Origin of the sequence: Mesorhizobium sp. M0060 (assembly GCF_040323155.1) — a bacterium.
Taxonomy (GTDB): Bacteria; Pseudomonadota; Alphaproteobacteria; order Rhizobiales; family Rhizobiaceae; genus Mesorhizobium.
In genome coordinates this window covers 53,763-107,477 of record NZ_JAMYUP010000019.1, presented here as the reverse complement: position 1 = coordinate 107,477, position 53,715 = coordinate 53,763, and the positions used below count along the sequence as shown (strand labels likewise).

Annotated in this window: 61 protein-coding genes and 2 pseudogenes (2 of these 63 running past the window's edge); 30 read left to right on the top strand and 33 right to left on the bottom strand. The window is 62.9% G+C overall.

Features of this window, described 5'->3' with window-relative positions:
* On the top strand, nucleotides 1-683 hold the 3' portion of the coding sequence (locus tag NKJ94_RS19760; protein WP_352527186.1) for a serine hydrolase domain-containing protein. Its footprint begins 319 nt before the window's first position; 683 of the gene's 1,002 nt are visible here — the last part of the coding sequence; its start codon lies off the left edge, out of view; it ends in the stop codon at nucleotides 681-683.
* A 6-nt stretch (nucleotides 684-689) separates the two neighbouring features.
* Nucleotides 690-1,820 (top strand): anhydro-N-acetylmuramic acid kinase, encoded by a 1,131-nt coding sequence (locus NKJ94_RS19755; protein ID WP_352527185.1) that lies wholly within the window; start codon nucleotides 690-692, stop codon nucleotides 1,818-1,820.
* On the opposite strand, the gene NKJ94_RS19750 is transcribed toward NKJ94_RS19755, so the two are convergent.
* Nucleotides 1,817-2,245, bottom strand: coding sequence for a GNAT family N-acetyltransferase (locus tag NKJ94_RS19750; protein WP_352527184.1), 429 nt, complete (start codon nucleotides 2,243-2,245; stop codon nucleotides 1,817-1,819). The genes NKJ94_RS19755 and NKJ94_RS19750 overlap by 4 nt on opposite strands.
* A 69-nt stretch (nucleotides 2,246-2,314) precedes the next feature.
* Nucleotides 2,315-3,496, bottom strand: a complete 1,182-nt coding sequence (locus NKJ94_RS19745) for an MFS transporter (protein WP_352527183.1) — start codon at nucleotides 3,494-3,496, stop codon at nucleotides 2,315-2,317.
* 48 nt (nucleotides 3,497-3,544) lie between these two features.
* On the opposite strand from NKJ94_RS19745, the gene NKJ94_RS19740 reads away from it, so the two are divergent.
* From NKJ94_RS19740 to NKJ94_RS19730, 3 genes are all read left to right on the top strand, one after another.
* A complete protein-coding gene (locus tag NKJ94_RS19740; protein ID WP_352527182.1) occupies nucleotides 3,545-4,084 on the top strand; it encodes an Lrp/AsnC family transcriptional regulator in 540 nt (179 codons plus the stop codon).
* Between the two features lie 141 nt (nucleotides 4,085-4,225).
* On the top strand, nucleotides 4,226-4,765 hold the full coding sequence (locus NKJ94_RS19735; RefSeq protein WP_352527181.1) for a dihydrofolate reductase family protein: 540 nt from the start codon (nucleotides 4,226-4,228) through the stop codon (nucleotides 4,763-4,765).
* 9 nt (nucleotides 4,766-4,774) lie between these two features.
* Complete coding sequence (locus tag NKJ94_RS19730) at nucleotides 4,775-5,692, top strand: sigma-70 family RNA polymerase sigma factor (protein ID WP_352527180.1); 918 nt, start codon at nucleotides 4,775-4,777, stop codon at nucleotides 5,690-5,692.
* Between the two features lie 74 nt (nucleotides 5,693-5,766).
* Here the strand turns inward: NKJ94_RS19730 and NKJ94_RS19725 are convergent.
* The 6 genes and pseudogenes from NKJ94_RS19725 to NKJ94_RS19700 all read right to left on the bottom strand — a co-directional run bounded on the left by NKJ94_RS19725 (nucleotide 5,767) and on the right by NKJ94_RS19700 (nucleotide 10,144).
* Nucleotides 5,767-7,024: pseudogene (locus NKJ94_RS19725) on the bottom strand (ABC transporter substrate-binding protein).
* Between the two features lie 48 nt (nucleotides 7,025-7,072).
* Entirely contained in the window at nucleotides 7,073-7,501 is a 429-nt protein-coding gene (locus tag NKJ94_RS19720; RefSeq protein ID WP_352527179.1) for a DUF4440 domain-containing protein, read from the bottom strand.
* An 8-nt stretch (nucleotides 7,502-7,509) separates the two neighbouring features.
* Entirely contained in the window at nucleotides 7,510-8,565 is a 1,056-nt protein-coding gene (locus tag NKJ94_RS19715) for an aldo/keto reductase (protein WP_352527178.1), read from the bottom strand.
* The gene (locus NKJ94_RS19710) at nucleotides 8,562-8,921 is read right to left on the bottom strand and encodes a TIGR04076 family protein (RefSeq protein ID WP_352527177.1); all 360 of its coding nucleotides are present in this window, start codon (nucleotides 8,919-8,921) and stop codon (nucleotides 8,562-8,564) included. The genes NKJ94_RS19715 and NKJ94_RS19710 overlap by 4 nt, the downstream gene beginning before the upstream one ends.
* Nucleotides 8,922-9,410 carry a DUF3830 family protein gene (locus NKJ94_RS19705; RefSeq protein WP_352527176.1) on the bottom strand — a complete coding sequence of 163 codons (489 nt, stop codon included), beginning with the start codon at nucleotides 9,408-9,410 and terminating at the stop codon, nucleotides 8,922-8,924. It lies immediately after the preceding gene.
* Nucleotides 9,407-10,144, bottom strand: coding sequence for a GntR family transcriptional regulator (locus NKJ94_RS19700; RefSeq protein ID WP_352527175.1), 738 nt, complete (start codon nucleotides 10,142-10,144; stop codon nucleotides 9,407-9,409). Before NKJ94_RS19700 ends, NKJ94_RS19705 begins: the two co-directional genes overlap by 4 nt.
* A 125-nt stretch (nucleotides 10,145-10,269) precedes the next feature.
* Here NKJ94_RS19700 and NKJ94_RS19695 point away from each other — a divergent pair, with 125 nt between their 5' ends.
* The 6 genes from NKJ94_RS19695 (at nucleotide 10,270) to NKJ94_RS19670 (ending at nucleotide 15,344) form a co-directional block, all read left to right on the top strand.
* The gene (locus NKJ94_RS19695) at nucleotides 10,270-11,067 is read left to right on the top strand and encodes an ABC transporter ATP-binding protein (RefSeq protein ID WP_352527174.1); all 798 of its coding nucleotides are present in this window, start codon (nucleotides 10,270-10,272) and stop codon (nucleotides 11,065-11,067) included.
* Nucleotides 11,064-11,831, top strand: a complete 768-nt coding sequence (locus NKJ94_RS19690; protein ID WP_352527173.1) for an ABC transporter ATP-binding protein — start codon at nucleotides 11,064-11,066, stop codon at nucleotides 11,829-11,831. The genes NKJ94_RS19695 and NKJ94_RS19690 overlap by 4 nt, the downstream gene beginning before the upstream one ends.
* Nucleotides 11,828-12,736, top strand: coding sequence for a branched-chain amino acid ABC transporter permease (locus NKJ94_RS19685; protein WP_352527172.1), 909 nt, complete (start codon nucleotides 11,828-11,830; stop codon nucleotides 12,734-12,736). Before NKJ94_RS19690 ends, NKJ94_RS19685 begins: the two co-directional genes overlap by 4 nt.
* Entirely contained in the window at nucleotides 12,733-13,716 is a 984-nt protein-coding gene (locus NKJ94_RS19680) for a branched-chain amino acid ABC transporter permease (RefSeq protein WP_352527209.1), read from the top strand. The genes NKJ94_RS19685 and NKJ94_RS19680 overlap by 4 nt, the downstream gene beginning before the upstream one ends.
* Complete coding sequence (locus NKJ94_RS19675; protein ID WP_352527171.1) at nucleotides 13,713-15,011, top strand: NAD(P)/FAD-dependent oxidoreductase; 1,299 nt, start codon at nucleotides 13,713-13,715, stop codon at nucleotides 15,009-15,011. Before NKJ94_RS19680 ends, NKJ94_RS19675 begins: the two co-directional genes overlap by 4 nt.
* A gap of 186 nt (nucleotides 15,012-15,197) precedes the next feature.
* Nucleotides 15,198-15,344 (top strand): hypothetical protein, encoded by a 147-nt coding sequence (locus NKJ94_RS19670; RefSeq protein WP_352527170.1) that lies wholly within the window; start codon nucleotides 15,198-15,200, stop codon nucleotides 15,342-15,344.
* A gap of 53 nt (nucleotides 15,345-15,397) precedes the next feature.
* On the opposite strand, the gene NKJ94_RS19665 is transcribed toward NKJ94_RS19670, so the two are convergent.
* The 6 genes from NKJ94_RS19665 to NKJ94_RS19640 all read right to left on the bottom strand — a co-directional run bounded on the left by NKJ94_RS19665 (nucleotide 15,398) and on the right by NKJ94_RS19640 (nucleotide 21,334).
* A complete protein-coding gene (locus NKJ94_RS19665; RefSeq protein WP_352527169.1) occupies nucleotides 15,398-16,234 on the bottom strand; it encodes a GNAT family N-acetyltransferase in 837 nt (278 codons plus the stop codon).
* A gap of 5 nt (nucleotides 16,235-16,239) precedes the next feature.
* Complete coding sequence (locus tag NKJ94_RS19660) at nucleotides 16,240-16,980, bottom strand: aspartate/glutamate racemase family protein (RefSeq protein WP_352527208.1); 741 nt, start codon at nucleotides 16,978-16,980, stop codon at nucleotides 16,240-16,242.
* A 2-nt stretch (nucleotides 16,981-16,982) separates the two neighbouring features.
* A complete protein-coding gene (locus NKJ94_RS19655; RefSeq protein ID WP_352527168.1) occupies nucleotides 16,983-17,801 on the bottom strand; it encodes an ABC transporter permease in 819 nt (272 codons plus the stop codon).
* 4 nt (nucleotides 17,802-17,805) lie between these two features.
* On the bottom strand, nucleotides 17,806-18,678 hold the full coding sequence (locus NKJ94_RS19650; RefSeq protein WP_352527207.1) for an ABC transporter permease: 873 nt from the start codon (nucleotides 18,676-18,678) through the stop codon (nucleotides 17,806-17,808).
* A gap of 241 nt (nucleotides 18,679-18,919) precedes the next feature.
* Nucleotides 18,920-20,209, bottom strand: coding sequence for an ABC transporter substrate-binding protein (locus tag NKJ94_RS19645; RefSeq protein ID WP_352527167.1), 1,290 nt, complete (start codon nucleotides 20,207-20,209; stop codon nucleotides 18,920-18,922).
* Nucleotides 20,210-20,245: 36 nt separating this feature from the next.
* Nucleotides 20,246-21,334, bottom strand: a complete 1,089-nt coding sequence (locus NKJ94_RS19640; protein WP_352527166.1) for an ABC transporter ATP-binding protein — start codon at nucleotides 21,332-21,334, stop codon at nucleotides 20,246-20,248.
* 258 nt (nucleotides 21,335-21,592) lie between these two features.
* Between NKJ94_RS19640 and NKJ94_RS19635 the strand changes: the two genes are divergently transcribed.
* The gene (locus NKJ94_RS19635; RefSeq protein WP_352527165.1) at nucleotides 21,593-22,306 is read left to right on the top strand and encodes a GntR family transcriptional regulator; all 714 of its coding nucleotides are present in this window, start codon (nucleotides 21,593-21,595) and stop codon (nucleotides 22,304-22,306) included.
* A 6-nt stretch (nucleotides 22,307-22,312) separates the two neighbouring features.
* On the opposite strand, the gene NKJ94_RS19630 is transcribed toward NKJ94_RS19635, so the two are convergent.
* Nucleotides 22,313-23,410, bottom strand: coding sequence for a lactonase family protein (locus NKJ94_RS19630; protein WP_352527206.1), 1,098 nt, complete (start codon nucleotides 23,408-23,410; stop codon nucleotides 22,313-22,315).
* A 189-nt stretch (nucleotides 23,411-23,599) separates the two neighbouring features.
* Between NKJ94_RS19630 and NKJ94_RS19625 the strand changes: the two genes are divergently transcribed.
* From NKJ94_RS19625 to NKJ94_RS19590, 8 genes are read left to right on the top strand one after another with little or no spacing between them, the layout of a single operon-like run.
* Nucleotides 23,600-24,151, top strand: coding sequence for a MaoC family dehydratase (locus NKJ94_RS19625; RefSeq protein ID WP_352527164.1), 552 nt, complete (start codon nucleotides 23,600-23,602; stop codon nucleotides 24,149-24,151).
* Between the two features lie 3 nt (nucleotides 24,152-24,154).
* Nucleotides 24,155-25,315 (top strand): CaiB/BaiF CoA transferase family protein, encoded by a 1,161-nt coding sequence (locus NKJ94_RS19620; RefSeq protein WP_352527163.1) that lies wholly within the window; start codon nucleotides 24,155-24,157, stop codon nucleotides 25,313-25,315.
* Between the two features lie 20 nt (nucleotides 25,316-25,335).
* Entirely contained in the window at nucleotides 25,336-26,478 is a 1,143-nt protein-coding gene (locus NKJ94_RS19615) for an extracellular solute-binding protein (RefSeq protein WP_352527205.1), read from the top strand.
* Between the two features lie 22 nt (nucleotides 26,479-26,500).
* On the top strand, nucleotides 26,501-27,688 hold the full coding sequence (locus tag NKJ94_RS19610) for an ABC transporter substrate-binding protein (protein ID WP_352527162.1): 1,188 nt from the start codon (nucleotides 26,501-26,503) through the stop codon (nucleotides 27,686-27,688).
* Between the two features lie 57 nt (nucleotides 27,689-27,745).
* Complete coding sequence (locus tag NKJ94_RS19605) at nucleotides 27,746-28,483, top strand: ATP-binding cassette domain-containing protein (protein ID WP_352527161.1); 738 nt, start codon at nucleotides 27,746-27,748, stop codon at nucleotides 28,481-28,483.
* On the top strand, nucleotides 28,476-29,219 hold the full coding sequence (locus tag NKJ94_RS19600) for an ATP-binding cassette domain-containing protein (RefSeq protein WP_352527160.1): 744 nt from the start codon (nucleotides 28,476-28,478) through the stop codon (nucleotides 29,217-29,219). Before NKJ94_RS19605 ends, NKJ94_RS19600 begins: the two co-directional genes overlap by 8 nt.
* A complete protein-coding gene (locus NKJ94_RS19595; RefSeq protein WP_352527159.1) occupies nucleotides 29,216-30,166 on the top strand; it encodes an ABC transporter permease in 951 nt (316 codons plus the stop codon). Before NKJ94_RS19600 ends, NKJ94_RS19595 begins: the two co-directional genes overlap by 4 nt.
* Before the next feature lie 5 nt (nucleotides 30,167-30,171).
* Nucleotides 30,172-31,137: an ABC transporter permease gene (locus NKJ94_RS19590; protein WP_352527158.1), complete on the top strand. Its 966-nt coding sequence runs from the start codon at nucleotides 30,172-30,174 to the stop codon at nucleotides 31,135-31,137.
* A 65-nt stretch (nucleotides 31,138-31,202) separates the two neighbouring features.
* Here the strand turns inward: NKJ94_RS19590 and NKJ94_RS19585 are convergent, their stop codons facing one another.
* The gene (locus NKJ94_RS19585; RefSeq protein WP_352527157.1) at nucleotides 31,203-32,039 is read right to left on the bottom strand and encodes an amidohydrolase family protein; all 837 of its coding nucleotides are present in this window, start codon (nucleotides 32,037-32,039) and stop codon (nucleotides 31,203-31,205) included.
* A 67-nt stretch (nucleotides 32,040-32,106) separates the two neighbouring features.
* On the bottom strand, nucleotides 32,107-32,895 hold the full coding sequence (locus tag NKJ94_RS19580; RefSeq protein WP_023716659.1) for an IclR family transcriptional regulator: 789 nt from the start codon (nucleotides 32,893-32,895) through the stop codon (nucleotides 32,107-32,109).
* Nucleotides 32,896-33,054: 159 nt separating this feature from the next.
* Between NKJ94_RS19580 and NKJ94_RS19575 the strand changes: the two genes are divergently transcribed.
* The 8 genes from NKJ94_RS19575 to NKJ94_RS19540 all read left to right on the top strand — a co-directional run bounded on the left by NKJ94_RS19575 (nucleotide 33,055) and on the right by NKJ94_RS19540 (nucleotide 40,387).
* On the top strand, nucleotides 33,055-34,374 hold the full coding sequence (locus NKJ94_RS19575) for a type 2 periplasmic-binding domain-containing protein (RefSeq protein WP_352527156.1): 1,320 nt from the start codon (nucleotides 33,055-33,057) through the stop codon (nucleotides 34,372-34,374).
* A gap of 141 nt (nucleotides 34,375-34,515) precedes the next feature.
* Complete coding sequence (locus NKJ94_RS19570; RefSeq protein ID WP_352527155.1) at nucleotides 34,516-35,412, top strand: carbohydrate ABC transporter permease; 897 nt, start codon at nucleotides 34,516-34,518, stop codon at nucleotides 35,410-35,412.
* A 2-nt stretch (nucleotides 35,413-35,414) separates the two neighbouring features.
* A complete protein-coding gene (locus tag NKJ94_RS19565; protein ID WP_352527154.1) occupies nucleotides 35,415-36,281 on the top strand; it encodes a carbohydrate ABC transporter permease in 867 nt (288 codons plus the stop codon).
* A 1-nt stretch (nucleotide 36,282) separates the two neighbouring features.
* Complete coding sequence (locus NKJ94_RS19560) at nucleotides 36,283-37,380, top strand: ABC transporter ATP-binding protein (RefSeq protein ID WP_352527153.1); 1,098 nt, start codon at nucleotides 36,283-36,285, stop codon at nucleotides 37,378-37,380.
* A 4-nt stretch (nucleotides 37,381-37,384) separates the two neighbouring features.
* The gene (locus tag NKJ94_RS19555) at nucleotides 37,385-38,497 is read left to right on the top strand and encodes a mandelate racemase/muconate lactonizing enzyme family protein (RefSeq protein WP_352527152.1); all 1,113 of its coding nucleotides are present in this window, start codon (nucleotides 37,385-37,387) and stop codon (nucleotides 38,495-38,497) included.
* A 10-nt stretch (nucleotides 38,498-38,507) separates the two neighbouring features.
* Nucleotides 38,508-38,837 (top strand): L-rhamnose mutarotase, encoded by a 330-nt coding sequence (locus tag NKJ94_RS19550; RefSeq protein ID WP_352527151.1) that lies wholly within the window; start codon nucleotides 38,508-38,510, stop codon nucleotides 38,835-38,837.
* Complete coding sequence (locus tag NKJ94_RS19545) at nucleotides 38,830-39,906, top strand: Gfo/Idh/MocA family protein (protein ID WP_352527150.1); 1,077 nt, start codon at nucleotides 38,830-38,832, stop codon at nucleotides 39,904-39,906. Before NKJ94_RS19550 ends, NKJ94_RS19545 begins: the two co-directional genes overlap by 8 nt.
* Before the next feature lies 1 nt (nucleotide 39,907).
* A complete protein-coding gene (locus NKJ94_RS19540; RefSeq protein WP_352527149.1) occupies nucleotides 39,908-40,387 on the top strand; it encodes a MaoC/PaaZ C-terminal domain-containing protein in 480 nt (159 codons plus the stop codon).
* Nucleotides 40,388-40,625: 238 nt separating this feature from the next.
* Here NKJ94_RS19540 and NKJ94_RS19535 read toward each other — a convergent pair whose 3' ends face one another.
* From NKJ94_RS19535 to NKJ94_RS19495, 9 genes are all read right to left on the bottom strand, one after another.
* Nucleotides 40,626-41,582 (bottom strand): C-terminal binding protein, encoded by a 957-nt coding sequence (locus tag NKJ94_RS19535; RefSeq protein WP_352527148.1) that lies wholly within the window; start codon nucleotides 41,580-41,582, stop codon nucleotides 40,626-40,628.
* Nucleotides 41,583-41,594: 12 nt separating this feature from the next.
* Nucleotides 41,595-42,353, bottom strand: a complete 759-nt coding sequence (locus NKJ94_RS19530; protein WP_352527147.1) for an HpcH/HpaI aldolase family protein — start codon at nucleotides 42,351-42,353, stop codon at nucleotides 41,595-41,597.
* A 43-nt stretch (nucleotides 42,354-42,396) separates the two neighbouring features.
* Nucleotides 42,397-43,110: a hypothetical protein gene (locus tag NKJ94_RS19525; protein ID WP_352527146.1), complete on the bottom strand. Its 714-nt coding sequence runs from the start codon at nucleotides 43,108-43,110 to the stop codon at nucleotides 42,397-42,399.
* 26 nt (nucleotides 43,111-43,136) lie between these two features.
* A complete protein-coding gene (locus NKJ94_RS19520; protein ID WP_352527145.1) occupies nucleotides 43,137-44,447 on the bottom strand; it encodes a TRAP transporter large permease in 1,311 nt (436 codons plus the stop codon).
* 3 nt (nucleotides 44,448-44,450) lie between these two features.
* The gene (locus tag NKJ94_RS19515; RefSeq protein WP_352527144.1) at nucleotides 44,451-44,963 is read right to left on the bottom strand and encodes a TRAP transporter small permease; all 513 of its coding nucleotides are present in this window, start codon (nucleotides 44,961-44,963) and stop codon (nucleotides 44,451-44,453) included.
* A 57-nt stretch (nucleotides 44,964-45,020) separates the two neighbouring features.
* Nucleotides 45,021-45,998, bottom strand: coding sequence for a TRAP transporter substrate-binding protein DctP (gene dctP / locus NKJ94_RS19510; RefSeq protein WP_352527143.1), 978 nt, complete (start codon nucleotides 45,996-45,998; stop codon nucleotides 45,021-45,023).
* A 91-nt stretch (nucleotides 45,999-46,089) separates the two neighbouring features.
* A complete protein-coding gene (locus NKJ94_RS19505) occupies nucleotides 46,090-46,632 on the bottom strand; it encodes a flavin reductase family protein (protein WP_352527142.1) in 543 nt (180 codons plus the stop codon).
* Complete coding sequence (locus tag NKJ94_RS19500; protein WP_352527204.1) at nucleotides 46,632-47,726, bottom strand: LLM class flavin-dependent oxidoreductase; 1,095 nt, start codon at nucleotides 47,724-47,726, stop codon at nucleotides 46,632-46,634. Before NKJ94_RS19500 ends, NKJ94_RS19505 begins: the two co-directional genes overlap by 1 nt.
* Nucleotides 47,726-48,442 carry a GntR family transcriptional regulator gene (locus tag NKJ94_RS19495; RefSeq protein WP_352527141.1) on the bottom strand — a complete coding sequence of 239 codons (717 nt, stop codon included), beginning with the start codon at nucleotides 48,440-48,442 and terminating at the stop codon, nucleotides 47,726-47,728. Before NKJ94_RS19495 ends, NKJ94_RS19500 begins: the two co-directional genes overlap by 1 nt.
* A gap of 446 nt (nucleotides 48,443-48,888) precedes the next feature.
* Here NKJ94_RS19495 and NKJ94_RS19490 point away from each other — a divergent pair, with 446 nt between their 5' ends.
* A complete protein-coding gene (locus NKJ94_RS19490; protein ID WP_352527140.1) occupies nucleotides 48,889-49,155 on the top strand; it encodes a hypothetical protein in 267 nt (88 codons plus the stop codon).
* Nucleotides 49,156-49,197: 42 nt separating this feature from the next.
* On the opposite strand, the gene NKJ94_RS19485 is transcribed toward NKJ94_RS19490, so the two are convergent.
* The 5 genes from NKJ94_RS19485 to NKJ94_RS19465 all read right to left on the bottom strand — a co-directional run bounded on the left by NKJ94_RS19485 (nucleotide 49,198) and on the right by NKJ94_RS19465 (nucleotide 50,716).
* Entirely contained in the window at nucleotides 49,198-49,416 is a 219-nt protein-coding gene (locus NKJ94_RS19485) for a hypothetical protein (protein WP_352527139.1), read from the bottom strand.
* Nucleotides 49,417-49,419: 3 nt separating this feature from the next.
* Nucleotides 49,420-49,599, bottom strand: coding sequence for a hypothetical protein (locus tag NKJ94_RS19480; RefSeq protein ID WP_352527138.1), 180 nt, complete (start codon nucleotides 49,597-49,599; stop codon nucleotides 49,420-49,422).
* Nucleotides 49,600-49,726: 127 nt separating this feature from the next.
* On the bottom strand, nucleotides 49,727-49,885 hold the full coding sequence (locus NKJ94_RS19475) for a hypothetical protein (RefSeq protein ID WP_352527137.1): 159 nt from the start codon (nucleotides 49,883-49,885) through the stop codon (nucleotides 49,727-49,729).
* A gap of 148 nt (nucleotides 49,886-50,033) precedes the next feature.
* The gene (locus tag NKJ94_RS19470; protein ID WP_352781703.1) at nucleotides 50,034-50,471 is read right to left on the bottom strand and encodes a GFA family protein; all 438 of its coding nucleotides are present in this window, start codon (nucleotides 50,469-50,471) and stop codon (nucleotides 50,034-50,036) included.
* Between the two features lie 26 nt (nucleotides 50,472-50,497).
* Nucleotides 50,498-50,716 carry a hypothetical protein gene (locus NKJ94_RS19465; protein WP_254818791.1) on the bottom strand — a complete coding sequence of 73 codons (219 nt, stop codon included), beginning with the start codon at nucleotides 50,714-50,716 and terminating at the stop codon, nucleotides 50,498-50,500.
* Nucleotides 50,717-50,863: 147 nt separating this feature from the next.
* Between NKJ94_RS19465 and NKJ94_RS19460 the strand changes: the two are divergent.
* Nucleotides 50,864-53,163: pseudogene (locus NKJ94_RS19460) on the top strand (FdhF/YdeP family oxidoreductase).
* A gap of 164 nt (nucleotides 53,164-53,327) precedes the next feature.
* Here the strand turns inward: NKJ94_RS19460 and NKJ94_RS19455 are convergent.
* Nucleotides 53,328-53,669 (bottom strand): response regulator, encoded by a 342-nt coding sequence (locus NKJ94_RS19455; protein ID WP_352527136.1) that lies wholly within the window; start codon nucleotides 53,667-53,669, stop codon nucleotides 53,328-53,330.
* Nucleotides 53,670-53,683: 14 nt separating this feature from the next.
* Nucleotides 53,684-53,715 carry the 3' portion of a CheR family methyltransferase gene (locus NKJ94_RS19450; protein ID WP_352527135.1) on the bottom strand. It continues 3,073 nt past the right edge of the window, so only the last 32 of its 3,105 coding nucleotides appear in the window; its start codon lies off the right edge, out of view; the stop codon is at nucleotides 53,684-53,686.

Sequence of the window (53,715 nt, the reverse complement as noted above, 5' to 3'; positions counted from 1 at the left end):
GGAACGTGACGTTTCGCCAGTGCCTCGGCCATCAGACACCGTTTCCCGCCGTCGCGCCGATCTACACTTACGGGCGGGACCCCGAGCTGCTGCGCGCTTTCGTCCTGCAGCGCGAATGGCAGGCCGGGGAGCCGGTCTATTCCGACATCAACTTCATCCTGCTTGGATTCGTCCTGGAGCGCCTGTCGGGGAAGACCATCCGTGATATGGATCCTGGCCCAGGCTTTGCGTTCTCCGCCGAGCCGGATCAAACGGCGGCCACCGAAGATTGCACCTGGCGCCATCGCGTGCTCTGCGGCGAAGTCCACGACGACAATTGCTCGGCGCTGCAAGGTGCCGGTCACGCCGGCCTGTTCGGAACGGCGGCATCGATCCTCGATTTTGCACAAGGGTTGCTGGACGGGACCGGGGCGTCTGCGCGCTCGATAACGCTGATGCGCCAACCCCTGTCCGCGACCCGCACCCATGGCTGGGAGCAGCCCTATGAAGGCTGGTCCGGCGGCCGGCTGTGCAGTCCCGGCACGATAGGCCATACCGGCTTCACCGGCACCGGCCTGTGGATAGACTTCGACAAAAGCAAGGCATGGACCTTGCTCACCAACCGGATCCATCCGACACGTCATTTCAACAGCGGGATCGCAGCGCTTCGCCAATCGGTCGGCGATCTCGTCAACGGGGTCTGACAAATCATGATTGCGAAAAATGGCGAACCAATCTGGGCCGTCGGCCTGATGACCGGCACCGTTCTCGACGGCAACATCGACGTCGCGCTGATCAAGACTGACGGCAAACGCATCGCAGATTTCGGCACCTACACGCTGGCCCCCTACCCGCAGTCGATCCGGACCTTGCTGGAAGAGACGCTTAACCAGGCAAGGAGCTGGAACTTCACCGGGCCGGAGCCGGCGATCTTCCGCGAGGCCGAAGAGGCGCTGACGCGCGCGCAGTCTCAGGCGGTCAAGCAGCTGGTCGAAGGCCACGGCCTGATGATGGCCGATATCGGAGTGGTCGGCTTCCATGGCCAGACCGTGCTGCATCGTGCCCCGCAAGCCGGCCGGCTTGGCCAGACCCGCCAACTCGGCGATGGCGAGCTGATGCATGCGATCCTGGACACTAAAGTCGCCTATGACTTCCGCTCGGCCGACATGCGCGCCGGCGGCCAAGGTGCGCCGCTGTCGGCGGCCTATCACGCCGCGCTGCTGCGCGAGGCCGATGCCAGCGGCGACACGGCAGTGCTCAATCTCGGCGGTGTCGCCAACATCACCTGGTGGGACGGCAAGGATAATGTCGTCGCCTTCGACACCGGACCGGCTAACGCGCCATTGAATGACTTCATCAAATCGAAGGGTCTTGGCGAAATGGACCGCGACGGTGCCCTGGCCCGCGCCGGGACGGTCGACGAGGCACGGCTGGCCAAGCTCCTGCAGCACCCGTACTTGACCAAACCCTACCCGAAATCGCTGGACCGTTTCGATTTCGGCGCCTCGATGGCGGACGGGATGAATGCCGAGGATGGCGCAGCACTGCTGACGGCCTTCACCGCGGCCGCGGTCGGCAAGGCGCTCGATCTTCTGCCACACCGGCCGAAGCGGCTGGTGGTCAGCGGCGGCGGTCGACACAATCCAACGATCATGGCCATGCTTGCCAGCCGCGCCGGCGTCGAAGCGGTTCCGGCCGAGGCGCTTGGCTGGAAGGGCGATGCGGTGGAGGCGGAGTGCTTTGCCTTCCTGGCAGTGCGCGTGCTCAGGGGCTTGCCGATCAGCTTCCCCAGTACGACCGGCGTGCCACAGCCGATGTGCGGCGGACGCCTTGCCGGCTAGTCAGGCTTCAGCTTCTTCTGCAGGAAGATACGGCTGCGGCCGACGGGAAAATCGGGAAGCACGCCGAAGGGCTGATAGCCCTGGCGCTCATAGGCCTTGGCCGCCCTTGGGTTGAACGTGTCGATCCAGGCGCCGTGACAGCCGCGCGCGATCGCCTCCTGCTCGGCCGCCTCGAGCATCCTGCCGGCCATGCGCTGGCCGCGCAGTCTTTCATCGACCCAGAGCCATTGCACATAGAGCCAGCCCCAGGCGGTGTATCCCGCAATGCCGGCGACAATAGCGCCGTGCTCATCGCGCACGAACACGGCCAATGTCTTCCTGCCGGAGGCGCCGACATCGCTGTCGTTGAAAGCCGTAAGCCGCTCTCCAAGAAAAGCGAGCTCCTGCGGCAACGGATTGGCGGTTGTCTCAAGCGTTGTAGTCATCGCATGCCCAGATGGCTCATCCACCGAGCATCTATCGACGGACAGGACCGGGACGCAAGGCTTGCTACGCTACGGGGTCGGCGAACGCCACGCCGCTGCCGCAGCAGCGATCAGCATGAGCAAGGCTGCAACCACCGCCGATGCCGCAAAACCGAACGTGGAATAAAGCGGTCCGAACGCCGTGGTTCCGACGAACACCGCGAGATAGGTCACCGCGCTGTTCAAACCCATGATCGTGCCGCGTCGCGAAGGATCGAGCGCCGACAGACGCATTACCAGGACGTTCAGCCCGAAATGATTGGCAAGGCCCCAGACGGCTATCATCGCTATGGTCAGGCTGAAGCTGTCGCTTGTCGCGGCAAGCGCGACATAGACGACCGCGACGAGCAGGTAGGCAAACGGCATGACGCGCCGCGCGCCCAGGCGATCGATGACGCCGTCAAGAAGTGCCGCCGTGCCGAAGCCGGCGCCATAAGCGAGCGCGGCCAGCCCGTTGGCACTGACCGGCCGTCCCAGGCCATTGTGAAGGTGATCGCCAAGATAACCATAGACACCGTAGAACGCGGTCATGAATGCGGCGCAGGCAACCAGAAGCGGCACTATGCCGGGGACGCTCAAGGCGCCCAGCGGCGTCGGCGCCGGGCCGCTCTTCCTGACATCGCTCAGCGACGTCAGCGTCAGGCTGGCCAATGCGAGTGCTGCCAGCACCGCGACCGCCGCGAAAACGGCGCGCCAATGCACCAGGTCGGCAAGCACGGCCGACAGCGAAACGCCGGCGACCATGCTGAGCGTCCAGCCGGTCAACACGACTCCTATGGTGCCGCTTTCGCGGCCGGGCGGCGCAATCGCGGCGGAGCTGGCATAGATTGCCGGCATCGCGACACCTGCGGCGACGCCGGCGAGAAGCTGGGCCGCGACCAGCGCCGTCACCGTCGGCGCGGCGGCGCTGGCGACGAGCGCTATCGCCAGCAGCAGCAACGCCCCTTGCAGTATGCGGCGGGCGCCGAGCCGGTCGATGTAGCGCGCCAGGAACAAGGCGCTTGCCGACGTACCTAGCCCGAACGCGGCGGACGCGATCATGACCGCCGGCACGCTTGTGCCGAATGACGCGGCCACCGCCGGTGCGATTGGACCGAGCACCAGCGAGTTGGAGCCGATCACGGCGATGCACCCGGTCAGGAGGTAGGCGAGTGCCGGGATTGGCGGCTTGGGGGCCGCCGCGAATGTGGCGACTTGATCACTGTTCGACATATGGCAATAATGGCCGTATTAAATTCTGTATCAATCGGGACTTTTAATATGGATGAAGAAACAGATGGCATTCCGCAGAACAGGCCTGCGGCCCGCGATATCGATGCAACCGACCGAAAAATATTAGGCGTTCTGGTCGACGACGCCACGATTAGCTATGCCGAGCTCGGCGACCGCGTCGGCCTGTCGCCGCCGGCAGTCCATGAACGCGTCAAGCGGCTTCGGCGCAGCGGCGCCATCCGCAACACCGCGGCCATCATCGATCCCAAGGCGGTGCGCAAACCGCTGCTCGCCTTCGTCCACATCGACACCAAGGGCTGGGGAAAGACGCCGGAGCTGATGGCGATCGCCGAACACCCCGAAGTCGAGGAGATTCATTCGGTGGCCGGCGATACATGCATGCTGATCAAGGTCCGCACCGAGGACACTCGAGCACTCGAAGGCCTGCTGTCGCGTCTCTATGAAACCCCTGGCGTCACCTCGACCCGAAGCTACGTGGTCCTGTCGACCTATCTCGAACGGCCGGTACAGCCGGGGATAACGACGGAGTGGCCGACGCCCCGGCACATGGCCAAGCCGCTCTATTAACTCAAACGATCCTCACGCGTATCCAAAGTCGAACTGGAAACGTCTTAGGCACTGCATCCTGTGGTCATCCATCGGGCCGGTTCGTTTTCGCCGGTTCCTTGGGGCCCGACGGGATGCCTGTTGCGCAACCGGAGACACGCGATGAGAAAATTGATCGTGGGCAGCTTCATTTCGCTGGACGGCGTCATCGAAGCACCAATGGAATGGGCCTCGCCCTTCTTCGACGAGGAGATGAAGGAGCACTCCTATGAAAAGGCCGGCGAGGCGGATTTTTTCCTGCTCGGCCGCGTCACCTATGAAATGTTTTCGGCGCGCTGGCCGCAGGTCAAAGGCAGCAAGTACATGGACCGCATGAACGGGCTGAAGAAGCTCGTCGCGTCTCGCAGCCTCAAGGAGGTGACCTGGAACGAGTCGCTGATCGAAGGCGATGTCGCTGCCGAAATCGCTGGGATCAAGCGGCAAACCGGCGGCAACATATTGAAGTATGGAGTGAGCAATCTCGACCAGACGCTGCTCGCCAACAGGCTTGTCGACGAGTATCAGCTCTCGATCGTGCCGACCCGCGTCGGCCAAGGCAAACGCGCTTTCCAGGATGTCGATCCGTCCCTGGTCAAGCTGGAGCTTATAGATACGCACCGTTTCAAGAACGGCGTCATCACGCTGACCTACGTCCCGCTATGATCTTGTATCATGAAGATGCAGCTAAGACTTGACCCGACCGGGCTTTTCGACGTCCGCTACGCCGGCTTCCTGGAGACAGTCGCGCATTTGCGTGGACGGCTGCACCGCTACTGCGCGCGCATGATCGGTTCGACGCTCGACGCCGAAGACGTCATGCAGGAAGCGCTGTTCGAGGCCTATCGGAAGATCGAGAAGCTGGACAATGCGAGCGCTCTTCGCCCCTGGCTGTTTCGCATTGCGCATAATCGCTGCATCGATTTCCTGCGAAGCCGGCAGGTGCGTCAGCATGCGGAGGCCAATTTCGTCGAAGACGAGATCATCCTGCCGGTCGAGCCGGTGGGCAAGGGCGCGGATCGCGCGATCGAACGGCTGGTGATCCACCTGCCGCCCAAAGAACGCGCCTGCGTTCTGCTCAAGGACGTCTTCGACTGTTCGCTGGAAGAGATCGCCGACCTCGTCGGCTCGACCGTGGGCGGCGTCAAGGCTGCGTTGAGCCGTGGCCGCTCGAAATTGGCCGCCTTGTCCGGCGAGCCAATCGTCCGTTCGGAGCCCCAGCGCGATCCGGAACTCCTGGAATTGCTCAGCCGCTATGTCGAACTGTTCAACCGCCGCGACTGGGACGGCGTGCGGGCGCTGACCAGCGCCGACGCACAATTGCGGGTCGCGGATTGCTTCAAGGGCCGGCTGTCGGAATCACCTTACTTCATTGAGTACGAAAGAGCCTCGACGACATGGAAAATGGTGATTGGCGAGATCGATGGCGAGGCGGTGCTGCTCGTGCTCCACCATGGCGAAGATGGTTGGAAGCCTGCCCATCCGGTTCGGATCGAAGCCGCCGGCGGGATCATAAATCGCATCACTGATTACTATGCCTGCCCCTGGATCATGCCGGCGGCTGGTGCGGTAGTCGTTTCCAGGCCGGCCTAACCGGCAGCAGGACATGCAAGTGTCCGGCATCAACCTCAATGGAATGGTATCGACGCCGGACGGAGCATAGGCGATTACTGAAGCTTCGCCTGCAGGGCGTTGACGTCATTCGTGGTCATTTCGCCGTCGGTCGTCACCTTGCCGTCGACGATCTTCCAAAGGCGGAACGGGCCGGTGATGTCGCCATACTTGTCGAAGGCTACAGGGCCGATGACGCCTTCGTAGCGGATCGGCTTGCCATCCTTGATCAGGCCGAGCGCCTTGGCGAACTCGTCCTTGCCGGCATAGATCGGCGTGCCGGCCGGATCGACCGCCTTGTACATCGCGTCCTTGATCTTGGCCGGATCCTCGGAGCCGGCAATCGCGATAGCCAAGCCGACGATGGCGCCGGCATCATAGGACCGGTCGGCCGCCGGGTTCGACGGCTCAATGCCCGAAAATTCCTTGTAGTTCTTGGTGAAATATTCGGTCGATGCGGTCGGGCTGGTGCCCGAGGAAGTGCCATAGGCATCCTTCAAATAGTCGGCGCCGACGGATTCGATGAAATCCGGGCTGTTCATGCCGTCATTGAGCAGGAATTTCTGGACACCGCCCTGAGAAATCCAGGTACGGGCGATGGTTGCGCCATCGACAGGCGTGCTGACGAGGTAAAGCCCGTCCGGTTCGCCGGCCATGGCCGCGGTTACCTCCGAGGCATAGCTCGACTGCTTTTCATTGTAGGGCGTGTCGGAGACGATGGTGCCACCGAGCGCCTTATAGGCACGCGAGAATTCCGCCACCATGTTGACGCCGAAGTCGTTGTTGACGTGGATGACCGACAGCTTCTTGAAGCCCTTGTCGATGGCATATTTGGCGGCGGCCACGCCTTGCAGAGCGTCCGAGGTGATGGTGCGGAAGAAGATGCCGTTGGTCTTGCCGTCGCGCCCGAGCGCCGTCAGCGTCGGCGACGACGAAGCCGGCGACACCTGGACGATCTTGGCCGGCGCGGTGACCGAGGTCAGGATCGGGATCGACACCGAGGAGATGATGCCGCCGATGATGACAGGCACCTTCTTGACCTGCACGAGCTGGGTTGCGGCGTCGACCGCAATGTTGCCCTGGCTCTGGCTGTCGCGGGTGTCGGTCGCGAGATCGCAGCCGCGCACCCCGCCGGCATCGTTGATGTCGCGGAATGCCATTTCGACCGACTTGGCGCCGGCCTGGCCATATTCGCCGGCCGGGCCGGTCAGTTCCATGACGACCGACGGTGATCTTGCAGTCGGCGGCTTGCGCTGCGCCGGCCGCTGTCAGCAAGGCGAGCGCGGTGGTGATCTGAAGTATCGTCTTTGTCATTGTTGTTCCCCTTTCGTTACACGACTCTCATTCACGTCTTGAGCCTGTTCAGCCTTCCGGCACCTGCAGCCAGGTTTCATGCAGATGTCGCCATTCGACGCCGTTCGGCGCCGATGAACTGGTGGTGAAAACGGCACTCGAGCGACGGCGGCTGTGCTTGCCGGCGCGTTGCTGTGCCTCGACGTAGCAGACGACGATCGTGTCGCCGGCCTGCCAGCCGGCCCGGATATCCTCGATCGAAATAGTGAAGTCGCCGTCACAGCTGGCGCGGCTTGCCCTGACATGGTCAACCACTGCGCCACGATCGAGAACCTGACCGTCCGGCGCAACCATACAGAAGCCTTCTCCCATGACGCGTTCGAAGCGGCTGAAATCTGCCCTGTCGGCGCTTGCCGCATCGAACCACTCGACGAAGAAGCGGTGGAGATCGACAATCTCTGCGCTGGCGCGGGAAAGCAGAGATAGCTTCTCGTCCATGACCGCGCTCATATCCGGCCCGCATTCAAATTGTAGTGCATGATGGAGCCGTGGCGGCCGTGACGGTCGCGTTCCAATGTGTAGACGTCGCCTAGCGGGCCGCGGCTTTGCGCGATCACCGCAGCGATCCGCGTCCGGTCATCGGCGTCGAGCGCGACGTCCATGATCCCGGCATTGGCAAGGGCGTGCGCCTGGTTGCGGGCACCGACGATGACAGCCGCCACTTGCGGCTGCTCCAGCACCCAGGCGCTGGCGATGGTGGCGATGTCGACGCCATGGCGGTCGGCGACGGCCTTCAGTACTTCAAGCAACTCCTGGAAGAGATCCCAGCCACCGAAATCATCGATGATCAGCTTGTATTTGACCAGTGACCGGTTTTCGAGCGGCGTCTGCGGCTCGGCAACGCCAAGCCATTTTTCGCTGAGGAAACCGCCAGCCACCGAACCGTAGCAGAGGAAACTGACGCCGTGCTGGCTGGCGAGCACCGCAAGGCTGTTGGCCGGCCGTTGGTCGAGCACGGAATATTGCAGTTGCTGGCTGACCAGCGGCACGCCGGCGGCCAGGATCTCGGCCAGCCGAGGCGTGTCGAAGTTGGTGGTGCCGACGTTGCGCACCTTGCCCTCCAGGCGGAGGTCGTTGAGCCAGCCGATCGCATCGACGTAACCGGGCACCGAATAATCCCACCAATGGAACTGCACGAGGTCGAGCCGCTCGGTTTTCAGCCGCCGCAGCGACTGGTCGACGATGCTGCTGATGTAGTCGCGGCGGATGTCGGAAAGCCTTTCTAGATCGGGCACCAGCTTGGTGTGTACCTTCATCTTGGCGGCGGCGTCGAGGCCGCGCTCGTTGGCAAGCCGCAGGCGCGCCGCACCGATCAGTTCCTCGACGCCGGTATAGATATCGGCGCAATCATAGGTCCTGATGCCGGCATCGAACGTGGCGATCAGGTCGGTCACTGCCTGTTGGCGGTCGATCGCGCCGTGCCCGCCGGCAAGCTGCCAGCCGCCGCGAATGACGCGCGAGATCGTGTAGCCGGGGCTGAGTTCGAACGCCTTGGCGGTCATCTCTGGTCACTCTCCTTCGGCAGCGGCACCGCCGTGGTCTCGGCATGGCTGAACCGCCGCTTGCCCGTCCTGACGATCCTCAGCCGGCTGGCGCAATTGGGATCGGGACAGGCGATCTCGGCGTCCGATGTCATCCAGTCGTTCCTGTGGGTCGGACGCTGTTTGGCTGCGAGCAGCGGCAACACGGCCGATATCGAATAGATCGAAAAACCCTGCCCCGCCGGCATCGACAGCATCTCGCCCTTCAACTCGAAATAGTCGCCAGCCTTGGCACCGCAATAGATTGGCTTGCCCTCAGGGATGACCGCTTCGACACGAAGGTCGAAGAGTTCGAAACTGTCGTCTTGCTCGGCCATTCAGATCTCCACACGCGTGAAGGTAATGTCGCAGGCGCCGTTGCGGCGGATCACGCCACAGGCGGCGGCGAATTGATCGCGCTCCTCGGGATGCACCTGCGCCACGACGCTTCCGGCAAGCCAGCCGATCGGGAACAAGAGACGCGCACCCTGTCCATAGAACAAGCCTATATCGAAAATCGCATTCGGGTTGCCGCCCCACATGCGCGGCGGCACATAGGACAACACGATGTCGCCCGGCTGCGGCGTCAGCGTTGCATTCTCCGCCGGCAACGGCTTGGCGAAGGTTTGGCCCGCCAGGTCGGCGGCGGGAACCGGGCAGGAGATTTCCGGCCCCGTCCACATCGCATGGATGCTGGCAACGACGCGCGGCTGCCCGAGATAGGCCAGCAGGAAGCCAGCGTTTTCGGGCGCCTTTTCAGGCAACAGCAGCGCCGTCACGGAAAGTTCTGAGCGTGGCTCGGTGATCCTGATGGCAGGCGTCGTCATGCCCTCAAATCCTTCTTGGCCGCGGATTGGAGCTTGTCGCGCAGGAAGGCAAACGGCCGGCTGATGTCGGCCACCAACGCCTCGCGCGCAGCCTGCGCATCCTGCTTGGCAAGCGCTGCGACGATGCTGCGGTGATAGTGGGCGGTATCGACTTCGCCGGCATCGGAAAAGGCGTAGATGGCGACGCGGATGCACGGTCCTGATTGCAGCCAGAGGCTCTCGATCATCGGGATCAGCACGGCGGAGCCGCAGCAACGGTAGATCTCGAAATGGAAGCTCTGGTTGAGCGTGGCCTCGCGGTCGATATCCTTCTTGTGCTTCAGCGCCCGCATCTCGTCCCACTCGCCGAGCATGGCTTCGACCGCGGCTATCTGGCGCGAATTCATGCGCGTGGCGGCAAGTGCTATCGCTTCGCCCTCTATAAGGGAGCGGGCGCGCAAGAGATCGTCGATACGCTCCAGCGTGATAGGCGGCACGCGCACGGAGCGATTTGGGAGCGCCTCCAGCGCCTTCTCGGTGATCAGCCGTCCGAGCGCCTCGCGCACCGGCATGGTGCTGGTGACCAGCGCGTCAGCGAGGCCGCGGATGGTCAGCACCTGGCTCGGCTCGAAAAGGCCGCCGATCAAGGCGCGGCGCAGCTCCGAATAGACGCGATCCTGAACGGTCTCGCGGCCGACCGGCGTAAGCTGGGCTGCGATCGTTTCGTTATTCCGTTCGATGGCGGCCTTCTGCATGGGCAGTCCTGGTCTCTGGCCCGTTTTCGGCTTGCGGAAGAAATTAAAGCCGAATAGCGTGATCAAAGCAAGTGTGATCACAAATCAAATCATAGGCGGCGAAGATCGCTTTCGGCCAGGGATTGATGAGCGACACGACAGAACGGCAGGAGGAGATCCGCACGCCGGTTCTGACGGCCAGGAACGTCGTCAGACGCTTCGGCGGCCTTGTCGCGGTTAACAATGTCTCGTTCGACGTCCAGCAGGGTGAAATACTCGGCCTCATCGGCCCGAACGGCGCCGGCAAGACGACGATGTTCGACCTGTTGGCCGGCAGCATCCTGCCGACCAGCGGCGAAATCCTCCTCAACGGTGTACTCGTTTCGGGGGAAGCAGCCCATCGCCGCATCGGCCGCGGCCTTGGCCGCACATTCCAGATCCCCCGGCCCTTGCCCAATCTGACACTGATCGAAAACGTCATGCTAGCCGCGCAGGGGCAGGCCGGAGAAAAGCTGCTCGCCAACTTCCTGACGCCCTGGCGGGTGGCCGCCGAAGAGCGGGCGGCCGAGACGAGAGCCAGCGAATTGCTTGAGCTCGTGACGCTTTCCCGCCTTGCGCACGAACCGGCACGCGTGCTTTCCGGCGGCCAGCGCAAGCTGCTCGAACTGGCCCGCGTCATGATGGCAGACCCGGCGATCATCCTGCTCGATGAACCGGCGGCCGGCGTCAACGCGACATTGCTCGAAGTCATCATCGACCGCATTCGCGACATCAACAGAAGCGGCATTACCTTCCTGCTGATCGAGCACAATATCGACATGGTGACGCGGCTTTGCCACCGCGTGCTGGTCATGGCGAGCGGTCAGCTTCTGTGCGAAGGCACCCCGGACGAGGTCGCACGCGATCCCCGCGTCATCGAGGCCTATCTCGGGGGCGCGGCATGAGCCAAACGGTCCTCGATGTCTGCGATCTCGAAGCCGGTTACGAGCCCGGTGTGCCGATCGTGCGCGGCGCCTCGATCACCGTCGACAAGGGCGAGATTGTCGTCGTTCTCGGTCCCAACGGCGCCGGCAAGTCGAGCCTTATCAAGGCGATCGCCGGCCTTGTCCCGATCACCGGCGGCACCGTCCTGCTGGACGGCAAGGATATCACGGCGGCGCCCGCCCACACCATGGTCCGCCTTGGCCTAGCCTTCGTGCCGCAGACCGAAAACATTTTTCCGCTGATGTCGGTCGAGGACAATCTGAAAGTCGCCTGCGGCATCCTGCAGCCGCGCGAGACCCCTGCCCACATCGAGGAAATGTATGCGACCTTTCCCGATCTCGCCCGTCAGCGCAAGACGGCCGCCGGCAATCTTTCGGGCGGACAGCGGCAGATGCTGGCCGTTGCCCGGGCATTGATCGTCCATCCCAAGGTGCTGGTGCTCGACGAGCCGTCGGCCGGCCTGTCGCCGAAATTCGTGGCCATGGTGTTCGAGATGCTGGCCGGCATCCGCAGATCCGGCGTTACCATTCTGCTGGTCGAACAGAACGCCAAGGCAGCGCTTGCCATCGGCGATCGCGCCTATGTGCTGGTCGAGGGCAAGGACCGGCACCAGGGCATCGCCTCCGAGCTCTGGAACGATCCGGTCGTCGCCGAACTCTATCTTGGCCAGCGCCGCCTCGATCCTGAAAGAGACCGGCACTCCGGCAAAGGAAGTGCAGCATGAACCTGCAATTTGTCGTCGACGGACTGCTGGCAGGTTCGATGATCGGCCTCGGCGCCATCGGCGTGACGCTCACCTATTCGATCCTGCGCTTCTCGAACTTCGCCCATGGCGATTTCATGGCCTGGGGCGCTTATGCGACGCTCGCCGTCGTCGGCGCCATTGGCGCGATATTCGGCAAGATCGCGCCGATCGCTCCCCTCTCGTTCGGCTGGCCGCTGATCGCCGCGCTCATCATCGGCATGGTGGTCACCGGCCTGCTGGCGCTGCTGCTCGACCTGGTGCTGTTCGCGCGACTGCGGGCCAAAGGCCAGGCGATCATCGTGGTGATGGCGAGTTTCGGCGCCTCGATGGCGCTGAGAAGCCTGCTCGAATTCATCTTCACCTCGCGTCCGACCTATTTCAGCCGGGCGATCCAGATCGCCATGCCGGTCGGCTTCGGCATTCGCATCACCCCCGATCAGATCGCGTTGCTGCTGCTTACCGTCGTGCTCGTGCTCGGCGTGCATCTCCTGATGACGCGTACCCAGACCGGCCGCTCGATGCAGGCACTGAGCCAGAACGCAGCACTGGCCCGCATCGTCGGCATCGACGTCGCCAGGGTGGTGCGCGTTACCTGGATCATCGGCGGAGCGCTGGCCTGCGTCGCCGGCGTGATGATCGGCATCCTCATCCAGATCCGCCCATTCATGGGTTTCGACATGCTGCTGCCGATGTTCGCGGCCGCCATCCTCGGCGGCATCGGCAGCGTGCCCGGCGCCGTTCTCGGCGGCCTAATCATCGGTCTGACCGAAGCCGGCGCGGTGCAGTTGATCGGCGCCGAATGGCGGGCGGCCGTCTCCTTCATCATCCTGATGGCGGTGCTGTTCGTGCGGCCCATCGGCCTTTTCGGAGTGAGGGAACGCTGATGGATCTGCTCGGCTATGGCGCCTTCTTCCTGACCACCGCGCTGATCTTTTCGCTGGTCACGCTCGGGCTCAACCTGCAATGGGGGCTGACCGGGCTTTTCAATGTCGGGGTCGCCGGCTTCGTCGCCATCGGCGCCTACACCTCGGCGTTGCTGACCACGCCCGACGATGCCGCGCGCCTGGGCGGCTTCGACCTGCCCATCCTTGTCGGCTGGCTCGGCGCCATGCTGGTGGGCGGCGTCGCCGCCGCGATCACCGGCATTGCCACGCTGCGCCTGAGATCGGACTATCTGGCGATCACCACCTTCGGTGTCGCCGTCGTCGTGCAACTGGTCGCGCTCAACGCCCAGAAGCTGACCGGTGGCCCGTTCGGCATCGGCTTCATTCCGCGTCCTTTCGGCGGCCTCGCCGAAACGCCGTTGCTCTTCAACCTTTCGAACCTTGCCGTCGTCTCGGTGGTGACGCTAATCGCCTATCTCGCGCTGGAACATCTGTCGCGCAGCCCTTGGGGGCGCGTGTTGAAGGCGCTTCGTGAGGATGAGCGGGCCGCGATATCGCTGGGAAAAAGCGCGCGTTTCTACCGCGTCCAGGCCTTTGCCGTGGGCGGCGCCATCATGGCGCTTGCCGGTGCGCTGCAGGCGCATTTCACCGGCTTCATCGCGCCGGACAATTATTTGCCGGCGCTGACCTTCCAGGTCTGGGTGATGCTGATCGTCGGCGGCTCGGGCAGCAATACGGGAGCCGTCGTCGGCAGCATCCTGGTCTGGGCGATATGGGCCGGATCGGGAGCCTTGACCAGTATGTTATTCTCGCCGGAACAGCAGGCCCGCGCCGCCTCGCTGCAGATCGTCGCCATCGGCGTGATGCTGTGCGTTATCCTGCTGGTCAGGCCGAACGGCCTCTTCGGCGACCGGCCGAGGCGTGCAAGGTTGGGCAAGGGCGCGAAAGTGGCACCGGACGAGAGCGCGGCAAGGTCATGAGCAACGTTGCCGTGCCACGCGGCCTTTCGCTATGGCACGCCGTCGGCCGCAACCGCCGTGAACGACCCGCCCTCGAAGGTGCACTCGATGTCGATCTGGCGATTGTCGGCGGCGGGTTCTCAGGCCTTTCTACCGCGCTGCACACCGCCGAAAAAGACATCTCGGTCGCCGTCCTCGAGGCGGAAATCATCGCCTGGGGCGCAACCGGCAGGAACGCCGGCTTCGTGGTGCCGAATTTCGCCAAACGGGACCCGGACGATATCATTGCCCAACTCGGGCCTGAACGCGGCGAACGCCTTGTCGATTTCGCCACCGGCAGCGCCGATCTCGTCTTCGACCTGATCAAGCGCCACGGCATCGAATGCGATGCGCTCCAGAGCGGATGGATACAACCAGCCCATTCGCAGGCCGCTTTGCAAAAGACCAGATCGCGTGCCGAGCAATGGGCAAGACGCGGAAAGCCGACTGTTGCGCTGGACAGGCAGGCGATTGAGGATCTGACCGGCGTTCGCGGTTATGTCGGCGGCTGGATGGACAGGTCGGGCGGTGTCCTCAATCCAGTCGAATATGCGCGCGGGCTGGCCGACGCAGCGGAAAAGGCCGGCGCGCGCATCTTCGAGCATACACGTGTCGCGTCGATCGATCGCTTAGGGGATGGCTGGGCTCTGAAGACGGCCTCGGGTTCGGTGCGTGCCGGAAAGGTGCTGGTCGCCACCAACGCCTATGGCGGGTCGCTGAACCGCACGCTTGAGCGAACCTATTTCCCGCTGAAGATCTTCCAGATCGCGACGGCGCCGCTGCCGCGCGAAATACGCACCCGTCTGCTTCCCGGCGGGCAAGGCGTCGGCGACACCAGGCGCAATCTTTTCACCTTCCGCTTCGACAACGAAAACAGGCTGATCACCGGCGGCATGCATGTTTTTGGCCCCGTTGCCGACACGCGGGTGCCCCGGGCGATCTGGCGGCGGCTTGCCAGATATCTCGATCTCCCGGAAATCCCGCCGCTTGAATACAGCTGGTCGGGGATGGCTGCCGTCGAGCCCGACTTCCTGCCGCACCTCGTCGATCTCGGCCCCGGCCTGATCGCGGGCTTTGCCTGCAACGGGCGCGGCATCGCCATGACCATGAGCATGGGCAAGGTGCTTGCGGATTGGGCGGGCGGAACAAAGCCTCGGGATTTGCCGCTGCCGTTCGCGCCGCCGTCGCCGATCCCGCTCCACGGCCTGATGCGGCATGCGCCGAACATGCTGCTTCCCCTGAGCATCCTGCGCGATCGGCTGGATGAGGCAGGCTAGCTGGCTGTCGCGCATGATCGAATGTCGGGGCGCCGCTTGCGCTCCCCATCCCGCTGCGCTGCGCAGAGTAGTAGTTTGGGCACCGACAGTGCTAGAAGAATGCACGCACGGGCCGCCGCCTCGTCCATCAGCCGTCCCGATATCGAACTGCTAGACTCGCCCACATCATGTTGTTAACGACAGCGGATGAAGCAGAACTATCTTTATCTCGTCATCGGCGCCTTGGTCGTCGCCGTCATTGCCTTGGGCATTTACGTTTATCGCGAGGAGACCAAGCCGAAAGGCGTGGAACTTCGTATCGACGATTCCGGCATTTCAGTTCAGGAAAAGTAGACCACGCATTCCTGCTGCCCGACTTTGCGCGCTAGAAGCCGACTTGCACCGTCTCAACCAAGCTCCAAGGTCGTTATCGCATAGACACCGGACTGCGTGAGCTGCGGCGCCCTTCCCTTGTACATTCGAGCCGTTTCGAAGCCCGGTTGCAGACCCGCGGATGACAGCAAATCTGCAAATTGCCCACTGGTCTCGGGCACGTCGAGATGGACGTTTCCAGGGCCGGAAATGTGCACGAGCGCGGCGAAGAGACGGCTTGCCGCGTCCAGATTGTCGGCAAAGAGCGGGCCGACCTTGCAGCCGTCGCGGCATCGGCGCGCGACGCCGTATCCCGCAATGGCACCGTCATTGACGACCGCAAGCGCCGTATGGGGCGGGCGCAGCCAGTGTTCCAGGAAAGACCGTCTCGGACCGGGAAAGAAGCGGCGGTCATAGTCCAGTATGTCCGGCACGAGTTCCGGCCCTATGGCGCGAATGTCGCTGCCGGCGGCTGCCGGGACATTCGGCGACCCCATGAACCGGATCGTCCGGTAGGCCGGTGCAAAACCCATGCTGCGGTAGTTGGCCTGCTGTTCGACAACGCCGTCGAGGCCGATCGTGCGGTTGCCGAGCCGCGCCATGCCGGCATCCCAGACCGCCTTGCCATGGCCTTGGCCACGCCTGTCCGGCCGGCAGATGTAGAGGCCGATGAAGCCGAAATCGTCGCCATAGGCCACAGCCGAAATGCCGGCCACCATCTCGCCATCGACAAAGGCACCGATGAAGCCCTGCGGGTCCGCTGCCTGGAACAGCGCGGCATCGTCGAGCCCGGGGTTCCAGCCTTCCGCCGCCGCCCAACCGACAAGGGTTTGCACGTCTTCAAGTGCGAGCGTTCGGATCGTTCTGGGCATTGCGATCACTCGGCGGCACCAGGCGCGAAGGATTTTAGGGCGCCATGATAGGGCTTCGCTAAAGGGCTTGCATAGGCGCCGCGCTTGGATGTCGTCAGGCCAAGCGCGATCAAGGCCTCGGCCTGCTTGACCGCGGCACCGACGCCGTCGATGACCGGAAGGCCGAATTCCCGCTGCAGCGCGGCTGCGAGATCGGCCATGCCGGCACAGCCGAGCACGATGGCCTCGGCGCGATCCTCCTCGATGGCGCGCGCAATCTCGTTGCGCAGCTTGAGGAGTGCATCGGATGCCGGATCTTCGAGGGCAAGAACCGGGATGTCGGCAGCGCGCACGCGTGCCCGCCCCGCCATACCGTAGCGTTGCACCAGCCCTTCGACCGGCACGCGCGAGCGCCCGGTCGTGGTGACGACGGTGAAGCGCTGGGCGATGAAGGAGGCGACGGCAAGCGAGGCCTCGCAAATGCCGATGACCGGAATTCTCGCCATGGCGCGTGCCGCATCGAGGCCGGTGTCGTCGAAACAGGCGACGACCGCGGCCTGCGCGCCCAAGCGCTCACCGGTGGCGATCTCGACCAGCAGGCCGGGAACGGCAAGCGCCTCATCATAATAGCCTTCGATCGAAACCGGGCCCATCGTCGAGGTGACGGCAACGATCTTCGTCGATGCGCCGGCGACCGATCGGGCGGCGACCGCGATAGTCTCGGTCATGCTGGCGGTGGTGTTTGGATTGACGACGAGGATCTGCACGGTCACGCACGCTCCCTGCGGCGGCCGACATAGACGATTGCGCCGAGCGTCAGCAGGATGACCAGGAAGGAAAACACGGTCGTCACGGTGCCCAGCGCATAGAGCACCGGTGTCGTCACATTGGTCGTCATGCCGTAGATTTCGAGCGGCAGCGTGTTGAAGGTGCCCGAGGTCATCAGCGTACGGGCGAACTCGTCATAGGACAGAGTGAAGCCAAACAGGCCGACGCCGATCAGGCTGGGTGCAATCATCGGCAGCACGACATGGGCGAAGGTTTGCCAGGACGATGCTCCGAGATCACGGGCGGCTTCCTCATAGGCCGGGGAAAACCGGTTGAAGACGGCGAACATGATCAGCACGCCGAAAGGCAAGGTCCATGTCAGATGTGCACCGAAAGCAGAGGTGTACCAGGCAGGCCGGAAGCCGACCTGCTGGAAGACAACGCCGATGCCGAGGCTGATGATGATCGACGGGACGACCAGGCTGGCGACGGCCAGATAAAACAGTGCGGTGGCGCCGCGAAATTTTTGGCGGAAGGCAAGGCCGGCAAGCAGCGACACGATGACCGTGACGAGCATCACCATCAAGCCAAGGACGAGCGAGCGTTTGAAGCTGCCGCCGAAATCGCCGACCGCCTGGCGCTCGAACAGATTGGCGAACCAGTGCAGCGAGACGCCGTTCAGCGGGAATGTCAGCCCGCCATTCTCGCCCTGGAAGGAGAGGATCAGGATCGCCGAAAGCGGGCCGTAGAGGAACAGCACGAAAATAGCGAAGAACACCGCCAGCACGTAGAATTCGAGGGTGCGCTTGTCGTGGCTCATCGCTTCACAGCTCCTTGCGAATGTCGACGATGCGCAGGATGCCGGCGACCATCAACAGCACCAGCACCAGCAGCACGACCGCGTTGGCGGCGGCCGCCGGATATTGCAGCAGCGACATCTGGTTCTTCATCATCAGCGCGACGGAGGCGCTCTGGCCTCCGGACATCACCTGCACCGTCGAAAAGTCGGCCATCACCAGCGTGACGACGAAAATGGTGCCGATCGCCATGCCGGGCTTGGCAAGCGGGATGACGACGTTCCACAGAACCTGCCAGCCGGAAGCGCCGGCGTCACGCGCGGCTTCGATCAACGACTTGTCGATGCGCATCAGCGTATTAAAGATCGGCGTCACCATGAACAGCGTGTAGAGATGCACCATGGCCAGCACGACGGCGAATTCGGAATAGAGCAGCCATTCGATGGGCTTCGGGATCAGTCCCAGTTGCACCAGCGTCGAGTTGACCAGGCCGTTGCGGCCAAGCACCGGAATCCACGAGATCATGCGGATGATGTTGGAGGTCAGGAACGGCACGGTGCAGACAAGGAACAGCACCATCTGCATGGCCGTGGTCCTGATATGGAAGGCGAGGAAATAGGCGACCCAGAAACCGATGAACAGCGTCAGCGCCCAAACGATGGCGGCGTATTTCAGCGTGTTCAGATAGGTTTTCCAGGTGACCCACGAGCCGAGCGTGTCGGCGTAGTTGGTGGTCAGGAAATCCGGGTACATCGCCGCAAAATCGTAATCCCAGAAGGAGACCACGGCGATCATCAGGATCGGCAGCAAAAGGAACGCGCCGAGGATCAGCGCCAGCGGTGTCGCCTGGAGATAGGGTGCGAGACCGGCCAGAGAGACGCGGCGTCGTCTGGCGGGCATTGCGGCGGCGGTGGCGGGGCGTTCGAGCGCGACAGTCATGAACATCTCGGTATAAGTCAGCGATGCGGCGAAGCCGCCTTTCCTTCTCCCCCTGTGGGAGAAGGTGGCCGAGCGAAGCTCGGTCGGATGAGGGGTGTTCCAGCTTGGCACCAACAGCGCTCCGGCCAGCACCCCTCAACCGTCTCGGCGCTGCGCGCCAATCCACCTTCTCCCACAAGGGGAGAAGGGGAAGACGTTGTACCTACGCAGCGATGAACTCGTTCCAGCGCTTCACCATGTAGCGGTCCTCGTCCATGACCGAGTTCCAGCAGGCGACCTTGCCCATGCGCTCTTCGAACGAGCCGCCGTCACGCACGGCGCCTGCCTTTTCCATGACTTTGCCGTCCGGCGACAGGATGTCACCCTTAGCCGGCTTGCCTTCGATCCAGTAGCCCCACTCGTCTTCGGACATGAACTTCTTAGCCGACACCATGTTGGCCGAGTAATACCCTTGGCGGTTGAGATAGCCGCCCACCCAACCGGACGTGTACCAGTTGATGTATTCATAGGCGGCATCGAGTTCGGCGCCGGAGAGATGGGCTGCCAGGCCAAGCCCGCCACCCCAGGACCGGTAGCCTTCCTTGAGCGGCTGGAAGCGGCACGCGATGCCCTTGGAGCGGACTGCGGCCACGGCCGGCGACCACATCGACTGGATCACCACTTCGCCTGAAGCCATCAGGTTGACGCTTTCGTCGAAGGATTTCCAGAAGGCGCGGAACTGGCCGGCTTGCTTGGCCTTGATCAGGAAGTCGATCGTCTTGTCGATCTCCTCCTTGGTCATGTTGCCCTTGTCTGCGTATTTGATGTTGCCCGTTGCCTCCATGATCATCGCCGCATCCATGATGCCGATCGACGGGATGTTGAGGATGGCGGTCTTGCCCTTGAAGGCCGGATCCATGATGTCGGCCCAGGTGGTGATGTCGCGGCCGACAAGGTCGGGGCGGATGCCGAGCGTATCGGCGTTGTAGATCGTCGGCACCATGGTGAACCAATTGGTCGGCGACTTGGCGAACACCTTGCTGTCCTGGGCCTCGACGTAACCGACGGTATGCGGCGCGGTGCCCTGGGCAATGACGCTGTCCGGCGTCAGCTTGCCGGTTTTGAACAGCGGCACCAGCTCGTCGTAATATTTCAGCTTGCTGACATCCATCGGCTGCAGGACGCCTGTCGGGAACACCTTCTTGCAGATCCAGTATTCGATGTCGGCGATATCGTAGCTGTCGGGCTGCGTTACCGCGCGCTGGGCGGCGGCATCGGAATCGGTTGCCGTCATCTCCAGCGTGATGCCGAGGTCCGCCTTGCACTTGTCGGCGATGGCATTGAGGTTGGACACGCCGGTGCCAAACTGGCGCAGCGTGATGTTCGATTGCGCCCAGATGGTCGGAAAGCCGGTGATGGCGCCGGAACCGGCGGCAAAACCGACGGCGGCGGCACCTGTCTTGAGCAGCGAACGGCGCGATATTCCTGTCTTCTTGTCGGTGGTGTTGGTCATGCTCAGTTCCCCTGTTTTGGTTGGTTATGCTGGGTTTCAGGAATCGAGACGGCCAAGGACGATCGCGTCCTCGGCGTCCCAGGCGATCGGCACCGCGCCGCCGACGGCAACCGGTTTGGCGAAGAAGCTGGTGTCGTTGACGATCACCGTGAAATCCTCGATGCCGGCGCCGTTGACCGAGAGTTTCACGGTCGAACCGCGGTATTCGACATTTGCGATGATGCCGGTGAACCCGAGCCCGGCGGCCGGCGGGTCGCCGATCCGCACATGGTCGGTGCGAATGGCGATATCGATCGGCTGGCCGATCTCCCTGCCCTGCCCGCTGGCCGCGAGCGTGACGCCGCCAGGCACGTCGAAAACGACCATGCCGTCGCGACGGCCGGTGACGCGGCCGGAGATGACATTGTGGTCGCCCATGAAACGGGCGACGAAGGCGGTGGCCGGCCGCTCGAACACCGTGCGCGGATGCGCCGCCTGCTCGATACGGCCATCGTTCATCACCACGATCAGGTCGGCCAGCGCCATGGCTTCTTCCTGGCTGTGGGTGACGTGGACGAAAGTGATGCCGAGGGACGTCTGCAGCTTCTTCAGTTCGGCCCGCATGCGGATCTTCAGGAACGGATCGAGCGCCGAAAGCGGTTCATCGAGCAACAGCGCCTCGGGATCGGTGATGAGTGCGCGTGCAAGGGCGACGCGCTGCTGCTGCCCGCCCGAAAGCTGCGCCGGGCGGCGGCTGGCATAGGCCTCCATCTGCATTAGTTTCAGCATCTCGAGCGCCTTGGCGCGGCGCTCCTCCTTGCCGACGCCCTTCATCTTGAGGCTGAACGCAACGTTGTCGATCAGGTCGAGATGCGGAAACAGCGCGTAGGACTGGAACATCATGGCGGTGCCGCGCCTGGCTGGCGGCAAGTCGGTAACCACAATGTTGCCGAGACGCACGTCGCCGCTCGAAATGCTCTCGTGCCCGGCGATCATGCGTAGTGTCGAAGTCTTGCCGCAGCCGGATGGGCCGAGCAGGCAGCAATAGGTTCCGGCTGGGATTTTCAGGCTGATGTCTTCGACGGCAGTCGTTGCGCCATAGACTTTCGAAACGGACACTATGTCGATTTCGGTGGCTTTGGACATCCGGCTTCCCCTTTGATCGGATTAGCCAAAGCATCATGCGTGCCAGTTGCGCGCCGCCGCACCAACCGACTGAATCCGCGAAGATATCAGGGCCGCGTCTATATGACTGCCGATACGGCACCCTCGTGCAATGCATAAATTATAGGCGATTGCCACCGATCCTCGCAAAAATCGTATGCAATCTTTTCCATCTCTGTATTCACTTTGCCTCTCGTCCAAGCGATGTGATTCAGGGTAGAAGAACGCAGGACCACCGCCATGAACATTGCCGACCAGACTTTCCCTGCTATCGACAGTGCCAACGAGGATCGTGCGCAAGCGATCCGCGACCAGCTGCGCGACGCGATCGTCGATCGCCGGCTGGCGCCTGGAACCAAGCTTTCCGAAGGCGAGGTCGGCACGCTGTTCGATGTCAGCCGCACCGTGGCGCGCGCGGCACTGCAGATGCTCTCCTTCGAAGGATTGGTGCGCATCGAGCGCAATCGCGGCGCATTCGTCGCCAATCCGTCGCCGGAGGAAGCGCGGCAGGTCTTTGCTTCGCGCCGGCTCATCGAACCCGGCATCGCGATCGCCGCCGCCGGGCGGATGACGCCGGCGCATGTCGCTGCGTTCAAGGCCCAGCTCGACGAAGAAGGCCGTTTCATCGCCGAACGCGGACCGAACGCGAGGCGATCGGAGATCAAGGCGTCGGGAGATTTTCACCTGCTTTTGGCGTCGGTCGCGGGAAACGTCATCCTGCAGCGCTTCATGGAGGAATTGGTCGCACGTTCATCGCTGGTGATCGCGCTTTACGGCCGCTCGGGTATCTCAAGCTGCGGCCACAGCGAACATACGCAGATCCTCGAGGCGCTGGAAAACGGCAATGCCGAGCGCGCCAGCGCGCTGATGCTGCACCATATCGACCATATCGAGGCCGACCTCGATCTGCGGGTCAGGAGCGGCCCGGCACTCAGGCAGGCGCTCGAGTTCTGAGAGCGCTCAACGCACGATCCTGACGCACATCGGTGTGCCGATCTCGATGGATCGGCCGGTGTCGGTCAACCGGCCGGTTGCGGCATCACGGGCGAAAATCGAGATGCGGTCGGCGTTCTGGTTGGCCGAGAACAGATGGCCACCCGAAGGCGTCAATGCCAGATTGCGCGGCGTGGCGCCGCCGCAAGGCGTATAGTCGACAAGGGCAAGCTTGCCGGTTTGCTGGTCGACCGAAAACACCACGACACTGTCATGGCCGCGGTTGGAGCCGTAGAGAAAGCGGCCGTCGGGCGAGATCTGGATGTCGGCGCAGTGATTGCCGTCGCGCGCCTCGGCCGGCACGGCCGGCTTGCTGTCGATCATCGTAAGCTTGCCCAATGCTTCGTCCAGCGCAAGCGAGACGATCGTCGAATCCAGCTCGTTCATGACGAACACGAAGCGGCCGCCTGGATGCAGCGCCAAATGGCGCGGACCCGCACCCGGGGCAAGCGCCGACTCGGCCAGCTTCGTCAGGCTGCCGTCTGACCCGATGCGATAGGACACCAGCCGGTCGATGCCGAGATCGGCGACGATTGCCATGCCACCGGCAAGCGTCTCGGTTACGCTATGGGCATGGGGCCGCTCCTGGCGGGCCGGATCCGGTCCGGTCCCGCTATGGGCAACGCTCGACAACGGCGCTGTCAGGCCGCCGTCCTCGCGCAATCCGTAGACCACGACCGAGCGATCGGGGCCGCCCTCGCCCATGCCGTAATTGGCGACCAATAACTTCGTCCCGTCGCGCGTGATGGTGTTGTGCGCCGTGATGCTGCCTAGGGTCGGCTGCTTGTTGATGTAGGAAAGCGTGGCGGTCTGCCTGTCGAAGCGGTAGGCCGAGACCACGCCTTCGCGCCAGGTGAACACTTCGGAGTTGGCATAGATGTGGGAGCCGTCCGGCGTCGCCGACAGGAAGGTCGGATTGTCGACGTCATCCGTCTCAGTCAGTTTCCTCGTCTCCAGCGTCTCTTCGTCGAAACTGTAGACGCCCAGCCCGACACCGCGCGCGCCCTGAAAATACGGGGCCTCGCGATTGAGGCTGCCGACGAAAACCAGACAGGCATTCTGCATCATTTCCTCCTGTTCCGCCGGCATTGGCCGCCGCGGATCGCGGCAAAATTTCGCCGAGACTCGCTTGCAACACAACCCCATATGTGAAAATACTATTCACAAAAGAAGATTGACGGGAGGATCGATCATGCATTTCGCTGGTCTGCGGCGCGCCCTGATGGACGATTCCCGCTCCCAGAGGAAGTCGTCATGAGAGGTTTCGCCCCGACCGTGGGCGTGACGTCGACACACCCCACCAACATGCCGAAGGAACACGCCGACCTTCCCGTCTGGAACGCGGAGAACTGGTTCTATGAAGATTGGCCGGTCGGCCAGAAGATCCGTTCGCTGCGCCGGACCATTGCCGAGGGCGACAGCCATCTCTTCAACACGCTGGTGCTCGACATCCATCCTTACGTGCAGGACCAGATGTTTGCCGAAACGGAAGGCATCTTCGGCAAGCGGCTGGTCGCCGGCGCCTTCGTGTTTTCGGCCGGGCTCGGCTTGGTCGCCACCAACTGCATCAACGCCTTTTCGTATGGCTACGACAAATTGCGCTTCATCAAGCCGGTATTCGTCGGCGACACGATCTATTCGATCCGCTCCAACCTCGACAAGAAACCAAAATACGAGGAGATGGGGCTGATCCGCGCCAGCTATGAGGTCTTCAAGGGTGAAGGCGAGCTCGTGCTTTATTGCGAGCACCTGCAGACGGTGAAGTACCGCAATCCGGCCGATTTCGTCGGCAGGACGGAGAAATAGGCAATGGCCGCCATTTCCGAATTGCCGCTGACCGGGCTCGTCGTCGTCGACATGAGCCAGTTCCTGTCCGGGCCCTACTGCTCGCTGCGACTGCTCGACCTCGGCGCCCGCGTCATCAAGATCGAGCGGCCGGATGGCGGCGACCTGTCGCGACGGCTCTATCTCAGCGACACGGAGATCGGCGGCGATTCCACCATTTTCCATGCCATCAATCGCGCCAAGGAAAGCTTTGCCATCGATCTGAAGGACGAGGCCGACCTTGCGGCGCTACGCGGCCTGCTGGCCAAGGCCGACGTGCTGATCCAGAATTTCAGGCCCGGCGTCATTGAGCGCCTGGGCCTCGACTACCAGGCGGTACGCAAGATCAATCCGCGCCTGGTCTATGCCTCGATCAGCGGCTATGGCGAGGAAGGCCCCTGGGTCAAGCGGCCCGGGCAGGATCTGCTGGCCCAGGCCCGCTCCGGCGTGATGTGGCTGAACGGCGACGAGGACCAGGGGCCGGTGCCTTTCGGGCTGGCGATCGCCGACATGCTGGCGGGCTCCGCCGCCGCGCAAGGTATCCTTGCCGCGCTGGTGCGACGCGGCGTGACCGGCAGGGGCAGCCATGTCGAGACGAGCCTGCTCGAAGCGCTGGTCGACTTCCAGTTCGAGGTGTTGACCACGCATCTCAATGATGGACGCCGGCTGCCGCGGCGATCAGCCTTCCGCAGCGCCCACGCCTACCTATCGGCGCCCTACGGCGTCTATCCGGCCAATGACGGCTATCTGGCGATCGCAATGACGCCGATCTCCAAGCTGGCCGACCTCCTGGGGCTTGAGGAGCTTGCGCCCTATCGCGATGAGCCGTCGACCTGGTTCACCGCCCGCGACGAGATCAAGGCGATCATCGCGCAAAAAATCGCGACGAAAACGGTCGACGAATGGCTTGCGATCCTCGAGCCCGCCGACATCTGGTGCGCCAAGGTTTTGACCTGGCCGGAGATGATGGCCAGCGAGGGCTTTCAGGTCCTCGACATGCTGCAGACGGTGACGCGCGAGGATGACGTTTCGATCCTCACCACGCGCTCGCCGCTCAGGGTCGACGGCATCCGCGCGAAGGTCGAGCGGGCTGCGCCACGTATCGGCGAGCACAGCGCGAAGATCCGCAAGGAGTTCGGGCTGTGAGCGAGGTGACGCTCAAAGGCATGACCTGGAGCCATCCGCGCGGCTACGACCCGATGGTCGCCTGTTCGGCACTGTGGAGGGAACGCACCGGCGTCGCCATCGAATGGGACAAGCGCTCGCTGCAGGATTTCGAATCCTTCCCGGTCGAGGAACTGGCCCGTGCCTATGATCTGATCGTCATCGATCATCCGCATGTCGGCCGGATCACCGCCGAGAATTGCCTGGCGCCGCTCGATGTCGCCGGCCGGGAAGCCGAACGTGCAGCACTTGCGGCGGGCAGCGTCGGCCAGTCCTATCCAAGCTACAACTGGCAAGGCAGGCAATGGGCGTTTCCGATAGACACAGCGAGCCAGGTGCAGGCGTGGCGGCCGGACATGCTTTCGGCTGCGCCGGCGAACTGGGCTGATGCGCTCGATCTCGCCCGGCAGGGCCGCGTGCTGTTGCCGCTCCGGCCGCCGCATTCGCTGATGGTGCTTTATACGCTTGCCGGCAATCTCGGCCGGCCTGCCGGCGAAGGACCTGGCGACCATGTGGACCCGGCAACCGGCAAGCAGGTTTTCGAGATGATGCGCGAGATCGCGGCGCTCGTCGATCCGGCCTGCCTTGGCATGGACCCGATCGCCGTCTTGGAGCAAATGGCCGGATCGGCATCACGGATCGCCTGTGCGCCGCTGATCTATGGCTATGTCTCCTATGCCATCGCCGGATTCCGGCCCAACCGCGTGGCTTTCGTCGATATCCCTGCTGCGGGCAATGCCGGCCCGATCGGCTCGGCGCTCGGCGGGACCGGCATTGCCGTGTCGGCCTTTTCGAAGGCCAGGCAGGCGGCAATCGACTTCGCCTACTGGATCGCCAGCGGCGACGTGCAGCGCGGCCCCTACGCCTCGGCCGGCGGCCAGCCCGGCCACGCCGCGGCCTGGGAGGATGCCGCCGTCAATGCCGCCACCGGCAAGTTTTACGTCGCCACCCGAGCCACGCTCGAAGGTGCCTGGGTCAGGCCGCGGCATGACGGCTACATGGCGTTCCAGCAGGCGGCGTCCGATCGCATCAATCTCGGCCTGAGCGAAAGGCACAATGCCGCTCGCGTCGTTGCCGATCTCAATCGCCTGTTTCGGGAGAGCTTTTCGACACAGGTGTCCGGCGTTGCCGGCGGAGGAGCCTGAAAACAACCGAACGGAGGAGAACATGAACAGCCTGATCCGCGGCCTTATGGCCGCAACCGCACTTGCTTCGGTCACGACAATAGCCTGCGCTCAAGACGTGTCGGGCGTGATTGCTGGATTGCCGACTGAACTGAAGGCGCAATATGACGGCGCGCCGCAGAAGGTGCTGCCATCGGCCTGGGACAATTTCGCGCCGCCGCCAAAGCCGTGGAAATGGTGCCACTCCGAGTCCTATCAGGGCAATCCGTGGCGCGTCACCGTCACCAAGGAGCTGAAGCGGCTGGTCGACGGGCTGATCGCCGACGGCACCGTGGCGAGCTTCGAAGTGTCGGATTCCAACAACGACGCCAGTCAGCAGATCAACCAGATCCGCGCCTTCATCGACAAGAAATGCTCGATCATCACCTCGATCCCCGGCTCGGCGACGGCGCTGGACGATGCCATCGATGCCGCAGCCAAAGCCGGCATCCCCTTCCTCACGGCAGCTGGGTCGGTGACCAGCCCGAATGCCATCAATGTCGATTCCAACTATGCCCGCTGGGGCTACGACATGATGACGGCGATCGGCAAAGCTATGCCGGACGGCGGCAGCGTGCTTCTGGTCGAAGGCATCGCCGGTCATCCGATCGTCGTGCAGGAGCGCCAGGGCGGCGACAAGGCGCTGGCCGAGAACCCGAAGCTGACGGTGTCGCGCAGCGTCAACGGCAACTGGACGGCGAACGTCACCAAGACGGCGGTGCTGCAGGCGATCGCCACCAATCCGGCGCCGATCGATGCGGTGTGGACGACGGGCAGCGAAAGCCGCGTCGTCGCCGAGGCCTTTGCCGAGGCCGGCCGCCCTGCCCCGCTGATCACTGGCTCGATCACCGGCGATGCGCTCGGCTACTGGAAGGCCAATCCGGACAAATACCGCTTCGAAGGCCATGCGGTTCTGCCGCACTGGACAGCCGAGACGCTGTTTCGTGTTGGCGAGCGCATGCTGGATGGGCAGAAGCCGAAGCTCAACACGCTGCTGATTCCGATTCCGCCCGTGCACAATGCCGACCTCGGCGCATGGTACAAGGACTGCATGACGGCCGACGCCGTCTCGATCTTCCCGGTCCCGCCGAAGGATCCGATGCCGGAGGAATGGCTCGATGCCTATTTCGCCAATCCTGCACCGACCAAGGGTTGGGACTATTCGAAGGTGCCGGACGCCTGCGCAAAATAAGACTTTACGAAGGCCGGCTCCCCGCCCGCGGAGCCGGCTCTTCCATCAGGATCGCTCATGCTGGAAGTCCAGGCCATCTCGAAACGCTACGGCGAAACGATTGCGCTGGCGAAAGCCTCCATCGCATTCCGCGCCGGCACGATCCACACCATCCTGGGCGAGAACGGTTCGGGCAAAAGTACCCTGGTCAAGCTGCTGTCGGGAATCGTGCAGCCGGACAGCGGCACAATCAGGCTCGAAGGCAAGCCGTTTGCCGGCTTCGGGCCGGCGGCCTTCCAGGCCGCCGGTTTCGCCACCGTGTTCCAGGAAGTGCTGATCGCGCCTGACCGTTCGGTGACGGACAACATCCTGCTCGGCCTCGACGGTTTGCTAACGCGCACCGTGCCGCGCGCGGAGCGGCGGCAACGCGCACAAGCGGTGCTGAAGCGCTTCGCGGTGACCGAGATCCCGCTCGACCAGTTGGCCGGGCAATTGCCGCTTGCCGTTCAGCAGCTTGTGGTGCTCGCCCGCGTCGTGGTTCGCAACCCGCGCATTCTCATTCTCGACGAGGTAACAGCGGCGCTCGACTTCGCCGATCGCGAGGCGGTTTTCGCCATGATGCGCAAGCTCGCTTCGGAAGGCTGCCTGATCCTGTTCATCACCCATCGCATGGACGAGGTGATGGCGCTTTCCGACCGGATTTCCGTGTTGCGCGGCGGCAGCGTCGTGACGACCGAGGAACGCGGCGTTTCCACCGCATCCGAGCTTCTCAAGGCGATGGCGCCACGCACCGCGGCGGAGCTGGCGCATGGCTGATCGCGCCACCCTTTCGGTGCGTGGCCTGGTGATCGCGCCGAGCGCAAGCCCGGTGACACAGACGATTGCGCCGGGCGAGATCGTCGGGCTGGCCGGCCTCGACGGCCACGGACAGGAGCGTTTCCTGAAAATACTAGCCGGGCTGGAACAGGCCGTCGCCGGCGAGGTGGTCGTCGAGGCACTCGAGGGACCCCGCGCCATCACCAGCTTCCGCAAGGCGGTCGCCAGCGGCATCGCCTATTTGCCACGCGACCGGCGCGCCACCGGCATCTTTCCGACCCAGTCGGTGCTCGATAATTTTGCCGTCTCGACACTGTCGCGCGACATGCGTTTCGGCCTGCTCAACTTCGCCGCACGGCGGCGGCGCTACGAGGCCTACCGCGAAAAACTCTCCATCGTCGCGCCACGGCCGGATGCCTCGATCACGACGCTTTCCGGCGGCAACCAGCAGAAGGTGCTGTTGGCCAGGGCACTGGCACTGGAGCCGGCGATCCTGCTCCTCAACGATCCGACACGCGGTGTCGACGTGGCGACGCGCCATGTCCTCTACGACGTGTTCCGCGGGCTGGCGGCGGACGGCATGGCTCTGGTCATCCTGTCGAGCGAGATCGAGGAGATCCTGCTGCTTTGCCATCGCGTGCTGGTGTTCCGCGAACAGCAGGTGGCGGCTGAAATCAGCGGTGAGGCGATGATCAGCGACGCCGTCATCGCTGCCATGTTCGGACGCGCGGCATGAGCGGGTTTCGACGCATGGCCGAGCGATGGCGCGGCGCCGGCTTTGCGACCGTGCTGCTGGTTATCCTGATCACGGTCAATCTGCTGCTCAATCCGGCGCGCTTCCATCCTTCCGCTTGGGGCGCGCTGATCGGGCTCGCCGCACCTCTGATCGGCGCAGCGCTCGCCTCGGCTCCAGTCATCCTAGCCGGGCGCGGCGGCGTCGACATTTCCGTCGGGCCGCTGATGGGGTTCGTCAATGCGATCGTGATCCAGGTGCTGTTTCTCAAGTTTGGAATGTCTTCGCCGCTGGTCATCGTGCCGGCAGCGCTTTTGATCGGCACGATCGTCGGCGCCGCCAACGGCTTCCTGGCGACCATCGTCCGCATCCAGCCGATCGTTGCGACGCTCGGCACCTATCTGATCCTCACCGGCACGACGCTGACCATCCTGCCGGCGCCGATCGGCCCGGCGCCGGGCTGGCTGAAGGCGATGGCCGGCCCCTGGTCGGCACTGCCGCTGGCGCTGATCTTCCTGTCCTGGTCGCTGGTTCGCCAGACGCCTTATTACGACCAGCTGATGGCAGTGGGCAGCGACGACCGCGCCGCCTACACCGCCGGCGTTCCAGTCACCAAAGTCCGTTTCATCGCCTATGTCATGACCGGCATTCTCGCCGCCTGCGCCGGCCTGATGCTGACCGCCCTGATCGGCTCGGCCGATCCCAACATCGGACCGACCTACACGCTGATCGCGATTGCCGCGGTGGCGCTCGGCGGCGTCAGCCTTGCCGGCGGACGCGGCGGGCTCGCCGGGGCCGCTATCGGCGCTATCGACATCTTCCTGCTGCAGAGCGTGCTGACCGCCTTCAACGTCTCCACCTATGTGCTGCAGATCGCCTATGGCGTCATTCTGGTTGTGGCCGTCATCATGACGGCGCTGCAGGAGCGGCTCTCGGGACGGAAAGGCTGAGAAGGATGCGCCAGACCTGGTTTCAGTCCACCAATGCCCGTGTCGCCGGCGCTTTTGCCGTCGCTGCCGCTTTGCACCTCCTTGGCACCTTGCTCATCCCGGGCTATTCGCAGCCGTTCGCCATCCGGGCGCTGTTGGTCATCGCCTCGCTGCTGGCCGTCGCATCGATCGGCCAGACCCTTGTCGTCATTCTGGGCGGCATCGATCTGTCGATCCCCTTCGTCATCGGCTTTGCCAATGTCGTCGCGGCACAGCTTTACGGCGCCGGCTGGAACTTTGCCCTGGTCTGCGCGGCCGTGGGCGTGCTCGCCATGCTGATCGGAGCGCTGAACGGCCTGATTTCGCGCGGGCTCGACATTTATCCGCTGATCGTCACGCTCGGCGTCGGCATGATCGTGCAAGGCGCCGTCCTGCTATGGACCGGCGGCTTTCCATCCGGATCGGCGCCTGCAGCAGTTTCCGCCTTCGTCTCGATCGGCGGTTCTGTCGGGCCATTGCCGGTCCCTGGGCTGGTGCCATGCGTCGCGGTATTGACCTTGCTGGTGGCGCTGGTGTTGGCGCGCACACCCTATGGCCGCCGCCTCTATGCGCTCGGCAGCAACCCCGGCGCAGCGCCGCTGGCGCTGATCGATCCCGTCCGCATGTGGACGGTGACCTATGCCGCGAGCGCCTTTTTCGCCGCCACCGCCGGCGTGCTGCTGCTCGGCTTCACCGGCTCTGCCTATGGCGATGTCGGCCAGCCCTATCTGTTCCAGACCATCGCGGCGGTGGTGGTCGGCGGCGCCGCCCTTGTCGGCGGCCGCGGCAGCTATTTCGGCACCATTGCCGGCGTGCTGGTGCTGACGGAGATCAACACGCTGCTGATCGGCCTCGGCTTCCGGCCCTCGACTGTGCAGGCGGCACTTGGCCTGGTCATCGTGCTCTTGGTTTCGCTCTACGGCCGCGAGCGGCATGTGTCAGCGACGATCTGAGGCCGCCTATTCGTTTTAGCCGCATTTGTGCGACGCCAAGTGATCCCACTTGGCTGCAAAATGCTCTACAAACTCCACAGCCGCTTTGCATTGCCGGACAGCAGCTTTTGCCGTTCATCGTCGCTGGCGCCGCTAAGCAGCGCGTGCGTTGCCGCAACCCAGGTCGCAAGGCCGCCGCCAAGCGTGCAGACCGGCCAGTCGCTGCCCCAGACGACCCGATCCCAGCCGAACCATTCGATGGTGTGCTCGACATAGGGACGCAGCGTATCGATAGTCCAGGATCCGGCATCCGCATAGGCGACCACACCGGAAATCTTGCCGACGACGTTCGGGCGCCCTGCGATCTCCGCGATGTGCTCGCGCCACGGATGCTCGCCACCGCCCTTGATGTCCGGCACACCGCAATGGTCGAGCACGAACTGGACGTCCGGCGCGAGGTCGGCGAGTGCCGTCGCCTTGGGGATCTGGTGCGGCAGAACGACAAGGTCGAAGGTCAGGCCGGTGCCGGCAAGCCGCTTGATGTTTTCACGAAACAGCGCGCCCTCCGAGAGTTCATCCGACATGACGTGCAGCACACGCCGAAAGCCCTTGACGAAAGGATCGGCGCGCTGGCGCTCGAGATACGCGGCAAAGCCCGGCATTTCCGGACGGCAGGAGGCGATTGCACCGCGTAGCAGGCTGTCCTTCTGCTGCGACAGCGTTTTCACATGGCTGGTCTCGGCCTCGATATCGGCTGGATCGACATCGACCTCCATATGCAATGCGCCCTCTATGCCGGCCCGCCGGGCCTGGACTGCATATTCGTCATAGGAGAAATCGCGGTTGAGCGCCGGCACGCCGGAAAGCCAGGGGTAGCGCAGCGCCGACTGGTCGATGAGGTGCAGATGGGTGTCGAAGATCATGGCGGCGCTCTCCTCCTTGGCGGCTTCGAGATCATCTCACGGAGAAATTCTTCATTCAAATAAGAATTTACCTCGATTGCTTGACGGTCGACCCCGCCAGTTGGGATAGCTTTTCGGTCGCTGCCAGCAACAGCTCTATCGTCCTCGTGATATCGGGCGCCTTGGGTGCGTTGACCAGGGTTATGTAGGGGATCGACAGCGCGGCGATCGCCTTGCCGTCCGAGCCAAGAACGGGCGTCGACAGGTTGAACACGCCGGCGGTCTGCATCGACGCCATCATCTCGTAGCCGCGTTCCCGGATCTGGTCGAGGCGGGCAAAGAACTCCGGCGATTGAGGCGGCTTGTCGGTGCTGCGCAGATGTTCGGATATCATCATCTGCCGCTCTTCCGGCGGGCGGAACGCCAGCAGCACATGACCGGAGCCGGTGTCGAACAGGCTGATATGCGAGCCGACGCGAATGGAGATGCCCCAGTAATCCGGCGCCTCCTGCTGTGCGATCACCACGGCGGAGCCGCGATCGAAGACGACGAGCTGGTTTGCCTGCTGTGAGGTTTCTGCCAGCTCGCGCATCAGCGGCGTCGCATAGGAAACCAGCCGGCGCACCGGCGCGTGCAGCTGCGCCAGGCCAAACAGTTTGAGCGTCAGCGAATAACGGTCGCCATCGGGACGCGTGACGTAGCCGCGCCGCACCAGCCGATCCAGCATGCGGTAGAACTCATTGGGGCTGCGGTCGAGTTTCTTGGCGATTTCCGCCTGCGTCAGGCCGCCATCGACGCCAGCCAGCAGCTCGAGGATGTCGAGCCCCTTGTCCAACGCCGGGGCTCGATAACGGTCGTCTTCCTCGTCCTCTGCCATTGGGCCTCTCCAGTGAATTTTGCTTTTCATATACGCATAACAGCATTGCTTCCGAAAGAACTTTCGCTTGACGATTATGTAAATGTTTTGTTTGTATATGAATGAAGCTGCCGATCAGCCCTCGCTATGGATCGACGCAGACTCTTTGGGAGGATACCAATGACGAAACTGTTTTGCTGCCTGTCGGCCGGCGTAACGTTGCTCGCACTTGGTGCGAGTGCTGCCTTTGCTGCCAAACTGCCCGGCAAATTCGATGGCGTCACCATCGACGCCAAGCTGATCGGCGGTCAGCAATATGAAGGGCTCTACGCGCGCATCGGCGAGTGGGAAAAGCTGACCGGCGCCAAGGTCAACGTGATCTCGAAGAAGAACCACTTCGAACTCGACAAGGAAATCAAGTCGGACATCGCCTCCGGCAGCATCAACTGGTGCGTCGGCTCGAACCACTCATCCTTCGCGCCGCAATATCCTGATATCTACACCGATCTCAATGCGCTGCTGCCGAAGGAGGAGATCGACGCCTTCGTGCCGTCTACGATCAAGGCCTCGACGCTCGACGGAAAGCTGGTGATGCTGCCGCGCGCGCAGTTCGATGTCTCGGCGCTCTACTACCAGAAGAGCCTCTATCAGGACGAAGCCAAGAAGGCTGCCTACAAGGCCAAATACGGCAAGGAGCTGACCCCGCCCGACACCTGGGACGAGGTCGCCCAGCAGGCGGAATTCTTCGCCAGCCCGCCGGACTTTTACGGCACCCAGTTCGCCGGCAAGGAAGAGGCGATCAACGGGCGCTTCTACGAGATGCTCATTGCCGACGGCGGCGAGTATCTCGACAAGGACGGCAAGCCCGCCTTCAACTCGGAGGCCGGCGTGCACGCGCTCGACTGGTTCGTCAATCTCTACAAAGCCAAGGCGGTGCCGGCCGGCACCACCAACTATCTGTGGGACGATCTCGGCCAGGGCTTTGCCTCAGGCACCGTCGCGATCAACCTCGACTGGCCGGGCTGGGCCGGCTTCTTCAACGATCCAAAGTCGTCGAAGGTCGCCGGCAATGTCGGGGTGAAGGTGGCGCCGAAGGGATCGGCCGGCATTCGCACCGGCTGGTCGGGGCACCACGGATTTTCGGTCACCCAAAACTGCGGAAGCAAGGAAGCTGCGGCGTCGCTTGTCTGGTTCCTGACCAATGAGGACAGCCAGAAGCTTGAAGCAGCAGGCGGCCCGCTACCGACCCGCACGGCGGTATGGGACTGGGACATCCAGCAAGCGGCCAATGATCCTTACAAGAAGGAAGTGCTGGCGGCTTTCCAGGAAGAGGCAAAGCACGCTTTTGCCGTACCGCAGACACCTGAATGGATCGAAATCTCCAACGCCGTCTATCCCGAATTGCAGGCCGCCATTCTCGGCGACAAGACCTCCAAGCAGGCGCTGGACGACGCTGCCGCCAAGGCTACCCAGATACTCGAGGACGCCGGCAAGCTTTGACCATTCTCGCAAGGGGGCGCCGCGCTTATCGACGAGCGGCGCCCCGAACTTTTTCCGAACCATGCGCAACACGCTTTGTCTTGATCCCAGTTCGCCGATGGCGGCCTTCGGCGTCCGGGCACCAACCAGAACCGGATCGACATGAAAGGCTGGAGACCCTCGCCGCCATTGCTGCTCCTGCTGCCGGCGGTGATCGTTCTGGCGGCGGTAGTGGTGGTGCCGCTGCTGCTCTCGCTCTATTCCAGCTTCACGCCGTTCCGGCTGACCAAGCCGGAGACGTTCTGGGTTTTCATCGGCGCGCGTAACTACGTCACCATCCTGGCCAGCCGCGATTTCTGGATCGCCTTTGCCCGTACCGTGGTGCTGCTGACGGTGGCGCTCAACCTTGAAATGCTGATCGGGCTCGGGCTGGCGCTCCTGGTGGAAAAGGCATCGCGCGGACGGCGGATCCTGCGCACCATCATGATGTTCCCGATGATGTTTTCGCCGATCCTGGTCGGCTTCCAGTTCAAATTCATGTTCAACGACAATATCGGCCTGGTGAACAACGCCCTGCAGGCACTCGGCCTGACCGATCGCGCCATTCCGTGGCTGATCGACGGCAATCTCGCCTTCATCGCCATACTGACCGCGGAAATCTGGTCATCGACTTCGGTGTTCGCGATCCTCATCCTTGCCGGGCTGCTGGCGATGCCGCGCGAGCCGGTCGAGGCGGCCCGCGTCGACGGCTGCACGCCATGGCAGACATTCCGCTATGTCACCTGGCCGTTCATCATGCCGTTTGCTTTCATTGCCATGACCATCCGCTCGCTCGACGTGGCGCGCGCCTATGACATCGTCAAGATCATGACCGACGGCGGCCCCGCCGGCCGCACCGAGCTCGTCTGGACGCTCGTCGCCCGCACCGCCTACAGCGACGCCAGGATGGGGATGGCCAACGCCATGGCCTATTTCTCGATCCTGCTGTCGATCCTGTTCACCGTCTATTTCTACCGCAAGCTCGCCGCGGCACGCACGCAGATCGCGGCTGAGTGGTGAGGATGGACCAGAACAGCCTGCATCGTCTCGGCAACAAGGCGCTTCGGATCGTCCATGGCGTCGGGCTGTTTCTGGCCATGCTGGTCATCTGCCTGCCCGGCATCTGGATCGTGCTGTCGTCGCTCAGGCCGACCGTCGAGATCATGGCCAAGCCGCCGGTGTGGATCCCGCGGGACCTCTCGCTCGACGCCTACGTCGCCATGTTCAGCGGCGTCGGCAAGGGCGGCATCCCGGTGCTCGACTATTTCCGCAATTCGCTGATCATCTCGGTGACCTCGACCGTCATCGCCATCGTCATCGGCATGGCCGGCGGCTACGCCTTTGCCCGCTACCGCTTCCGCGCCAAGTCGGCGATGTTCCTCGGGCTGATGCTGACGCGCACAGTGCCCGGCATCGCGCTGTCGCTGCCGCTGTTCTTCGTCTTTGCGCGGCTCGGCATCATCGACACGCATTTCGGGCTGATCCTCGTCTATGTCGCGCTCAACGTGCCCTTCACCGTCTGGCTGATCGACGGCTTTTTCCGCCAGGTGCCGAAAGACCTCGCCGAGGCCGCGCAGATCGACGGCTGCACGCGCTGGCAGGCCTTCTGGCAAGTCGAGTTTCCGCTCGCCGGGCCCGGCATCGCCTCGGCCGGCATCTTTGCCTTCCTCACCTCGTGGAACGAGTTCGCGCTGGCCTCGCAGCTGACGCGCTCGATCAACTCCAAGACATTGCCGGTCGGCCTGCTCGACTATACGGCCGAGTTCACCATCGACTGGCGCGGCATGTGTGCGCTGGCCGTGGTCATGATCATACCGGCGCTCACGCTTACCTTCATCGTCCAGAAACACCTCGTCGGCGGCCTCACCTCCGGCGCGGTGAAAGGCTGACATGGCAACAGTATCGCTGAAAAAACTCACCAAAAGCTATGGCCCGGTGGCGGTGGTGCACGGCATCGACCTCGAGGTCGCGGACCGCGAGTTCATCGCGCTGGTGGGACCGTCCGGCTGCGGCAAGTCGACAACCCTACGCATGATCGCCGGCCTCGAGGCGATCAGCGACGGGGTCATCGAGATCGGCGGCCGCAAGGTCAACGATCTGCCGCCGCGCTCGCGCAACATCTCGATGGTGTTCCAATCCTATGCGCTCTATCCGCACATGACCGTGCGCGAAAACCTCGGCTTCTCGCTGAAGATCGCGGGCGCCGCGAAAGAGGAAATGGACCGCCGCGTGGCCGAGGCGTCCGGCATTCTTGGCCTCGACCAATTGCTCGACCGCCGGCCGTCGCAGTTGTCGGGCGGACAGCGCCAGCGCGTCGCCATGGGCCGCGCCATCGTGCGCGATCCCGACGTCTTCCTGTTCGACGAACCGCTCTCCAACCTCGACGCCAAGCTTCGGACGCAGATGCGCACCGAGATCAAAAAGCTGCACGCCAAGGTCCAGTCGACGGTGATCTACGTCACCCATGACCAAGTCGAGGCGATGACGCTCGCCGACCGCATCGTCATCATGCGCGACGGCTTCATCGAGCAGGTCGGCACGCCCGACGAGGTCTTCCGCCGTCCGCAGACCCGTTTCGTGGCCGGCTTCATCGGCTCGCCGCCGATGAACCTGCATGAGGCGGTTGTCGACGACGGACAGCTGCTGTTCGCCAGCGGCGAGAGATTGCCTCTGCCCAGCCAATTCAAGGCCAATGTCGGAACCGGCGACAAGGTGGTGTTCGGCCTGAGGCCCGACGACATCTATCCGACCGGACACGGCATCAGCTCCGGCGAAGAGGTCGACGTCCACCAGGTGGAATTGCCGGTGACCGTCACCGAGCCGCTCGGCAACGAAACGCTGGTGTTCGCCGAATTCAACGGCAGCGACTGGGTATCGCGGATGCTCAATCCAAAGCCGCTCAAAGCCGGCGACTGGGTTAAGATGAGCCTGGACCTGTCGCAGGCCCATCTGTTTTCTGCCGAAACGGGCAAGACATTGCGAGGTTAACGTCATGGCAAAGATCGAAAAAATTGAACTGCGGATGGTCGACCTGGTGCCGAAGGTCAAGCGCACCGATGCGATCCAGAGTTTTGTCTCGCAGGAGACACCGATCGTCACCATCACCGACGCCGACGGCGCCGTCGGCACCGGCTACAGCTACACGATCGGCACCGGCGGCTCATCGGTGATGCGGCTCCTGGCCGATCACCTTGCGCCGCGGCTGATCGGCCGCGATGCGGATATGATCGAGGCGATCTGGCACGCGCTGGAGTTCGCCACCCACGCCACGACGATTGGCGCGATCACCGCAATCGCGCTCGCGGCCGTCGATACCGCACTTTGGGATCTGCGGGCGAAGAAGCAAAACCTGCCTTTGTGGAAGCTGGCCGGCGGCGCCAAGGACCGCTGCCCGCTCTACACGACCGAGGGCGGCTGGCTGCACATCGAGACCGAGGCGCTGGTCGAGGACGCGCTGGCCGCCAAAGCCAAGGGTTTTCGCGGGTCGAAGGTCAAGATCGGCAAGCCGCACGGCTGCGAAGATCTCGCCCGGCTGACGGCGGTGCGCCAGGCGGTTGGAGACTCCTACGAGATCATGACCGACTGCAACCAGGGCTTTTCGGTCGACGAGGCGATCCGCCGGGCCGAGCGGCTGCGTGAGCTCGACCTCGCCTGGATCGAGGAACCGCTGCCGGCGGACGACATTGACGGCCATGTCCGTCTGTCCAATGCGACTTCGACGCCGATCGCCATCGGCGAGTCGCTCTACTCGATCCGGCATTTCCGCGAATATATGCAGAAGGGCGCGTGCTCGATCGTTCAGGTCGATGTCGGTCGCATCGGCGGCATTACGCCGTGGCTGAAGGTAGCGCACGCAGCCGAGGCGTTCGACATCCCGGTCTGCCCGCATTTCCTGATGGAACTGCATGTCAGCCTGACCTGCGCCATTCAGAACGGCCGATATGTCGAGTATATTCCGCAGCTCGACGAGCTGACCGGGAAGAAAATGCGCATCGAGGACGGGCACGCATTGGCGCCGGACGAGCCCGGCATTGGCATCGACTGGGACTGGGATGCGATCAAGGCCAAGAGCATCGCGGAATTCACGACCGATATAACAAAATAGGGAGCCGGACATGCAGCGAATGGGAATGGTGCTTGGTCTCAAGCCGGAGAAAGTCGCTGAATATGTGCGGCTTCACGCCGCCGTCTGGCCGGATGTTCTCAGGATGATTTCCGCCTGCAACATCAAGAATTATTCGATCTATCTCAGGGAGCCGGAGCACCTGCTGTTCAGCACCTTCGAATATCACGGCACCGACTATGCCGCCGACATGGCGAAGATGGCAGCCGATCCCAGGACGCAGGAATGGTGGGCGCTCTGCATGCCTTGCCAGGAGCCGCTGCCGACCCGCAAGGAGGGCGAGTGGTGGGCGACGATGGACGAAGTCTTCCATCATGACTGATGATGTTTTCGATCCCGCCTCGCTTGCTCAGGCCTGGGCACAGCCGTCCAGGCCCAGGCCGATCGTGATTTTCGGCGCAGGCTCGATCGTCGGCGATGCGCATTTCCCAGCCTATGGGAAAGCCGGCTTTCCGGTCGCCGGGCTTTTCGATCCAGACCAAGCAAAGGCGGAAAAACTGGCGCAGAAATGGGGCGTCACAGCTTACCGGTCGGTCGAGGAAGCGGCGGCGAACAGGGACGTCGTCTTCGATCTGGCGACGCCGCCGGCCCATCATGCCGGCGTGCTCAGGGCGTTACCCGACAATGCTGTGGCGTTGATCCAGAAGCCGATGGGCAGTGACCTCCGCGAGGCCACCGAAATTCTTGAAATCTGCCGCTCCAAAAACCTCAAGGCCGCGGTGAATTTCCAGCTTCGCTTCGCGCCGATGATGCTGGCGCTCAGGCATGCGATCGCCAAGGGTTGGCTCGGCGACGTGGTCGATTTCGATGCGTGGCTGGCGCTGGCGACACCCTGGCAGCTCTGGGAGTTCCTGCTGAAGGCACCGCGCGTCGAGATCGCCATGCATTCGATCCACTATCTCGATCTGATCCGGCAATTGCTCGGCGATCCCAAGGGGGTTCACGCCAAGACACTCGGCCACCCCGGCCACAAGGTTGCGCAAACGCGCACCAGCGCGATCCTCGACTATGGCGACACCGTGCGCTGTGCACTGTCGATCAACCATGATCACAAATTCGGTCGAAAACACCAGGCCTGCGAATTCCGCATCTGCGGCACCGAGGGCGCCGCCTATCTCAAACTGGGGCTCAATCTCGACTATCCGCGCGGCGAGCCGGACATCCTTGAAATCTACCCCAAGGGCGGCTCCGACTGGATTGCGGTGCCGCTCGTCGGCGAATGGTTTCCCGATGCCTTTGTCGGCCGCATGGCCAATGTCCAGCGCTACGCAGCGGGCGAGGACAGCGAGCTTGTCAGTTCCGTCGAGGATGGCTGGAATACCATGGCGCTGGTCGAGGCCGCGTACCAATCGAGCGCGGCGCCGGCAACACCGATCGCGGCGAGGCCCTGACATGGAACAGACTGTCTATTTCGAGGACTATCAGATCGGCTCGTCGCGCATGACCAGCGGGCGCACCATCACCGAGACCGACTTCGTCGTCCATGCCGGCCACACGGGCGATTTCTTTCCCCACCACATGGACGCCGAATTCATGAAGACGACGCCGTTCGGCCAGCGTATTGCCCATGGCACGCTGGTCTTTTCGGTCGGCGTCGGGCTGACGGCGAGCGTCGTCAACCCGGTCGCCTTTTCCTATGGCTACGATAGGTTGCGCTTCATCAAACCGGTGTTCATCGGCGACACGATCAAGACCCGCACCACCATCTCGGCTAGGGAAGACGACCCGAAGCGGCCGGATTCGGGTCGCGTCATCGAGCGTTGCGAAGTCATCAACCAGCATGGCGATGTGGTGCTGGTCGCCGACCACATCTATATCGTCGAGCGTCGCGACAAGCCGAGCAGAGCCTCGACGGATGGCGCTGAAATCTAAAGCCAAAAAAACCGCCTTGCGGCGGTCCTCGGTGCGAATCAGCACCATACGTAAATTAGTAGCATAGCTGCCGGCACAAAGCAAGAACAAAATGTGGCGCTGTCGGCAAAAAATGCGAATTCACTTTACCTGTTCCCGTCTTTATCCGTTTGCCGAGGTCGCGCTCAAGGGCGCCTGCCCCGGAACGTTAAGGTGGAACTGTCGACAGGCAGCGGATGGTGCCGACATCGGGAATTGGTCATATCCGGTTGACCGGATATACCGGCTTGCCGCCGCGCAGGACCGATGCGACATCGGCAAACACCTTGTTGCGAACCTCGGCGTAAGACTGGGTCGAGTAATGCGCCGCGTGTGGACTGACCAGGACGGTGTCCAGCGCCAGCAGCGGATTGTCGGGCGAAGGCGGCTCCTGCTCGAACGTGTCGATGCCGGCGCCTGCCAGATGGCCGCGCCGGATCAAATCCGCCAACGCGACCTCGTCGACCAGCCCGCCACGGGATACGTTGATGAGTATTGCCCCTTCCTTCATGCGCGACAGGGCTTGCGCCGACATGATGTTTCTGGTCTCCGGTGTCGCGGGAACGTGCAGCGAGACGATGTCGGCCCTGGCCAGCAGCTCGTCGAAGCCGACCGGTTCGGCACCACCGGCCGCGATGCGCTCTGCCGGCATATGCGGGTCGTAGGCGATGATGTGGTAGCCGAAGACCCGCGCCCGCTCGGCAGTCAGCCGCCCGATCTGGCCGAAGCCGATCAGGCCGAGGATCTGCCGGTCGGGCCGCGTGATGCCGGCGCCATCGGTCATTGCAGCCCAGCGGCCGGCGCGCACCGCGCTGTCGAACTGCTTCAGCCTGCGCGTCAAGGCCAGGATCAAGGCCATGGCATGGGTGCTGACCTCCACCAGATTGGCGTCCGGCACATAGGTTACCTGAACACCGGCACGGCTGGCGGCCTCGACGTCGATCGAGTCGAGCCCTACGCCGAACCGTCCGATGACCTTGAGGTTGTTCAGTTCTGCCAGAACGCGAGCCGTGATCGGCTCCCGCAATATCATCAACGCGTCGGCGTCGCGGCAGTGTTCGATCAGGGCATCTTCTGTGAGGAGCGTCTTCTCGATAAACTCGGCATTCAAGCCGTCGAGGTAGCTTAGCTGCTCTTCCTCGACTGACAGCACGCCGTCGGTCTTGATTATCTTCATGCCAAACTCTTGCTATGAGGCGCTGCGCGCCGAGGCGACGCCGGCGGCAAGGCCGGCGCCAAGAAACATCGTGTCGCTGGCCAGCATGTAGAAGCTGATGCCGTGCTTCGACCATTTCCCGACATCGTCTGCCGAAGGGCGAAAGATGCCGACGGCCTTGCGGGCCGCACGCGCCGCAGCCGCGATCCTGACGATCGCGGCATTGAGCTTGTCCTGACCGGCCGGCCCCATGGCGTCGATCGAGACAGACAGGTCGCCGGGGCCAATGAAGATCACGTCGACGCCGTCGACCTGGACAATGTCGTCGATGTTGGCGAGGCCCTCGGCCGTCTCGACCTGGATGGCGACCGTCAGGACATCGTTAGCCGACATGAGGTAGTCCGGAATCCTGTAGCCATAACCGGCGGCGCGGCCTGGACCGACGCCGCGTGCGCCGACAGGCGGGTAACGGCAGGCCATGACCGCCATGCGCGCTTGCTCGGCCGTCGAGACGCGCGGTACCAGGACGCCCGACGCGCCGGCGTCGAGCGCGGCGGCTATCCACTCCGGCGTTTGGCCCGGCACACGCACCATCGCAGGAACCCTGTGGACATCGGCTGCTCGGATCAGATCTTCAAGCCGCTCGCGGCCGATCTGCGAATGCTCCCAGTCGATGCACAGAAAATCGACCCCGCTTGCGGCCGCCACTTCGACCGCCACCGGATGCGGGATGGCGCAGAAGGTGCCGATGAGGCGATTGAGAGAGACACATTTCTTGCGAAAGTCGTACATGACATCTCCAGAGATTTTTCGGTGCCGGCAAAACCTGTTCGCGCTATGTGGCCCGCGGCAAAGGATGCACGGCTTCCGTCGACATCGGGAAATGCCGGCTGCCGCCTGAAAACGGCGGGAAGGTCTTGTAGTCGGCGCGCATCTCCAGCCGCGCCGGCGATTGCAGCGCGTGCGTCAGCGCCGCGGGACTGTCGAACATGACCCGATTGCGCTGCATATGGTCGACCCGCGGCCAGGGCAGCGAGCCGCACCAATCCAGTCGCGACAGAACCTCGATGTGGCGAATGCCGGGGAAGGCCCGCATCAATTGCGGATGATGCGTCACATAATGGTAGAGCCAGACATTCATGTCTTCGGCCGGCCCGGGATAGTGGACAAGATAGCTGCAGGGGAGCCCAGACGTCTTGACGCCAGCGTCATCGACGGGAAACGGACGCACGCACATTGCCTGTTGCGTCGGCCTCGAACCGGCGATGCTCGACAGCATATCCGGTGCGGCAAGCGCCTGCAGATGTCCGGACGGCGCCAGCGCCGCCTCCATGCCCGCCAACTCGTCGAAATAGAGCTGGAAGCCAAAAACCGGCGGTGGACCATCCTTGTTGAACATGTCCGTCGCCACTTCGGGCAGATAGATGTTTGCAAGCGCAAGGCCCGGCGTTGACGCGATCACGCGCCGCACAGCGTCCACATCGTCACGGGCGATGGCCAAGTTTGCCTCGCGGTCATCGTGGAAGAAAGCAAGATAGGCAAAGCGCATGTGGACACCTGCTGGATCGAGTTCGACTAGATCAAGTTCGGAAGGAAGAGGGCGATCTGCGGAAAGAGGACAATCAGCAGGATCAGCAGAAGCGTCAGCGCGATGTAAGGCGCCGCTGACATGGCAACCGTCTTGAGCGACGTGCCTTTCGGCGCAACACCGATCATGATGAACAGCAGCAGACCAAACGGCGGCGTGGTGAAGCCGACCTCGTAGGCGAGCAGCAGGATCAGCCCGAACCACACCGGCTCGTAGCCGAATTGCTGGGCGATCGGCAGGAAGATCGGCAGCGTGATCAGCATCATCGAGACCTGATCCATGAACATGCCGAGCAACAGGATGACGAGCACCATCATGAGCAGCATGGGATACGGTCCAAGATCGTAGCCCACGATGAACTGGATAAAGCCGTTCGACGCGCCGGAGAAGGCGAATATCTGCGAGAACGTCGTCGAAGCCGAGATGATCAGGAAGGTCATGCCCGTGACCTTCATCGCATCGTCCAGCGACTTCCAGACAACCGACCAGCTGAACCTGCGGTAGACAAACAACAACGCGAAGACGGCGGCACAGCCGAGCCCTGCCGACTCGGTCGGGGTGGCTATCCCGAGGATGATCGTGCCGACCACCATGAACACGATGACGCTCATCGGAATGATGTTGACGGCAACCGCCCTCACCTTCTCGGCCGCACGAACGGCGGGTACCGGATAGTGCGGAGCGGCGTCCGGGTCGATCTTCGTCTGTGCGAAGATCAGGGCCGCGTACATGACAACGAGGAGCAGTCCGGGCAAAGCCCCCGCTATGAGCAGCGCGCCTACGTCAATCTGGGCCAGCGAGCCGAGCAAGACGGCCAGCGAGGATGGCGGGATGATGACGGCAAGGCTTCCGGCGCCAAGCACCGGTCCGTAGGCCATGTGCGGCTTGTAGCCCCGCTTCAGCATCTCGGGCACCATCAGCGAGCCCATCATGCCGGTATTGGCGAGGCTCGATCCTGATAGCGCGGAAAAGATCGTGCCGGCGGCGAGGACGACATAGGCAAGGCGTCCCCGCAGATTGCCGATGCACAGGTCGAGCGCGTAGATGACTTTCTCGCCGAGGCCGGAGCGGAAGAACAGGCTGCCCATGACAAGAAACATCGGCAGCGGGGCAAGCGCATAGGTCGAGACAGCGTCGGAGAAGTTGGCGACCATCTGCGTCACGCCGATCGAACCGCCGAAGAACAGGTACAGCCCGATCACATTGGTGACGAAAAACGCGAAGGCGACTGGCAGCCCGAGGCCCATCAACACAAGAATGGTGCCAACGAGCACGGCGAATGGAAACAGCCAGGCCACTACTCAGAGCCCTTCCATTTCCAGAGGGTCGAGCGTGTACAGTGTGTCACGGCCGAGCAGATATCCGAGCCATTCCAGCGCCGAGAGATAGAAGGCGAGCATGATGGGCAGGAAGACCAGCCATTTCGGCATATCGAAACTGCGCGTTTCATATTCGCCGCCCGCCGCGGCGCTTATCAGGGAAGACAGAGCGACGCTGCCAAGGTAGAGGCTGACGGCAATGCAGGCGAGATAGACCAGCTTTTCAAGCACCGCCCGTGCCCGCACCGGAAGCGCCTGGCGCAGGAACTCGACGAAGACATGGCCCTTGCTGTGGACCAGCCAGGGCATCGGCAGAAATGCCGCGTAGAGCAGACCGTATTCCGTCGCCGACACCGCCCAGGCAAGCGGCCTCAGGCCCAGATTGCGGACGCACACATCAGCGACCACCGCGACAATGATCAGGCCAAGCACCACTTTTGCCGCCGCGGCAAGCGCAAGGCTCAGCTTTCCGATCGCTGCAAACAATCTGTCCATTCCCGACGACCCTCATGTCCACCTTGATGAAGGGCGCACCAGCGCCCTCCGTTCGGACTACTGAAAGAACTTCTTCAACTGATCGATGTTGGTGGGATCGCGTTTGGTCATTCTCGCCCAGCTCGCCTGCGTGGCAGCCGCCAGGAATTTGTCGCGGCCGGCGCCGGTCAAGCTGATCACCTTCTGCCCGCCGCCGATCATCGCCTGTGCCTGCTTTTCGGACTCGGCGAGATTGGCGTCGTAGCTCGCGCGCTCGTATTCGACGGCCGTGTCGGCAAGCAGCTTCTGCGCCTCGGGCGACAGCGTGTCCCATTTCGCCTTGTTGATCGAGATCAGCACATCGGTTTTGAAGAATTGCGGGTCGACACGGTATTTGGTGAATTTGTCCCAGCCGAAGGACGCATAGCCAAATACCGTATACGCGTTGGCATTGACGACGCCGCGCTCGAGCGAGGTGTAGACATCCCCCGGCGCTTGCACGATCACCGTTGCGCCCAAGGATTCAAGGAAATCGCGGTAGAGCGGCGACGAGCGGATCTTCAGACCGCTCCAGTCGATGCTGCCTTCGCTGTTGAGCTTGGGTTCGTCAACGGTGAAGACGTTGAAGCCCGAGCCCGCGTCGACATGCGCCAGCAGGTGGGCATTGGCCTTCTTCTCGAAAATTCCGTTGATGAAATCCCAGCCGCCATTGTCGCGGACCTCCCACGGCGTCTTCGTCGACGCGGAGAAAACCTCGCCTTCGGGCACGAGCTCCAGGAACTGCCCTGCCGGCGTGTCGATCACGTCGATCAGGCCGCTCCTGAGCGCCGCGCCCTGCTGAATCGGCGGAATGACCTCCGGCCCGCCACGCACATTGATCTGAACCACGCCTTTGCCCTTTTCGTTCACCTTCTGAACGAACTTCAGGAAGCTCTGGGCGTAGCCGTTCTGCGTCGGCGTAAAATGCACGGCGTTGAGGACAACCTCTTCGGCCGTGGCGATACCCGCTACACCCGACATGAGTGCAGCCAGAACAAGGGATTTCCAAATGCGCATTGCCGTACCTCTGATAGTTCGCCCATGATCTGGCCCATGATCGGGTCGATCTAAAATTGCAATCGCTGCGCCGCCGCCGCGTGAACGGCGGTTAGTTGGCATCATCTCCTACTGTCAGGAACCGCCCATGCGCATAGAAGACCGGCGACCGGTCAGCGCGATCCAGCGCGACGCCTGAGACGATGCCGATGACGATCATGTGCGACGCCCGCACAATGATTTCGGCCACCCGGCATTCGAACATTGCACGCGCGCCGACAAGCAAGGGCGCGCCGGTTTCGCCACGCACCCATGATCCGGACGAGAACCGCGCGGCGCCCTTGGCTTTGGTCATGCCGCCAAAGGCACGTACAACGTTCTCCTGGTCGCCGGCGGGAAGATTGACCGAAAACGGCAATCCTTCGCGAATGGCCGAGGCAAAGGTGCTGCCGCGGTTGACGCAGGCCAGCAGCGACGGCGGCTCGGCGCTGAACGAGCAGAGAGCCGTCGCCGTGATGCCGCAAAAACCGATCTCGTCATGTTCCGACGCGAGGACGGCGACCGAGCCCGCCACGGCCCGCATCGCCTGCTTGAAGGCGCGCGGATTGATGGCGTCGTGCCCATGCACCCACGTCGGAATGGCGGCCGCCGGCATCAATTTACTCGAAGCCCGGCCTGACGCATCAGCGGCAGCACGCGGTCACAGAAGAAGGGCAATTCGTAGGTGTAGTTGACGAATGTAAGGGCGGCGCCGGAATAGCCCTGGTCCATGATCTCAGTGAGATCGTCGACGATCTTTTCCGGCGTGCCGATGAGCGGGAACGTTCCGGCACCGCCGGCGAACCTTTGCCGATATTCGGTGAAAGCCTTCGCATCGTGCGAGTTCGCGAATTCCTTCTTCTTGCGCATATGCTCGTCGACCGCACCCTCGTCCGCGCATTCCAGCGCGTAGTGCCGGTAGTAGTCCTCGGCTTCCTGCTGGGTCTCCCGGCAGACGACGTGACAGACCGTATAGACGCCGACTTCGCGTCCGACTTCGGCCGCTCGGTTTGTGATGTCGACCACATGCGCACGGCCGTCGGCGATTTCGGAAAAAGTCGAGAACAAATAGTCGCAGTGGCGCGCTGCATAGTTGCGCCCCGGCGCGCCGAAGGCGGCGTTCATGGTCACCGGTCGTGGCGCCTGCAGGCTTGGCGGGCGGCTGACGACCCCCTTCAGATCATAGAACTCTCCGCCGAAGTCGAACGGCTCCCTCGATTGATAGGCACGCACGATGATGTTGATCCATTCCTCGGCCTGATCGTAGGTTCGATCGCCGACCGTCTGCCCGAACATGGCGAACTCGTCCGGGTTCCAGCCGCAGACGATGTTCAAGCCGGCCCGGCCATTGGAGATGTGGTCGACCGTCGCCAGCGCTTTTGCAGCCTGCAGCGGATGAACCAGCGGCACATGCACCGTCATGAACAGGCCGATGTTTTCCGTGGCGACAGCAAGACCCGCCGCCCAGGTGAAAGTCTCGAACGACCATTCCCGCACATGCGTCAAACCGCCGAAGCCGCGCCAGCGGGCGATCGGCAGCAGAAACTCCAGGCCGGCGCGATCGGCGACGCAGGCAGCATTGAGATTGTCTTCCCAGCGGGCACGCCAGCGCTCGGGAACGGTGGTCATTGCCAGGCCGCCATCGGCGTTCATGGAAAAGACGCCGAGCTTGAACCTGTTCGGCCCTTTCAGCGGGTGCTGCTTCCTGATCATGATTTCCCCCGCTGCGACATGCTCTCACCTTCGCCGGTGGAATGTTGAGACGGTGGGCTCAGCTTCATGAAACGCTCCTCGGCGTTCTGAATGAAGTGGGTCATGCGGTCGTAAGCGGCGACGGCGTCGCGCTTGACGAATGCCTCGTAGATGGCGCGCATGCCGGCAACGATAACGGCCTGCGTCGGCTGGTGCGACAGCGTCCTTAAACGGACGACGAGCACGTGGTCGGCGAAGCGGGCAATCGTTTGTGAAAGGCGCTCGTTCTCGACGGCACCGAGCCAACAATTCCTGAATGCCGAGTTGGCCTGGAAAAAGCGGTCAGCATCGCCGGCGGCGGCCGCTGCCTCTGCCTCCCGAAGCGCGGCTGCCAGCGTCTTGAGGCCAACGGCGTCAAGTGTCCGTGCGGCGTGTGCGGCGGCCCGCGGCTCGAGCAAGCGGCGGACCTCGAAGATGTCGGCGACATCCGTCGCGGTAAGCGTGGGCAGTGTGAAGCCGCGTGTCGTGCCGACGAGATAGCCTTCATGCACCAACTGCATCAACGCGTCGCGGACAGGCATTCTGGAAATGCCGAGCTGGGCGGCAATATCGACGTCGACGAATTTCCGGCCGGGCGCCAGTTCGCCGCGCTGTATCGTCAGGCGGATCTGCTGATAGACCTGGGCACGCAGATTGCCCTCGCCAACCCGTTTGAGCTCTATCGTTTCCGTCATCCACGCCTTCCCATGCGGAGATTTCGTATATCGTTTGAGGCTGTGTTCTCGCGGTCGTACCGTTGAAATGCAGCCACGTATCGGCAGAAATCCACCTGTCAGCCATGTTCCCGGCTCAAGTGGAGCACAGGCTGGATCACCTGGCAAGATGTTTTAAGTGTATAATGTATACTGTTTGAGTTCGCTGTCCGGGGGGCGGAGGATCGCGCCATCTGTGCTGCCGCGCCGCGCGACGGCGGGGACAGCTAACGATCCGCGCGGTTCGGTAAAAAACGTACAGACGTTTTTCCGTGACACGTCGAAGTTGACGGATTTAACTAAAATTACTTGCGATCTGCGCGCGCCGGCACGCCCACCCCGATCCCCTCGCCGGTACGCATTACTGGATCGCCCGCCGTATCGAAAGGTGCGGCGGGCTTTTCGTTTCGTTTGGCGGGGAGGCACTTATGCGAGACTTGCCCAGGAATATCGACGCAGACGTCGTGATCGAAATCAGCAAGCTGCTCGACGACCGGGCGAAATCCGTGCCGGTGCCGGTGCACAAGCTGGCGGCGATGATCCGGCTGGGCGTCGAGACGCGTCTGACCAATCACTCCATCGAAGAGTTGATCGTGGAGATGGCCGCGACGCGAGGGCTTCCGATGTTGTTCGATTTGCCCGTGGTAAATGTCGACAATGTCGTTCCGTTCGCCTCGGCGCGGCGTCCCCGCTGACACTTCGCTCGACCCCGCCGATCGTCGCGTCGCCGCCCGACTTCACTTGTCCTGATGCGCGGGCCGAGTGTCGCCTTTCTTTTCGGGGTCGTGGGTATGGTGGCTGTCGCGTTCGCCGCCGCCGCCGGAGATCTTGCTGTGGCTGCGACGGTCGGAGTCGGCCGGCGGCTTTTCGACGCTCAGCGGCTTCTTGGCGTTTTCGTGCGCGGCGCCGGGACCGCCCTGGCGGATGCTGGCAGGAGTCTTCTTCGACGTGGACATGACCTAGCGATCCTGGACGTTGCCTTGATGGGTGGTGTTGACCCTCGTATTGCCTTGCTGGCCCTGCTTGTCGGGATCCGGAACGGCAGATTGCGGTGCCTGGTCGGCTGCTATCGATTTTTTGTCACCGGCGCCCTTTGGGCTCAGATTCTTCGGCGGCACAGGGGGAGGTTTTGTGCTCATGGCGTTTCTCCTTCCGCCACCCAAACAAGCGGCTCGGGAGAAAGGTTCCCGAGGGTCCGACACTAACGGTGATTGCCGCAACGAGCCGGGTCCACAGGCCGTGGCTTGGGGCCGGCGGGATCCAGGATTATTTCTTGATGATGTTTCCGTTGTTCAGATCGAAGGCCTGGGCACCGAATGCCTGCCTGAAGAAATCCTCCTGCAGATCGCCCCATTCGCCGAGATAGGCGCCGCAATTGCTGCAATGGATCGGCGTCGAATCCTTCGCGTTGTCGGGAATCTCCATCAGGATCGTCCCGCACGCCTTGCAATCGAGCTTGTCATCCAAACGGCGGCCCATTAGCCGATAATTGCGCGTTTTCGGCCGCGCGCCAATTGTCGTTTTCGTACGAAGCTGCGAACGGTACGTTTTCCACCTGCAGGCGGGCAGTAGTCTATCGGTCTGCCGGATTTCCGAACGCCGGATCGCGCCGCCTCGAATACGTCGCCACCCGCGGCAGGTCGTCTGGAAAGTCGACCCAGGGCAGCCTCATGTCCCAATATGCGTGAGCTTGTGGCGGAAACCGTTCGGGGTGGTCGAGAAAACCGATCGCCAGATAGAGTTCGTCGGGCAGGCCCTGGTCAACATAGCCGATAGATGTTCCGCAATCCGCACAGAAGGACCGGAGCACGCCGGGGGTTTTCGAAAAGGTCTTCGGTATGCCGGTGAGCAAAGTGAGTTCAGAAGGCCGATAACCAACCCACACCGTCAGAGGGCTTCCTATCGCCTTGCGGCAGTCGTCATCGTGATCGGAGCAAATCCAGAAAGGCTCGCCGCGCATCTCCGCCGTTATGGCGCCGCAAAAACAGGACCCCGTTTCAGTTCGTGGCATTGCCTACCTTCATTGCTGAGTCTCACTCATTGCTGGCCTGGCATTTCGGTATTTTCCTTGGGGTTCTTCTTGATGCCGGCGGCAGGCGAGGTATCTGCCGGAGCATTGCCACCCTGGTTCTGCTCAGGGGCTCGTTTGAGCGGCGACGTCTGCCAGCCCATATCGCCGTACAAAAAGCCTATGAGAAAGCCGACGATGATGATGGCCGAAATCACCATCGCAATTAACGCGTTACGTCGCTCCATTTCGCGCGACTCCTTTCTTCGAGCCGAACAAACGATGGCGGATATGGTTCCGGCGAGACGGAACGGTGTGACGGTAGGGACCCGGCCCGGAACATTCAGCCTTACGGCGGGTTCTTATGAATGCTCTTCTTACAGGGAGTGGCTTGCATGAAACCCGCCGTAACCGATCGCATCGAAACCAAGAGATACGACCACCCGACAGGCGGCTGAGGATCGCTTAAATCCCTCGTCCGCAAGGCGCGTGGCGAAGGCCTGCTGTTGTCCGGGATATGGAGCACGCTGCTCAAGCAGAACAAGGCCGACGGCTATATGTGCGTGTCTTGTTCATGGGCAAAGCCAGCCCAGCCGAGGCCTTTCGAGTTCTGCGAAAACGGCGCCAAGGCCACGATGTGGGAGCAGACGAAGCTGCGCTGCGAACCCGCTTTCTTCGCCGAGCACCCGGTGACGGAATTGCTCGATTGGCCGGACCACGATCTGGAGAAGCAGGGCAGGCTTACGGAGCCCATGCGCTACAACGCCGCCGTCGACCGTTACGAGCCGGTTTCCTGGGAAGATGCATTCCGCGACATAGCTGCCGAGCTGCAGCGGCTCGATCCAAAATCGGTGGTGTTCTACACGTCTGGCCGGGCCTCGCTCGAGGCTTCCTTCATGTACCAGCTCTTTGCGCGGATATATGGGTCTTCGAACCTGCCCGATTCGTCCAACATGTGCCACGAATCGACCTCGGTCGGCTTGCCGGAATCGATCGGTTCGCCGGTCGGGACCGTGCAGCTCGAAGACTTTGCGAAATGCGACATGATGTTCTTCTTCGGGCACAACACCGGGGTGACAGCGCCGCGCCTGCTGCATCCGCTGCAAGAGGCACGTCAACGCAACGTGCCCGTCTTTACTTTCAATCCCTTGCCCGAGCGGGGACTGAAGCGCTTCAAGAACCCGCAAATCCCGTTGACATGCTGTCGCCCGGACCGGGCACCAAAATGTCCAGCGACTTCTTCCAGATTCGCGCCGGCGGCGACATTGCCGCGATGACGGGCATCGCCAAGGCGGTGCTGGCGCTCGACGACGCCGCCCGAGAAAGCGGCAGGACGCGTGTCCTCGACACGGCTTTCATCGCCGAGCATACGCATGGCTTCGCCGCGGTCGACGCCTTCCTGCGCAGCGCCTCATGGAGCGATATCGTCGCACGATCCGGCATTGCGCAAGCCGATCTGGAGCATGTCGCCGAGGTCTACAGCCATTCCAACGCGGTGATCGGCAATTACGGCGTGGGCCTGACCCAGCATCGGCACGGCACAGAGAACGTCCAGATGCTGTGCAACCTTTTGATGATGCGCGGCAATATCGGAAAACCCGGCGCCGGCATTTCGCCGCTGCGCGGCCATTCCAATGTCCAGGGGCAGCGCACCGTCGGCATATCGGAAAAACCCGAGCTCGTCCCGCTCGGCAAGTTCGCCGAATTCTACGCCTTTGAACCGCCGCGCGAAAAAGGCTTCGATACGGTCGAAACCTGCGAAGGCGTCATCGACGGATCGGTCAAGGGCTTCGTCGGGCTGGGCGGCAATTTCGTGCGGGCCGTTCCGGAAACCGGCCTGGTCGAGAAAGCCTGGCGTGGGCTCGACCTGCATGTCGAGATCGCGACCAAACTCAACCGCAGCCATCTGATCGCCGGCCGGACAACCTACCTGCTGCCTTGCCTGTCACGGCTGGAAAGAGATCATCAGGCGAGCGGCGACCAAAGGGTGTCGATCGAGGATTCCACCGCCTGTATCCACGGCTCGTTCGGATCGCGACCTCCGGCTTCGTCACATCTGCTTTCCGAGCCCAGGATCGTCGCCGAACTTGCCAAGGCGACGGTGCCAGGCAGGAGTTCGATCCAATGGGATGAGTGGGTTGGGGATTATTCCCGCATCCGTGACGAGATCGAGCGCTGCTACCCCCAACATTTCCGCGACTTCAACAAGCGCTTCCTGACGCCCGGCGGGTTTCATCGCGACATCAAGGCCAGCAAACGGGTGTGGGAGACGCCGAACAAGAAGGCCAATTTCAAGCTGCCAAGTGGCCTTGAAACCGATCCTGACATCGATGTCGCCGGCCGCGATGTGCTGACACTGATCACGGTCCGCTCTAACGACCAGTTCAATACGACCGTCTACGGCTACAACGACCGGCTGCGTGGCATCAGCGGCACACGCATGGTGCTGTTGATGAACGAAAAGGACATCCAGCGCCTCGGTTTGAGCGCGGGACAGGAGGTCGATCTCGAAGCCAATGCGCAGGATGGTGTGGAGCGCCGCGTGCGCGGGCTGCGCATCACGCCTTTCTCGGTTCCGGAAGGAAATTGTGCCGGTTATTATCCCGAGCTCAACCCGCTGGTTCCTTTGTGGCACAGAGCCGAGAAGGCTCATGTTCCGGCAGTCAAATCGGTACCGGTGCGGATATTGCCATAGGCCGGCCATGGGGTCTGGCTCGCAATGGCGGAGCAATGCGGCCTGCCACAGGTTCGGCGGCAGCGTGATGGAAAATCTGCATCGAAGCCGGCGATACGCTGGCCGGCGACGGCTGGCTGGCACCACGCCACGCCCGACCGACAAGCCGCTGGAATGCCAGGAATTCAGGAAGCCCGCGCGAGTTCATCTACGGCATTCAGGATCGCACTCTGGCTCGCCGGCTTCTGCACGATCCTGCAGGCGCGGAACCCGGCCGGAATTTCCCGTTCGCCAAAGCCTGAGAGGAAGGCGAACGGAACACCACGCATCCGCAACGCTTCGGCAATCGGGTAGCTGGTTTCGTCGTTCAGCTGGATATCCAGTAACGCGGCGTCGATCCCGCCTTCGCCGACGAGCCGGAGTGCCGCCGTCACCGACGAAACAGGTCCAACCACCTGATGGCCGGCTTTTCGCAGGTAAGCCGCCGCGTCGTCGGCGATCAGCCATTCATCCTCGACGATCAGCACACGCACCTTTCCGGTCACGACGAGCCCTCGCGGGTCAGAGGGAATG

What these genes read in the sequence shown, in the direction of transcription:
- NKJ94_RS19755 (WP_352527185.1), top strand. Translation starts at nt 690, where the DNA reads ATGATTGCGAAAAATGGCGAACCAATCTGGGCCGTCGGCCTGATGACC.
- NKJ94_RS19750 (WP_352527184.1), bottom strand. Translation starts at nt 2,245, where the DNA reads ATGACTACAACGCTTGAGACAACCGCCAATCCGTTGCCGCAGGAGCTC.
- NKJ94_RS19745 (WP_352527183.1), bottom strand. Translation starts at nt 3,496, where the DNA reads ATGTCGAACAGTGATCAAGTCGCCACATTCGCGGCGGCCCCCAAGCCG.
- NKJ94_RS19740 (WP_352527182.1), top strand. Translation starts at nt 3,545, where the DNA reads ATGGATGAAGAAACAGATGGCATTCCGCAGAACAGGCCTGCGGCCCGC.
- NKJ94_RS19735 (WP_352527181.1), top strand. Translation starts at nt 4,226, where the DNA reads ATGAGAAAATTGATCGTGGGCAGCTTCATTTCGCTGGACGGCGTCATC.
- NKJ94_RS19730 (WP_352527180.1), top strand. Translation starts at nt 4,775, where the DNA reads ATGAAGATGCAGCTAAGACTTGACCCGACCGGGCTTTTCGACGTCCGC.
- NKJ94_RS19720 (WP_352527179.1), bottom strand. Translation starts at nt 7,501, where the DNA reads ATGGACGAGAAGCTATCTCTGCTTTCCCGCGCCAGCGCAGAGATTGTC.
- NKJ94_RS19715 (WP_352527178.1), bottom strand. Translation starts at nt 8,565, where the DNA reads ATGACCGCCAAGGCGTTCGAACTCAGCCCCGGCTACACGATCTCGCGC.
- NKJ94_RS19710 (WP_352527177.1), bottom strand. Translation starts at nt 8,921, where the DNA reads ATGGCCGAGCAAGACGACAGTTTCGAACTCTTCGACCTTCGTGTCGAA.
- NKJ94_RS19705 (WP_352527176.1), bottom strand. Translation starts at nt 9,410, where the DNA reads ATGACGACGCCTGCCATCAGGATCACCGAGCCACGCTCAGAACTTTCC.
- NKJ94_RS19700 (WP_352527175.1), bottom strand. Translation starts at nt 10,144, where the DNA reads ATGCAGAAGGCCGCCATCGAACGGAATAACGAAACGATCGCAGCCCAG.
- NKJ94_RS19695 (WP_352527174.1), top strand. Translation starts at nt 10,270, where the DNA reads ATGAGCGACACGACAGAACGGCAGGAGGAGATCCGCACGCCGGTTCTG.
- NKJ94_RS19690 (WP_352527173.1), top strand. Translation starts at nt 11,064, where the DNA reads ATGAGCCAAACGGTCCTCGATGTCTGCGATCTCGAAGCCGGTTACGAG.
- NKJ94_RS19685 (WP_352527172.1), top strand. Translation starts at nt 11,828, where the DNA reads ATGAACCTGCAATTTGTCGTCGACGGACTGCTGGCAGGTTCGATGATC.
- NKJ94_RS19675 (WP_352527171.1), top strand. Translation starts at nt 13,713, where the DNA reads ATGAGCAACGTTGCCGTGCCACGCGGCCTTTCGCTATGGCACGCCGTC.
- NKJ94_RS19670 (WP_352527170.1), top strand. Translation starts at nt 15,198, where the DNA reads ATGAAGCAGAACTATCTTTATCTCGTCATCGGCGCCTTGGTCGTCGCC.
- NKJ94_RS19665 (WP_352527169.1), bottom strand. Translation starts at nt 16,234, where the DNA reads ATGCCCAGAACGATCCGAACGCTCGCACTTGAAGACGTGCAAACCCTT.
- NKJ94_RS19655 (WP_352527168.1), bottom strand. Translation starts at nt 17,801, where the DNA reads ATGAGCCACGACAAGCGCACCCTCGAATTCTACGTGCTGGCGGTGTTC.
- NKJ94_RS19650 (WP_352527207.1), bottom strand. Translation starts at nt 18,678, where the DNA reads ATGCCCGCCAGACGACGCCGCGTCTCTCTGGCCGGTCTCGCACCCTAT.
- NKJ94_RS19645 (WP_352527167.1), bottom strand. Translation starts at nt 20,209, where the DNA reads ATGACCAACACCACCGACAAGAAGACAGGAATATCGCGCCGTTCGCTG.
- NKJ94_RS19640 (WP_352527166.1), bottom strand. Translation starts at nt 21,334, where the DNA reads ATGTCCAAAGCCACCGAAATCGACATAGTGTCCGTTTCGAAAGTCTAT.
- NKJ94_RS19635 (WP_352527165.1), top strand. Translation starts at nt 21,593, where the DNA reads ATGAACATTGCCGACCAGACTTTCCCTGCTATCGACAGTGCCAACGAG.
- NKJ94_RS19630 (WP_352527206.1), bottom strand. Translation starts at nt 23,410, where the DNA reads ATGCAGAATGCCTGTCTGGTTTTCGTCGGCAGCCTCAATCGCGAGGCC.
- NKJ94_RS19625 (WP_352527164.1), top strand. Translation starts at nt 23,600, where the DNA reads ATGAGAGGTTTCGCCCCGACCGTGGGCGTGACGTCGACACACCCCACC.
- NKJ94_RS19620 (WP_352527163.1), top strand. Translation starts at nt 24,155, where the DNA reads ATGGCCGCCATTTCCGAATTGCCGCTGACCGGGCTCGTCGTCGTCGAC.
- NKJ94_RS19615 (WP_352527205.1), top strand. Translation starts at nt 25,336, where the DNA reads ATGACCTGGAGCCATCCGCGCGGCTACGACCCGATGGTCGCCTGTTCG.
- NKJ94_RS19610 (WP_352527162.1), top strand. Translation starts at nt 26,501, where the DNA reads ATGAACAGCCTGATCCGCGGCCTTATGGCCGCAACCGCACTTGCTTCG.
- NKJ94_RS19605 (WP_352527161.1), top strand. Translation starts at nt 27,746, where the DNA reads ATGCTGGAAGTCCAGGCCATCTCGAAACGCTACGGCGAAACGATTGCG.
- NKJ94_RS19600 (WP_352527160.1), top strand. Translation starts at nt 28,476, where the DNA reads ATGGCTGATCGCGCCACCCTTTCGGTGCGTGGCCTGGTGATCGCGCCG.
- NKJ94_RS19595 (WP_352527159.1), top strand. Translation starts at nt 29,216, where the DNA reads ATGAGCGGGTTTCGACGCATGGCCGAGCGATGGCGCGGCGCCGGCTTT.
- NKJ94_RS19590 (WP_352527158.1), top strand. Translation starts at nt 30,172, where the DNA reads ATGCGCCAGACCTGGTTTCAGTCCACCAATGCCCGTGTCGCCGGCGCT.
- NKJ94_RS19585 (WP_352527157.1), bottom strand. Translation starts at nt 32,039, where the DNA reads ATGATCTTCGACACCCATCTGCACCTCATCGACCAGTCGGCGCTGCGC.
- NKJ94_RS19580 (WP_023716659.1), bottom strand. Translation starts at nt 32,895, where the DNA reads ATGGCAGAGGACGAGGAAGACGACCGTTATCGAGCCCCGGCGTTGGAC.
- NKJ94_RS19575 (WP_352527156.1), top strand. Translation starts at nt 33,055, where the DNA reads ATGACGAAACTGTTTTGCTGCCTGTCGGCCGGCGTAACGTTGCTCGCA.
- NKJ94_RS19570 (WP_352527155.1), top strand. Translation starts at nt 34,516, where the DNA reads ATGAAAGGCTGGAGACCCTCGCCGCCATTGCTGCTCCTGCTGCCGGCG.
- NKJ94_RS19565 (WP_352527154.1), top strand. Translation starts at nt 35,415, where the DNA reads ATGGACCAGAACAGCCTGCATCGTCTCGGCAACAAGGCGCTTCGGATC.
- NKJ94_RS19560 (WP_352527153.1), top strand. Translation starts at nt 36,283, where the DNA reads ATGGCAACAGTATCGCTGAAAAAACTCACCAAAAGCTATGGCCCGGTG.
- NKJ94_RS19555 (WP_352527152.1), top strand. Translation starts at nt 37,385, where the DNA reads ATGGCAAAGATCGAAAAAATTGAACTGCGGATGGTCGACCTGGTGCCG.
- NKJ94_RS19550 (WP_352527151.1), top strand. Translation starts at nt 38,508, where the DNA reads ATGCAGCGAATGGGAATGGTGCTTGGTCTCAAGCCGGAGAAAGTCGCT.
- NKJ94_RS19545 (WP_352527150.1), top strand. Translation starts at nt 38,830, where the DNA reads ATGACTGATGATGTTTTCGATCCCGCCTCGCTTGCTCAGGCCTGGGCA.
- NKJ94_RS19540 (WP_352527149.1), top strand. Translation starts at nt 39,908, where the DNA reads ATGGAACAGACTGTCTATTTCGAGGACTATCAGATCGGCTCGTCGCGC.
- NKJ94_RS19535 (WP_352527148.1), bottom strand. Translation starts at nt 41,582, where the DNA reads ATGAAGATAATCAAGACCGACGGCGTGCTGTCAGTCGAGGAAGAGCAG.
- NKJ94_RS19530 (WP_352527147.1), bottom strand. Translation starts at nt 42,353, where the DNA reads ATGTACGACTTTCGCAAGAAATGTGTCTCTCTCAATCGCCTCATCGGC.
- NKJ94_RS19525 (WP_352527146.1), bottom strand. Translation starts at nt 43,110, where the DNA reads ATGCGCTTTGCCTATCTTGCTTTCTTCCACGATGACCGCGAGGCAAAC.
- NKJ94_RS19515 (WP_352527144.1), bottom strand. Translation starts at nt 44,963, where the DNA reads ATGGACAGATTGTTTGCAGCGATCGGAAAGCTGAGCCTTGCGCTTGCC.
- dctP (WP_352527143.1), bottom strand. Translation starts at nt 45,998, where the DNA reads ATGCGCATTTGGAAATCCCTTGTTCTGGCTGCACTCATGTCGGGTGTA.
- NKJ94_RS19505 (WP_352527142.1), bottom strand. Translation starts at nt 46,632, where the DNA reads ATGCCGGCGGCCGCCATTCCGACGTGGGTGCATGGGCACGACGCCATC.
- NKJ94_RS19495 (WP_352527141.1), bottom strand. Translation starts at nt 48,442, where the DNA reads ATGACGGAAACGATAGAGCTCAAACGGGTTGGCGAGGGCAATCTGCGT.
- NKJ94_RS19490 (WP_352527140.1), top strand. Translation starts at nt 48,889, where the DNA reads ATGCGAGACTTGCCCAGGAATATCGACGCAGACGTCGTGATCGAAATC.
- NKJ94_RS19485 (WP_352527139.1), bottom strand. Translation starts at nt 49,416, where the DNA reads ATGTCCACGTCGAAGAAGACTCCTGCCAGCATCCGCCAGGGCGGTCCC.
- NKJ94_RS19480 (WP_352527138.1), bottom strand. Translation starts at nt 49,599, where the DNA reads ATGAGCACAAAACCTCCCCCTGTGCCGCCGAAGAATCTGAGCCCAAAG.
- NKJ94_RS19475 (WP_352527137.1), bottom strand. Translation starts at nt 49,885, where the DNA reads ATGGAGATTCCCGACAACGCGAAGGATTCGACGCCGATCCATTGCAGC.
- NKJ94_RS19470 (WP_352781703.1), bottom strand. Translation starts at nt 50,471, where the DNA reads ATGCCACGAACTGAAACGGGGTCCTGTTTTTGCGGCGCCATAACGGCG.
- NKJ94_RS19465 (WP_254818791.1), bottom strand. Translation starts at nt 50,716, where the DNA reads ATGGAGCGACGTAACGCGTTAATTGCGATGGTGATTTCGGCCATCATC.